The sequence below is a fragment of the Ensifer adhaerens genome, from assembly GCF_002007205.1.
In the GTDB taxonomy this organism is placed as follows: domain Bacteria; phylum Pseudomonadota; class Alphaproteobacteria; order Rhizobiales; family Rhizobiaceae; genus Ensifer; species Ensifer adhaerens_D.
The window spans coordinates 1678105-1733825 of the sequence record NZ_LAZS01000005.1 but is presented as its reverse complement, the minus strand read 5'-3'; the positions used below and the strand labels follow the sequence as shown (position 1 = coordinate 1733825).

Below are 55721 nucleotides of genomic sequence, written 5' to 3'. Positions count from 1 at the left end.
GCTTCAACGATGAGCTCGCGCATCCGGGCAACCGGCGCCGGTATCTTGGAAATGTCGGTCAGGACCTCAACGGGTCCGGCCGTCTCCGGCTCCTCGGCTGCGGGCGGCTCGTCCTTGGTGGCTGTCGCTGACTTGTTGATCAGCGGATCGGGCATCGGGATTTCGAGTGGAAGCTTCTCTTCCTCATCCGGCTCTTCGGCAACGGGCTCGGCTGCGGGCGGCGTCGCCTTCTGGTCGCCGGCAGCGGGCTGTTGGGCAGGAGCAGGTTGCTGCTCGCCCTGCAACTCGCTGAGCGCGAAGGCGGGAGTAACCGCTGCCGGGGTGGACAAAGCGACACCGGCCAAGAGCAGCGTGACGAGGCGAACCGGAAGGGTCCGGTTTGCAAGGTTCCGAGACATCGGGCAGTCCTGATATTACTGAAGCGAGCGCTGGGGCGAGAACTCGCCGGCAAGCACGCGCTCGCGAAGCGAATTGAGCATTGCTTCGGCGCCGTCTTCGCCATGAAGCCGAACGGTTTCCCGCATGGCAAGCGCGATGGCCGCATCGGCGATGATTTCCGGCTCGATACCGTCGGCCATGCCGTCCGCCCAGGCCTCGCTCTGGTGTTCCAGCGCAGCCTGCATTTTCTCGTGGACGATCATGTCATCGATGTCGGTCAGGCTTGGTTCCATCATTCGTTCCATGCGACTTCCATTGTGCAAGCGGTTCATTCTTTGGCCGTCCGGCTGAACTCCGACTGAACGACCGTGACGGACTCGCCACTTCTTACCACTCTCTTAACGAACTTAGCAGCCTTTTCCCGAAACGACACGGGGTCGTGAGAAAAGAGGTTAATTTATTGCTAATTTCCAAAGCGGGCGACGATTTCTGACGCAAGTGTTGCGCCTTCGGCACGATATCGCTGCTCCGCGACGATCGCCGGCCCGGTGCAGGCCGTATAAACCGATGCGAAGGTGCGATACCCGCGGTTGAAGGCGGCGGTCATCCGCTCGCGCCTTTTGATTTCGCTGGCGGTTTCCTTGTCGATCAGATCCTGCATCGAGCGGCGCCAGACATCCTCCGGTTCCTTGACGCACAGATTCCTCAGGTAATGCACGGAGCCCAGGATCTCGGAAAGCCGAACCAGCCGCTGGTCATAGGGCGTCGACTTCTCTTCCTCGATGGCAGGCGCGGGGGCAGCGGTCTCGGTCTTGGCCGGTTCTTTTGTCGGTGTCTTCTGCGCTGCGGCGCCGGTGGCGACCGTCAAGGCGAGGCCGGCGAGCGCGAGCCTTGAGAGGATCGGGGCAGGGATCATGATTTCATCAAGCCCGAATTGGCGGCGGTTTCAAGGCCATCGCCCGCTTTCGCCGGCTTCGTATCGGCGCCTGAGAGTCTTTCCACACATTCGCGCACGCTGTCGGGGATCGGCAGGGCGAAGATTTCCTCGGGCGTGAACCAGCCGAGCCCGGCGGCATCGTCGCTGGCGATGGCAACGACGTCGGCATCGGCCTCCGCCCTGAACACCGAAAGCAGGAAATGCCGCCCTTCGGACTCCTTGCCCGGCAGATCGTAGATTTCGAACAGCGCGGGATTGCGGGCCCTGATGCCGGTTTCCTCGAACAATTCGCGAAGTGCTGTCTCCGCCGGCGTCTCGCCGGGCTCCGCCCGTCCGCCCGGAAAGGCGTACATGTCGGCCGACGGCGGGTTGGCCCGCCGAACGAGCAGGTAGCGACCGTCGCGTTCGAGAATGACGGAGGAAGCGAGTTCGGGCTTGGTCGGCATCAGGGAATCAAATCGTCTTGGTAGCGTTGACCCATCCTACGTGAAGTGCCACATCGATGTCATGTGCGGACGTTTTGCGCTGACGGCGACCCCCGATGAAATGATGGAATTGTTCAGCCTGCTGGAAAGCGACGACTTTCCGGCGCGCTTCAACATCGCGCCAACCCAGCCGATCATGGTTGTCGTGGCCGGCGAGCGCGCGGCACCCGTCAGCAACCTGCCCGAGCGCAAGGCGGTGCTCGTGCGCTGGGGCTTCATGCCCGGCTGGGTCAAGGATCCGCGCGACTTTCCGCTGCTGATCAATGCCCGCGCCGAATCCGCAATCGACAAGGCCTCGTTTCGCGCCGCCATGCGGCACCGGCGCGTTCTCGTGCCGGCCTCCGGCTTCTATGAGTGGCGCCGGCCGCCGAAGGGCAGCCGCGAGCCTTCGCAGGCCTATTGGGTGCGCCCGCGGAAGGGCGGCATCGTCGCTTTCGCCGGCCTGATGGAGACCTGGTCATCGGCCGATGGCTCGGAAGTCGACACCGCCGCGATCCTCACGACGGCCGCCAACGCCTCGATCCGTCAGATTCACGATCGCATGCCCGTCGTCATTGAGCCCGAGGACTTCGCCCGCTGGCTGGACTGCAAGACGCAGGAGCCGCGCGAGGTCGCGGATCTCTTCGGTCCGGTGGCAGAGGACTATTTCGAGGCGATCCCGGTATCGGACAAGGTCAACAAGGTCGCCAATACCGGTCCCGAAATCCAGGACACCGTAACGCCGAGGCCGGCCGCGGATGCCCAGCCAAAAGGCAAGAGCAAGCCGACCGAGCCGGATGGCGGGCAGATGTCGCTGTTCTAGAGGAAGAACCTCGGAAGCGTCAGACCGGCCGCTTGGTCAGCTTGCCGGTCGGCTTCGCCTTGACCTGCAGCGCTGCGGCAAGCACGGCCTTCAGGCCGAGCGGGCGATACTGTTCGACGAGGTTGGCGGATTTGGCGATGTCTTTGGTCTTTGCGGCTTTCACTTGCACTCACTCCTTGATGCTTTCCCGAGCCGGATACACTGCCGCTTTCGCACGTCTTCACGAAAACGGCGCTCCTCCTTGCTATCCGGAGACAGGGTTTCGTGGTGTGCTACCAACTACACCGCGAATCTGTTTTCCGCATGGCGATCTCAGATAAGCCTAATCATGACAAATCCATGACCGCGGAATCCTTTCGATAGTCGGCTGTGCTTGCACGCGGCTGACCTCTTGACCGAAATCGGGCGACGCGCGATAAGTGAGCCCATGAAAACGGTTACCTGCATTATCTGCCGGAAGATTATTCGCTAGCGCTCCGCTGGCCTGGCCGTTTTCGTCTCCTAAAATCCAAGATGACAAACGTGCGGGCCTCCCGGGTGCCGTGTTTTGACGGTCGTATGCATTTTGGAGATTGGCAATGGGCGGAACGCCGACACTGAAGCTGTACAACACGCTGACGCGGGAGAAGGCCGAGTTCCGGCCGATCGATCCCGACAACGTTCGCATGTATGTCTGCGGCCCGACGGTCTATGACTATGCCCATATCGGCAATGCCCGACCGGTCATCGTCTTCGACGTCTTGTTCCGCCTCCTGCGCCATGTCTATGGCGCAGATCACGTCACCTATGCGCGCAACATCACCGACGTCGACGACAAGATCAACGCGCGCGCCCTGCGGGACTATCCGACCCTGCCGCTCAACGACGCGATCCGGCGTGTGACGGAGAAGACCGAAACGCAGTTTCTCGACGATGCCAGGGCGCTCGGCTGCCTCGACCCTGACGTCCAGCCACGCGCGACCGAGAATATCGCCCAGATGATCGACATCATCGAAAAGCTCCTCGCCAAGGGCCATGCCTATCAGGCGGGCGGCGAGGTCCTGTTCGACACGAAATCGATGGCCGACTACGGGCAGCTTTCGAAGCGCAATCTCGATGAGCAGCAGGCGGGCGCCCGTGTTGCCGTCGAGGCGCACAAGAAGAACCCCGGCGACTTCGTGCTGTGGAAGCTTTCGGGCGACAACGAGCCGGGCTGGGAAGGGCCGTGGGGCAGGGGCCGTCCCGGCTGGCACATCGAGTGCTCGGCCATGAGCAGCCGCTATCTCGGCGAAGTCTTCGATATCCACGGTGGCGGGCTGGACCTCATCTTCCCGCACCATGAAAACGAGATCGCCCAGTCCCGCTGCGCCCACGGCACGCAAGTGATGGCGAACGTTTGGATGCACAACGGCTTCCTGCAGGTCGAAGGCCGCAAGATGTCGAAGTCCGAAGGCAACTTCGTCACCATCTACGAACTGCTGCACACGGAAAAGTTCGCCGGCCGTCAGTGGCCGGGCGATGTGCTGAGGCTTGCCATGCTGATGACGCACTATCGCGAACCGATCGATTTCTCGGTGAAGCGGCTGGAGGAAGCGGAACACCTCTTGTCGAAGTGGCCGGTTCCGGGTGACGCCAAGGGTGAGGCCGATCCGGCCGTGGTTGCCGCACTCGCCGACGACCTCAATACCGTCGCGGCCATTCAGGCGATCCATGCGCTTGCCCAGAAGGCGGCGGCCGACCCGAAGCTGCTCGGCACCTTTGCCGCCAGTGCAGCGCTGATCGGCGTGGTGCCGCAGGCGATCGAGCTCGACGAGGGGCTGGTCCGCGACATCGACAGTCGCGTTCGGGCCCGTCTGGAACTGCTGAAGGCGAAGAACTTCGCAGAAGCCGACAAGATCCGCGACGATCTCTTGGCGCGCGGTGTTCAGCTCAAGGACGGCAAGGATCCGGCAACCGGCGAGCGGGTGACGACCTGGGATATCAAACGGTGACGATGGGCCGGGCGCAGCGCCCGGTCCGGTCCCTCTGATCGGTTCGGACAGGTCGTCCGAGAGGCGGCGAAAAGCGGAGCGCATGCATGAAAGAGGAGTTCGTGCGATGATCGACCATACGGGCATTCCCGTCGCGGATTTCGACCGGGCGCGGGCGTTCTACGACAAGGCTTTTGCTCCGCTTGGCGCCTCGCTTTTGATGATGGTGCCGTTGGAGCATACCGGCGGCGTCAAGGTCGGCGGTTATGGCCGTGAGCGGCCCGTCTTCTGGCTGCATGAAGTGGCCGTGACAGGCCCCGGCCGGCACTACGCGTTTTCTGCGCGCAGCCACGCCGAGGTCGATGCCTTCTATGAAGCCGCGATTGCCGCCGGCGGGCGTGACAACGGCAAGCCGGGGCTGAGGCCGCACTATCACCCGGACTACTACGGGGCCTTCGTACTCGATCCCGACGGCAACAACATCGAAGCCGTCTGCCATGCGCCGGGCTGAGGAGGGGGTGCGATGAGTCTGGACAACAGGCCCTATTACACAGGCGGTTGCCAGTGTGGCGCAGTGCGCTTTCGCATCGAGGGCAGGCTCGGCGACGCGTCCGTCTGCCACTGTCGTATGTGCCAGAAGGCAAGCGGCAACTTCTATCTGCCGCTGGTTTCGGTGCGCGGCGCGCACCTCAGCTGGACGCGCGGCGAACGCAAGCGCTTCCAGTCGTCCAATTTCGGCTGGCGCGGCTTTTGCGGCGATTGCGGCACGCCGCTGACCTATGAGGCGCCGGACGGCATGGCACTGGCGATTGCCGCCTTCGACGAACCGCAGGGCATCGCGCCAACGATCCAATGGGGCATCGAAAGCAAGCTGCCCTATATCGACCATGTGGCCGAACTGCCCGGTGTCGGCACGATGGAAGACCCCGATGCCCTGGAATTCCTGGAGAAACTCGTTTCCTATCAGCATCCAGACCACGACACCGAGACCTGGCCCCCGGAGGAAAAGCGATGACCGAAAACGTTCGAACAGGTGGATGCCAATGCGGCGCGGTCCGCTTCCGGATCAAAGGTGAACTCGGGCGCGCGTCGATCTGCCATTGCCGCATGTGCCAGAAGCAGTTCGGCTCGTTCTTCTCGGCGCTGGTGACCGCGCCGAAGGACGGCGTCGATTGGGTGCGCGACGAACCCAGCTATTTCCAGTCCTCCGTCAACATCGACCGCGGCTTCTGCCCGAAATGCGGGACGCCGATGACCTACCGGCATCCGGGCGGCCTCGAGATCGCCATCGGCACCTTCGACGACCGCACCGACCTCGCACCGAAGATCCAGGTCAATCACGCCTCGCGTCTGCCCTGGGTCGAAACGATATTCGAGCAGCCTGTGCTTGAGGATCAGGACTTCTACGCCAGGCAGGAAAGCATCATCTCGTTCCAGCATCCGGACCACGAGACCGAGCAATGGCATCCCTCGGGAGCATTCCGGTGACGATCGCGCGCATCTATACGGGCGGATGCCAATGCGGCGCCGTGCGCTACCGTGCCGAGGGCGTACTTGTGGGCCCGCACATCTGTCATTGTCGCATGTGCCAGAAGGCGACGGGGAACTATTTCATGCCTCTCGCCAATGTCGCGCGCGACAGTTTCGATATCACCCGGGGTCAGCCGTCCTGGTTCCGTTCGTCGCATCTGGTGCGCCGCGGCTTCTGCAGCGACTGCGGCACGCCGCTGTTTTACGACATGCCCGACGAGGACTTCGTCAACATCGCGCTTGGCTCGCTCGACGATCCGGACGATGTGCAGCCGGTCTACCAGTCCGGCATCGAGTCCCGTGTCATTTGGTTCTCGCGGCTTGCGGGGCTCAAGGAAAAGGAAACCGATGACGGCAGCGAGGTCTCGGCAACCCGCCATCTGATCGTTCTCGAAACCAATCGCCAGCATCCCGACTACGACACCGTACACTGGCCGCTCACGAAAGACTGAAAATGACGACTGTTCTGCGTACGCTCTATCCGGAAATCGAACCCTATGCGTCGGGTCACCTCGATGTCGGCGACGGTCACGTGATCTATTGGGAAAAGGCCGGCACGCCGGGCGCCAAGCCCGCCGTCTTCCTGCATGGCGGCCCCGGCGGCACGATTTCGCCCAATCATCGCCGCCTGTTCGATCCGGCGCTCTACGACGTGACGTTGTTCGACCAGCGCGGCTGCGGCAAGTCGACACCGCCCGCCAAGATCGAAGCCAACACCACCTGGCATCTCGTCGCCGACATCGAGCGGCTGCGCGAGATGGCCGGGGTCGAAAAGTGGTTGGTCTTCGGCGGCTCCTGGGGATCGACGTTGGCGCTCGCCTATGCGGAAAAACACCCGGGGCGGGTTTCCGAACTGGTGCTTCGTGGCATCTACACGCTGACGAAGGCCGAACTCGACTGGTACTACCAGTTCGGCGTTTCGGAAATGTTCCCGGACAAGTGGGAGCGGTTCATCGCGCCGATCCCGGAAGACGAACGCCACGAGATGATGCACGCCTATCACCGCCGCCTGATGGGCGACGACAAGGCGACGCGCCTCGAAGCCGCCAAGGCCTGGAGCATCTGGGAAGGCGAGACGATCACGCTCTTGCCGGAACTCGCGACCAGCGAGCCCTTCGCCGACGACGATTATGCCGACGCGTTCGCACGCATCGAGAACCACTTCTTCGTCAATGCCGGCTGGATGGAAGAGGGCCAACTGCTGCGCGACGCCCACCGGCTCGACGGCATTCCCGGCGTCATCATCCACGGGCGCTACGACATGCCATGCCCGGCGAAATATGCCTGGCAGTTGCACAAGGCCTGGCCGGGATCAGAGCTGCATCTGGTCGAGGGAGCAGGCCATGCCTATTCCGAGCCGGGCATCCTCGACCGGCTGATCCGCGCCACGGACCAGTTCGCAGGCAAGACCGAGCAAAAGTAAACAGAGCATTTTTGGACGAGAGCCATGACCAGGGAACGCATCTACCTCTTCGACACGACGCTACGGGACGGGCAACAGACGCCCGGCATCGACTTTTCCGTCGAGGACAAGATTGCAATCGCGGGTCTGCTCGACCAATTCGGCATGGATTACATCGAAGGCGGTTATCCCGGCGCGAACCCGACAGACACGGAATTCTTCACGCGCAAGCGCACGCAGAAGGCGTCTTTCGTCGCCTTCGGCATGACCAAGCGTGCCGGCGTGTCGGCATCCAACGATCCGGGTCTCGCGGCGCTGCTCGCGGCCAAGAGCGACGCCATCTGTCTTGTCGCGAAGAGCTGGGACTATCACGTCGAAGTCGCGCTTGGCTGCACCAACGAGGAAAACCTCGACAACATCCGGGCCTCGGTCGAGGCGGTGGTCGCCTCCGGTCGCGAGGCGATGGTCGATTGCGAGCATTTCTTCGATGGCTACAAGGCCAACCCCGCCTATGCGCTCGCCTGCGCGAAGACGGCCTTTGACGCCGGCGCGCGCTGGGTGGTGCTCTGCGACACCAATGGCGGCACGCAGCCGCCGGAAGTGCGCGAGATCGTTGCGGCCGTGATCGCTGCCGGCGTGCCCGGCGCCAATCTCGGCATCCATGCCCATAACGATACCGGCCAGGCGGTCGCAAATTCGCTTGCGGCGGTCGAGGCCGGCGTACGCCAGATCCAGGGCACGCTGAACGGCATTGGCGAACGCTGCGGAAACGCCAATCTCGTCACGCTGATCCCGACGCTTGCTTTGAAAGAGACCTATTCCAGCCGCTTCGAAACGGCGATCGATGCGGACCGCTTGCTGGAGCTGACGAAGCTCGCTCATTCCTTCGACGAGCTGTTGAACCGCTCGCCAGACCAGCAGGCGCCTTACGTCGGCGCGTCGGCCTTTGCAACCAAGGCCGGCATCCACGCTTCGGCATTGCTCAAGGATCCGCGCACCTATGAGCACGTGGCGCCGGAAAGCATCGGCAACCTGCGCAAGGTCATGGTGTCCGACCAGGGCGGCAAGGCCAATTTCATCAACGCGCTGAAGCGCCGTGGCATCGCGGTCAGCAAGGACGACCCGAAGCTCGACAAGCTGATCGCCATCGTGAAAGAACGCGAAGCGACCGGTTACGCCTATGAGGGCGCGGATGCGAGCTTTGCCCTGCTGGCCAGCCGCATCCTCGGCACGGTGCCGGATTTCTTCCACGTGGAAAGCTTCCGGGTGATGGTCGAGCGCCGCTTCGACGCCAACGGCCATTTGAAGACGGTGTCGGAAGCGGTGGTGAAGGTGGTCGTCGACGGCGAGACGATGATGTCGGTCGCCGAAGGCCACGGGCCCGTCAACGCGCTCGACCTTGCGCTGCGCAAGGATCTCGGCAAGTACCAGTCGGAAATCGAAGACCTGGAGCTCGCGGACTACAAGGTCCGTATTCTCAACGGCGGGACCGAGGCGATCACCCGCGTTCTGATCGAATCGACCGATGGTACGGGCGCGCGCTGGTGGACCGTGGGGGTCTCCGACAATATCATCGATGCGTCTTTCCAGGCGCTGATGGACAGTATCGTCTTCAAGCTCCTGAAGAACCGCGATCACGTCGGACTGATTGCCGCCGAGTAATTTCGGCGATCGGACGAGGAAGTCTGATGGACCGGGCCGTGCGGGAGGGTGAGCAAAACTCATCCTCCCTTCACGGAAATGAATTGGTGCATCACCGGCCATTGGGGTAGGACGCACCAATGGGAACTCGTGCCGGCCGACTGGCTGTGCCCTCCCTTCTGACCGGAGAGCGGCCATAGGCGCCAAGGCTCCCCGGCAAACACACCAGGAAAAGATGATATGGCTGAGCCGAAAGCACCCGCCGAAAATACCGATTCCGCGAAAGGCTTTGCCTTCGCGCTGACTGCCTATCTGCTCTGGGGTTTTCTGCCCTTCTTCATGAAGGCGGTCGCCCATATCCCGGCGCCGGAAGTGGTGGCGCACCGGATCGTGTGGTCGGTGCCGCTGGCGGGTCTCGTGCTGCTCTGGCTCGGGCGGACCGATGATATCAAGGCAGCGTTGCGCTCGCCGCGCATGCTGTGCATGGCCGCGCTGACCGCCGTGCTCATCACCATCAACTGGGGCATCTATGTCTGGGCGATCGGGGCGGGCCGCGCCATCGAAACTGCGCTCGGCTACTACATCAATCCGCTCTTCTCGATCTTCCTTGGCGCCGTGCTTTTGAAGGAGAGGCCGAACCCGGCGCAGATGGTCGCAATCGCGCTCGCCGCCTCCGCCGTCGCCGTGCTCGCCTTTGATGCCGGCGGTCTGCCGTGGGTGTCGATCGGGCTTTGCCTCTCCTGGGGTTTCTACGCCTTCTTCCGCAAAACCCTGCCGGTCGGCCCCAACCAGGGCTTTTTCCTCGAGGTGCTGCTGCTGAGCATCCCGGCGATCGGCTACATCATCTGGCGCGAGGCAACGGGGCAGGGCCATTTCGGCGACACCGGCATGGCCGACGTTCTCTGGCTGTTGTCCTGCGGCATCGTCACGGCCGTGCCGTTGATGATCTATGCCAATGGCGCCAAGCTCCTGCGCCTCTCGACCATCGGCATCATGCAGTACATCGCGCCGACGATGATCTTTGTGATCGCCGTCTTCGTCTTCCACGAGCCCTTCGGCACGGCGAAGCTCATCGCCTTCGGCCTGATCTGGGCGGCGCTGGTGATCTACTCCGGCGCCATGCTGGCCGAAAGCCGGGCGCGCCGCGCCGCATTGCAGGCGAGCCCGGCCGAGTGATCTCGCCAACCGGCACAAACAAAAAAGGCGCGCCGGTCGGCGCGCCTTTTCGTTGCACGGGTGCTCGAAGGCTCAGAGCCTGGAGATGATCTCGGCCTCGCCGTCACGGCCGTTGCCGCCGCTGGCGGCCGCCAGGATGGTAGGCACGATGTCGACTGCGTCGTTTACGACGAGCGGCTGCACGAGGTGCGCCGTGTGGACGAAACCCTCCTCGCGCATGTGCTGCAGGAGGTCCATCATCGGCTTCCAGAAATTGTTGATGTTGCCGAACACCATCGGCTTGCGGTGACGGCCGAGCTGCGCCCAGGTCATGATCTCGACGATCTCTTCCAATGTGCCGATGCCGCCCGGCAGCGCCACGAACGCGTCGGCGCGTTCGAACATCGTATGCTTGCGCTCGTGCATGTCGGCCGTCACGATCAGCTCGTTCAGCTGGCCGAGCGAATGGCGGGTCGCTTCCTTGTCCATCAGGAATTCGGGGATGATCCCGGTGACTTCGCCGCCGTTGGAAAGCACGCCGCTGGCGACCGCTCCCATGATGCCGCGTGTACCGCCGCCATAGACGAGGCGCAGCCCGTGATCGGCGATGGATCGGCCGAGCGCGCGCCCGGCTTCCATGTAGGCGTTGTCGCGTCCCGGCTGTGAACCGCAATAGACGCAGATGGATCGAATCGTGCTGTTCTCGGTGTTCATGCCCCCAAAAAACATTGCAGCGCAGCATGGGTCAAGAAAAATGAGGGGAAACCCGGCTTTCTGTGGGTTGCCGCGGCTTGGGCTGCTTGTATGCCGAATCGCGAATCGCTAGCAATTTCAGTGATTGATTGAAGAAATCGGACGAGTTGCTTGCTGTTGCGCTATAATGACGGCGCAAGCCCGCACCGCAGGCCGATGAGAGGGCATGCGCGGAGCGTTGCTCCGCTCCGTGTGGAGAGTGGCATGATCAAAAATAAGGCCGGCTGGGTGGCCATTTCTGTCCTCGTGGCAGCAACAGCGTTGATGGTTTTCGTAATTCAACCGAACCTGCGTGGCGACGGCAAGAAGCCGGTGGGCGAGCAAGCGGCAGGCACCGCGACGCAGTCGACCGAAGCGGCGCCGGCGACCGGTGGCCCGCAGGCGACAACCGAAACCGCGAAGGTCGATGCTGCCCCGCAGCAGGCGCAGCCAAACGCCGACGCGGCGACCGTGGCCGATGCGCCCGCTACCGATCCCGCCATTCCCGGTTTCGACGTGCTGCGTGTCGAGCCCGACGGATCGACGGTGATCGCGGGCCATGCGCAACCGAATTCGAAGCTTGAGATCCTGAGCGGCGACACCGTGGTCGGCACCGCCGACGTCGGCGCCACCGGCGATTTTGCCGCGGTCTTCGACAATCCCCTTCCGGCAGGCGACCACCAGCTGACGCTGCGCAGCACCGGCGAAAACGGTTCGGTGAAGAGCTCCGAGGAGGTCGCGACCGTTTCCGTTCCCAAGGAGCCGTCCGGTCAGTTGCTCGCCATGGTCTCGAAGCCGGGTGCGGCGAGCCGGCTGATCACGACGCCGGATACGGCGGAGGGGGCAGCGGCTGCGGACGTCAAGCCGGCCGAGGTTGCTTCCGCAACGCCGCTGGCCGCCGATACGGCCACGGCGCCAGCCAGGCTTTCCGGCGTGCCCGGACTGCAGGTGAGCGCGGTCGAGATCGAGGGCAACAGGATGTTTGTCGCCGGTAGCGCCAAGCCCGGCGCCCTGGTTCGCGTCTATGCCGACGACAAGCTCGTTGGCGAAATGAAGGCCGACGACAAGGGCAACTTCGTCGTCGACGGCCAGATCGAGTTGGCGGTGGGCAGCCACATCATCCGGGCCGACATGCTGAACGAGGACGGCACCAAGGTCGTGATGCGCGCTTCGGTTCCCTTCGACCGCCCGGCAGGGTCGCAGGTTGCCGCGGTGGCACCTTCGAGCACGCCGTCCGCAACCGCGGGTCTCGATGGTCTGCGTGCGGAAGCTGGAAAGGCGTTGGCCCTGTTGAAGGGGCTCTATGCCAATGGCAAGGTGCCGAACGGCGAACAGCTTGCAGCGGCCCGCTCGGCGACTGAGATCGCCTTGAAGTCGCTTGCCGATTTCCGCCTCGCCGACAGTTCCGACCAGACGCTTACCACGTCCGCGGCGCGGGCTTCCAAGGCGGCCGCAAGCGCGCTCGCGGCGCTGAAGGCAGCACCTCAGGACGCATCGAGCATGGCGACGGCGCTTGCCAAGGTTGATGCAACGGTTGGTGCGGTTCTTGCCGAGCAGGGCAGCTCCACGCCGGCCTCAGCTGACAAGGCTCAGCTGAATGCCCCGGCTCCGGGCGAACTGGCAAAGGTGATGGGCGCAGGAAGCGCCGTTGCAAACGACGCTTCCGCGGCGCAACCCGTTACGGAAACCGCTGCGGCTGCGACGTCTTCCGACCAGCCGCAGACGCTTGAGCAGGCTCCCCTCAAGGAGAGCAAGAGCTCGGTGATCATCCGCCGCGGTGACACGCTTTGGCAGATCTCTCGCCGGGTCTATGGCGCGGGCCTGCGCTACACCACGATCTATCTGGCCAACCAGGATCAGATCGAGGATCCGGACCGCATTCGCCCGGGCCAGATCTTCGGCGTGCCGGACAAGGCGCTGCCGGACGAAGAATCGCGGGAAATTCACAAGAAGCACATGAAACACGAGCAATAAGCAGCCGATCGGCGGCCGCCGACATTGCGGCGGCTGCAGCGGATGCCTATCTCCCGACCTACAGCGCCGCGTGTCCTATCAGACGCGCAAAGGTCGCTGTAGCGCTTTGAATCGCGCATGTTTTTTCCTTTGATCGGCTACGATTAAAGGAAACATGCAAAGGGCGGCGCCTTCGAAAGGGCGCCGCTTTTCATTGAACGGTGATGACGGCGCTGCAGGTCTTCGTTTACAGGGAAGGCCCGGCGCAGAGCTTGAGCGGGCGTCAGCCCGCAGCGCGCAAACGTAAGAGCGGATCAGAACGTGGCACCCCAGAAAAAAACCGTTTCGGCCGACACCAGCAATCCCTTGCATACGATCGCCAATCTCTGGCCCTACATGTGGCCGTCGGACAGGGCCGATCTCAAGCTTCGGGTGATCTGGGCGACGGTCATTCTGATCATCGCCAAGGTCGTGCTGATCCTCGTTCCCTATTCCTTCAAATGGGCAACCGATGCGCTGAACGGCAAGCCGGATGTCCTGGGCTTTCTGCCCGTGTTCATGACCGGCGCGGTTATGCTGGTGCTTGCCTACAACCTTGCGCGTCTTTTGCAGGCCGGCTTGAACCAGCTGCGCGATGCGCTGTTTGCAAGCGTCGGTCAGCACGCGGTCCGGCAACTGGCCTACAGGACCTTTGTGCACATGCACCAGCTGTCGCTGCGCTTCCATCTGGAGCGGCGCACCGGTGGGCTTTCTCGCGTCATCGAGCGCGGCACCAAGGGCATCGAGACGATCGTCCGTTTCACCATCCTCAACAGCGTGCCGACCCTGATCGAATTCCTGCTGACGGCAGTGATTTTCTGGTGGGGCTACGGCTTCAGCTATCTCTTCGTCACCGCCGTTACCGTCTGGCTCTACATCTGGTTTACCGTTCGCGCTAGCGACTGGCGCATCGCCATCCGCCGCTCGATGAACGACAGCGACACCGACGCCAACACCAAGGCGATCGACTCGCTGCTGAACTTCGAGACAGTGAAATATTTCGGCAACGAGGAGATGGAAGCCCGTCGCTTCGACAAGTCCATGGAACGCTATGAGGCGGCGGCGACCCAGGTCTGGACGTCGCTCGGCTGGCTCAACTTCGGCCAGGCGCTGATCTTCGGCGCTGGCACCGCGGTCATGATGATCATGTCGGCGCTTGCCGTTCAGCGCGGCGAACAGACGCTGGGTGACTTCGTCTTCATCAACGCCATGCTGATCCAGCTCGCCATCCCGCTCAATTTCATCGGCTTCGTCTACCGCGAAATCCGTCAGGGGCTCACCGACATCGAGCATATGTTCGACCTGCTCGACGTGCGCGCCGAAGTGGTGGATCGCCCGGATGCGAGCGAACTTGTCATCGGCAAGGGCGCCATCGCCTTCAAGGATGTGCATTTCGCCTATGATGCGGCGCGTCCGATCCTGAAGGGCATCACTTTCGAAGTGCCGGCCGGCAAGACGGTCGCCGTGGTCGGCCCCTCCGGTGCCGGCAAGTCGACACTCTCGCGGCTGCTCTATCGCTTCTACGATGTGCAGGAAGGGGCGATCACCGTCGACGGCCAGGACGTGCGCACAGTAACCCAGAAGAGCCTACGCTCGGTCATCGGCATGGTGCCGCAGGACACGGTGCTGTTTAACGACACGATCGCCTACAACATCCGCTACGGTCGCGTCTCGGCCAGCGAGGCCGAAATCGAGGCGGCGGCCGAAGCCGCGCAGATCGCCGAGTTCATTCGCACCCTGCCAGAGGGCTTCCAGGCGATGGTCGGCGAGCGTGGCCTGAAGCTTTCCGGCGGCGAGAAGCAGCGCGTCGCGATTGCCCGCACGATCCTGAAAGCCCCGCCTATTCTGATCCTCGACGAGGCGACATCGGCGCTGGACACGCGCACGGAGCAGGAGATCCAGTCGGCGCTCGACGTCGTCTCGCGCAACCGCACGACGCTGGTCATCGCGCACCGCCTTTCGACCGTCATCAACGCCGACGAGATCATCGTGCTCAAGGACGGCGTCATCGCCGAGCGCGGCACCCATGGCGAACTGATCGATCGCGACGGCCTCTATGCGTCGATGTGGAGCCGCCAGCGCGAAGCGACGCAGGCGGAAGAGCAATTGAAGCGGGTGCGCGAAAGCGACGATCTCGGCATCGTCACCCGCGGTGAGCCGGCGGTCTAATGGTGTTTGTTTCTTTGCTGAGCGCGACGCGTTTTGTCGCTGTCGGGCGGGCGACGTTGCCCGCCGGGGCAATTCGCGCTAGTTCACATCCCACGGAAAATCTGGAGTAGAGTTCATGAGCCTGGTCAATACGATCCGCAACACACTCGTCCCGGTACACAAGGAAGGCTATCGCTTCGTCGCGATCTTCTTCGTCGTGTCGCTGGTGCTGGGCTTCCTGTGGGAGCCGTTGATGTGGATCGGCTTCGTGCTGACCGCCTGGTGCGCCTACTTCTTCCGCGATCCTGAACGCATGACGCCGATCGATGACGACCTGGTGATCAGCCCGGCCGACGGTCGCGTTTCGTCGATCGCGACCGTGATGCCGCCCGAGGAGCTGAACCTCGGCTCCGAGCCGATGCTGCGCATCTCGGTGTTCATGAATGTCTTCAACTGCCATGTGAACCGCGCGCCGATGGCAGGTACGATCTCCCGTGTCGCCTATCGCGCCGGCCAGTTCGTCAACGCCGAACTCGACAAGGCGAGCCACGAGAACGAGCGCAACGGTCTGGTGATCGAGACAAAACATGGCCCGATCGGTGTCGTCCAGATCGCCGGCCTCGTTGCCCGCCGCATCCTTTGCTGGAAGTATGAAAACAACGCGCTGGAGGCCGGCGAACGTTTCGGCCTGATCCGCTTCGGCTCGCGTCTCGACGTGTTCCTGCCGGAAGGCACCGAGCCGCGTGTGAGCGTCGGCCAGACGGCCGTTGCGGGCGAAACCGTGCTCGCCGAATTCGGCTCGGCCAAGGGCCCGGTCATCAGCCGTCGCGCATAAGGAGTGTCCATGGAAGGCTCTGAACAGGAAAAACCGATCGAAACGCCGCAGGCGGCAGACGACGCCAACGGCTCGAGCGACACCGCGCGCGGCCCGCGGCTACGCGAAATCCCGCTGCGGCTGATGATCCCGAACCTGATTACCGTGCTCGCGATCTGCGCCGGTCTTTCGGGCATTCGGCTCGCCTTTGAAAACCGCATCGAGCTTGCCGTTGCCATGGTGCTGCTCGCCGCTTTTCTCGACGGCATCGACGGCCGCGTCGCTCGCGCGCTGAAGGCGACGTCGAATTTCGGCGGCCAGATGGACTCGCTCGCCGATATCATCAACTTCGGCGTTGCACCGGCCCTCGTGCTCTACGTCTTCATCCTCGACCAGGCGCGTTCGATCGGCTGGATCGCGGCGCTGATCTACGCGATTGCGATGGGTCTGAGGCTCGCCCGCTTCAACGTGATGGCGGAACGCCAGGTCAAGGCGTCCTGGCAGTCGGAATACTTCGTCGGGGTGCCGGCGCCCGCAGGCGCCATGCTGGTGTTGCTGCCGGTCTATCTCGGCCTGCTGGGCCTGGCGCCGGAACGCACCTTTGCGCTGATTGCATCCGCCTACACGGTGCTGATCGCCTTCCTGCTCGTCAGCCGTCTGCCGGTCTGGTCGGGCAAATCGGAAAACAGCCGCGTGCGCCGCGATCTCGTGCTGCCGGCCATCCTCGGTGTCGTCTTCTACGTCGCGACGCTGATGACCTATACCTGGGAGACGATGGCGGTGACGGCGCTTGGCTATCTGATCACGCTGCCCTTCGGCGCGCGCTCCTGGCAGCGCAAGTATGGCGGCGACTGGCCGGTGCACCCGTCGACGGGCGGTGACGGGCTGCCTGGAGACAAGGACTGATCCTGATCCCGTGTCGTATGCAAAAGAAAAGGCCACCGTGGTGACACGGTGGCCTTTCTGTTTGGGCAATGGACGAGAAGCTATTCCGGCATCCGGTAGTCGACAATCTTGTCTTCGCGAACGATGTAGAGCTTGCCGGTCTCGGTCTGGTCCGGGCCGACGAGCGGCAGCAGCTTGGCCGCGACTTCGGACGGATGCGGCACGGTCTCCGGATCCTCGCCCGGCATCGCCTGGGCGCGCATGGCGGTGCGGGTGGCACCGGGGTCGACCGAGAGGATGCGCAGCGGCAGGCGCTGCGTTTCGCCAGCCCAGGTGCGGGCCAGTGCCTCGACGGCAGCCTTCGACGCGGAGTAGGGGCCCCAGAAGGGCTTGCACTTGTGGGCGGCGCTCGACGACAGGATCAGCGCGCGGCCCGCGTCCGACTTGATCAGCAGCGGCTCCAGCGAGCGGATCAGCCGCCAGGTGGCGTTGACGTTGATGTTCATCACCTTGTCGAACACCTTCGCCTCGACATGGCCGATCGGCGAGATCGTGCCGAGCACGCCGGCATTGGCAACGAGGATGTCGAGCTTGCCCCAGCGCTCGTTGATCGCGCCGCCGAGCTTGTCGATCGCCGCCATGTCGGCGAGATCGAAGGGCACCAGCGTCGCCGACCCGCCCGCCGCCTTGATCGCGTCGTCGAGCTCCTCGAGCCCGCCGACCGTGCGCGCGCAGGCGACGACATGAGCACCGGCCTTGGCCAGTTCGAGAGCGGTGAAATAGCCGATACCGCGCGATGCGCCGGTGACCACGGCCACCCGGCCTTTGAGATCGATCGTCATTTTAGTGTCTGATTATCCGTTGCTGGCGAGAACCGAGAGTTTGCGGACATTGCTGGCGCCTTCCTGGTCGAGGAGGCGGGTCGGATAGTCCCCGGTGAAATAGTGGTCGGTGAACTGCGGCGACTTCGGATCGCGCTTCTCGCCGCCGACCGCCTCATAAAGGCCGTCGATCGACAGGAACTCGAGCGAGTCTGCGCCGATGTAGCGGCACATGGAGGCAAGGTCGGCATGCTGGTTGGCCAGCAGCTTGTCACGGTCCGGCGTGTCGATGCCATAGAAGTCCGGATGGAAGATCATCGGGCTCGCGACGCGCACATGCACCTCCTTGGCGCCTGCGTCGCGCATCATCTGAACGATCTTCACCGACGTCGTGCCGCGCACGATCGAATCGTCGACGAGGATGATGCGTTTCCCCTCAATCATCGCACGGTTGGCTGAATGCTTCAGTTTGACGCCGAAAGCACGAATCTGCTGCGTCGGCTCGATGAAGGTGCGGCCGACATAGTGGTTGCGGATGATACCGTATTCGAACGGAATGCCGCTCTGCTGGGCATAGCCAAGCGCTGCCGGTGTGCCGCCGTCCGGCACGGGGACGACCACGTCGGCCTCGACGGGCGCTTCCTTAGCGAGGTTGATGCCCATGTTCTTGCGCGACACATAGATGCTGCGGCCGCCGACGACCGAATCCGGCCGGGCGAAATAGACATATTCGAACAGGCAGAGGCGCTCGGGCTGCGAAACCTCCGGCTTGCGCGCATCGATGGTGATCGAGCCGTCGGGCTGGATTTCGCAGATGATGACTTCGCCGTTCTCGACGTCGCGGACATAGGTCGCACCGATGATGTCGAGTGCGCAGGTCTCCGAGCAGAAGATCGGCTTGCCGTCGAGTTCGCCCATGACGAGCGGTCGGATGCCGATCGGGTCGCGTGCGGCGATCAGCTTCGTGCGCGTCATCGCCAGCATCGAATAGCCGCCTTCCATCTGGCGGATGGCGTCGATGAAACGGTCGGAGGACGAGGCCTGCTTGGAACGGGCGATCAGGTGCAGGACGACTTCGGTGTCGGAGGTCGACTGGCAGATGGCGCCGTCGGCGATCAGTTGCCGGCGAAGCGTGAGGCCGTTGGTGAAGTTGCCGTTATGGGCAACGGCAATGCCGCCGACTTCGAGCTCGGCAAAGAGCGGCTGCACGTTGCGCAGCGCCACTTCGCCGGTTGTCGAGTAGCGGGTGTGGCCGATCGACATGAAGCCCGGCAGTTTCGCGAGCGTCGCGGGGTCGGTGTAGTGGTCGCCGACGAGGCCCATGCGCTTTTCGGTGCAGAACTGCTTGCCGTCGAAGGTGACGATGCCGGCTGCTTCCTGGCCGCGATGCTGAAGCGCGTGCAGGCCGAGTGCGGTCAACGCCGCAGCGTCCGAGTGCCCCAATATGCCGAAGACGCCGCACTCTTCGTGCAGTTCGTCGCCTTCGAGTTCATCGTGGATTTCGATGGATCTGAGATCGGTCATCACAGTCGCCTTTGCTCCGTGCCGGTGCGCATATCGTGATCAGGCCCGCAGTCTTCAAGCGATCTTAGCTGAAAACGGCTGCAAGCGTTATTCCCCAAAAGGACAAAGCCCGCGGGGCGGGCTTTGTCGGCAAATCGTTCCTGTCTCAGCCGCTGGTGGCCGGGGCGTCGTCGGCGGGCGCCTGGTCAGGCGTCGTCGCAGGTGCCTGGCCGGGCGTCGTTGCCGGCGCTTCGCCTTCGCCTTCGCCGGTCGTGTCCTTGCCGCGCAGGCGGTCGAGAATGGTGGCGTCGGCCTCTTCCGGCAACAGCGCAATCAGCTTGTTGCCGAGATTGTCGAGCAGCGGCTTCGACTTGGCCTGGGTGACCCAGGTCGGCTGCTGCTGCGGCGCGACCAGCCAGTTGAAGAACAGCATGGCGACGACCACCAGCAGGATGCCGCGGGCAGCCCCGAACAGGAAGCCGAGCGTGCGGTCGAGCGCACCGATGCGGCTGTCGATGATGAAATCGGCAATCCGCATGGTGATGAAGGAGATGATGATCAGCGCGATCAGGAAGATCACCGCGGCAGATCCGATCAGCGCGACCGTGTCGCTGTTGGTGTACTGCTTCGCATAGGGCAGGAGATGCGGGTAGAGGAAGTAGGCGGCAGCTGCCGCGCCCACCCAGCTCGCGACCGAAAGCACCTCGCGCGAGAAGCCTCGGACCATGGCCAGAATTGCGGAAAACAGGGCGACGCCGAGAACGATACCGTCGAGAATTGTAATGGGCATTTTGTCCTTACTCCGGACCCGGTTCGTCCGGGTCTCCTCAAGCCTATCCGCCATCGGCCCTGTGTCAGGGCATTTGCAGCCTGCTTGCAGCCCTAAAAAGGGCCGTCTGCGGCATCCGCATCGTCAGTCTTCGTCCTCCGCCGGTCTCAGCGCGTTTCGCGAACCCGCGATGCGCGCCACCAGATCGGGCAGGCTTTCCATCTCGCTCCAGCGGCCATTGCCGTTTTTCGGCAGTTCGGTCGAAGCGGACGGCAGGACCGCCTGCGAGAACCCGAGCTTCTCGGCTTCCTTAAGGCGTTGTGCGGTATGCGCAACCGGCCGGATGGCACCCGACAAGCTGACTTCGCCGAAATAGACGCAATCCGCCGGAAGGGCAAGCCCGGCAAGCGATGAAACCAGTGCGGAAGCCACAGCTAGATCGGCTGCGGGCTCCGATATGCGGTAGCCGCCGGCAATGTTGAGATAGACATCGTGCTGGCCGAGCCGCACGCCGCAATGGGCCTCGAGCACGGCAAGGATCATCGACAGGCGGGCGGAGTCCCAGCCGACGATGGCGCGTCTGGGCGTGCCGAGCGAGGTGGGCGCGACCAGCGCCTGCACTTCGACGAGAACGGGACGGGTGCCTTCCATGCCGGCAAAGACGGCGGCCCCAGGCGATTTTTCATTACGCTCGCCGAGAAACAGTTCCGACGGGTTGGCGACCTCGCGCAGACCCTTGTCCGACATTTCGAAGACGCCGATCTCGTCGGTCGGGCCGAAGCGGTTCTTGACCGTGCGCAGGATGCGGTAGTGATGGCCGCGGTCGCCCTCGAAATAGAGCACGGCATCGACCATGTGCTCGACGACGCGGGGACCTGCGATCTGGCCTTCCTTGGTGACGTGGCCGACGAGCACGACGGCGGTTCCGGTCTGCTTGGCGAAGCGGATCATCGCCTGCACGCCGGTGCGGACCTGGGTGACCGTGCCGGGCGCCGAATCGACGATGTCGCTCCAGAGCGTCTGGATCGAATCGATGATCACGAGGTCGGGGCGCTTGCCTTCCGATAGCGTTGCCAGGATGTCCTCGACATTGGTCTCGGCGGCCAGCAGCACGTCGCTGTCGGCAGCCCCCAGCCGTTGGGCGCGAAGACGCACCTGCGCCACGGCCTCTTCGCCCGAGACATAGATGACGCGGTGGTTGCGGCGCGAAAGTGCTGCGGCTGCCTGCATCAGCACCGTCGACTTGCCGATGCCGGGATCACCGCCGACGAGCAGCGCCGAGCCGCGCACGAAGCCGCCGCCGGTCACCCGGTCGAGTTCCGAAATCCCGGTCTGGATCCGCGGCGCGTCTTCGATTTCGCCCGAGAGAGTGGTCAGCGCCACCGGGCGTCCTTTCTTCGGCGCGCGCGATGGGCCGCCGCCGATGCCCGCTGTCGGATTGTCCTCGATGATCGTGTTCCACTCGCCGCAACCCTCGCATTTCCCCACCCAGCGGGTGTGGACGGTGCCGCAGTTCTGGCAGATGAATTGGGTACGCGCTTTCGCCATCGGCATCGACTTTCGGAATGTGAGACCGCCGACGTCGCGATGGACGTCGGCGGCAAAGAATCACCTGTGTCGTCACATAATGCCGCGAAACGCGGAACAAAAGGTGAATTTCAGCGAGAATGACCGAAAAATGATCGGGAGGAGCGCATCAGACGGTGTCGACATAGTGCCTGACATAGCGGCGGCCGAGGCTGGTCAGCATCTCGTAGCCGATCGTCCCGCCGGCGCGCGCGACATCGTCGATGGCGATGTGCCGGCCGAAGAGCTCGATGTAATCGCCCGGTCGTACCGCGCTTTCGGGAAGATCCGTGACGTCGAAGAGACTGAGGTCCATGGTGACGCGCCCGACATGCGGGACTTTATGGCCGTGTAGGAAGCCGAAGGCCCCTGATGGCTTTGCCTGTCTGAGTGTGACGCCACCGCCGGAGACCGAGCGGTGATAGCCATCGGCGTAGCCGACTGCGACCGTGGCGATGCGGCTGTCGCGGTCGAAGCGGGCGGAGGCGCCGTAGCTCGCCGTGCCGCCGGCCGCCACGTCGCGCACCTGGATGATCCGTGCTTCGGCGGTTACCACCGGCTTCATCGGGTTGCGGACGTCGTTCACCGCCTCGCCGCCATAGACGGCGATGCCCGGTCGGGTCAGGTCGAAGTGGTAGTCGGGCCCGAGGAAGACGCCGCCGGAGTTGGCAAGGCTGGCGTCGACCCCTTCATAGGCAGCCGTCGCCTCGTGGAAGCGACGGAGTTGAAGGCCATTCAGCCGATGGTCGGGATCGTCGGCGCTGACGAGATGACTCATGATCAGCACCGGCGAAAAGCTTGCCGGCCGCGCCGGATCGGTCGCCAGCGCAAGGGCATGCTCGACAGAGAGGCCCAGGCGGTTCATGCCGGTATCGACATGCAGAACGCAGGGGTGGTCGCCCCGCTCGGAAAGAGCGGCCATGAAAACGGCGAGCTGTTCGTCCGAATTGATGACCGGCACGAGATCGTTGTCGAAAAACAGCGCCTCGTTGCCCGGCCACATGCCGGCGAGAATGTAGATCCGTCCATCTGGCGCAAGCGGACGGAGTGCCGCACCTTCCTCGGCATTGGCGACAAAGAAATCACGGGCGCCGGCCGCATAGAGGGCAGGGGCCGCCTGCGCGATGCCGATGCCATAGGCATCCGCCTTGAGCACGGCTGCGGCACGCGCCTTGCCGGAGCGTTTGTTCATTGCCCGCCAGTTATCGACAAGCGCGCCAAGATCGATCGTGAGCCGGTTGGAAGCGGAAAGGAATTCTGGACGGAGCATGCCGGGCACTCTGCGTGGATGATCCAGGATCAATACAGCCAAGCGGAGAGCGCTGCAAATGCCTGCCTGTCGCACCGACTGAAGGCGCCGCGGCTCTGAACGAGCACTTTTGTGCAAGACGCGGGCGCGTGGCATCACTATTCTCTCCCCATGCAGACGATTTCGCAGGAAGAAGCCATCGATGTCATGCCGATAGAGGGCGCCGAGCGCACGCGCTTCTGGCGGGATTCCCGCTTCATGGGCATGGAATGTCTGACGGCGACCTTCATCACCCATGAATTTGCTCCGCATGCGCACGAAACCTTCAGCATCGGCGCCATCGAGGCCGGCTCGCAGATCAGCAAGATCAAGGGCGAGCGCTCGGAGGCAGGCCCCGGATACTTCTATCTCATCAACCCCGATGAAATTCACGACGGTCATCCGGGCGGCAGCGGCTATCGCTATCGCATGGTCTATCCGAGCGCCGAACTGCTGGTGAACATCATCGAGGATGTCACCGGACGCGCTTTCAAGGGCACGCCGTCCTTTTCCAGGCGGGTGCTGCAGGCGCCGGACCTGGCTCTTTCCTTCCATCGGGCCCACCGCACGCTCGAAGTGTCGGGGGCGACGCTCGAGGCGGAGGAAAAAATGTTCGCCGTGCTTGCCGCGATGTTCGAGCGCCACGGCAGCACGATCATCGCGCCGATCGAGACGCGGGAGCATTCGGCCGTGCACCGGGCGCGCGACTATCTGATGGAGAACTACGCCGAGGATGTCGGGCTCGAGGAACTGGCGAAAGTCGCAGGCCTCAGCCGCGCCCATCTGATCCGCGCCTTCCGCAAGGAGTTCCATATCACCCCGCACGCCTTCCTCACCGACAAGCGTGTGCGGGCGGCCAAGGCGCTGTTGCGTCACGGCTGGTCGGCTGTGGATGCGGCCTATCAATGCGGCTTCGCCGACCAGGCGCATTTCAGCCGCCATTTCAAGGCACGCACCGGCGTCACCCCCGGAGCCTTCCGCGCCGGCTGATCACTTTCGTTCAAGACGACCTCCAGCCCAGCACTTAGAACAGTTGAGCTTTGCGATCGCGCGCCCAGGACGACGGGCGGCGCGTCGTGCCAATGGAGACGTGGACGTTGCAGGATAGAAGTGCATTGCAGGAATTCCGGGCCGCGGCGATCGCCATGACGCCGCTGATCGTCGCGGTCATGCCGATCGGCCTCGTGTTCGGTGCGGTGGCGGCGAGCAAGGGACTTGCGCCGGCCGAGGTGGCGCTGATGAGCGCGCTGGTCTTTGCCGGCGGGTCCCAGTTCGTCGCGATGGACATCTGGACGCATCCGGCGTCCTGGGCCGCCCTCGGTTTTTCGGCCCTGCTCGTTAACATCCGCCATGTGCTGATGAGCGCCTCTATCGGCGGCAAGCTCGACAATTTCACCGGACCGGCGCGCTATGCGTCGATGCTGCTTCTGGCCGACGAAATCTGGGCCATGGCCGAGATGCGGGCGAGCAACGGCAAGCTGACACCTGCCTGGTACGCGGGCCTTGCGGTGCCGTTCTACTGCGTCTGGGTGCTGACGAGCCTTTCAGGCGCGCTGCTCGGAGCGTTTCTGGGGGATCCGAAGGTCACGGGTCTCGATTTTGCGTTCCCCGCCGTCTTCATCGTGCTGGTCATGGGCTTCTGGAAGGGGCGCGAGACGGGTGCCGTTCTGGCCGCAAGCGCTTTTGCCGCCGTGCTCACCCATCAATTGCTGCCGGGGGTCTGGTATATCGCTGCCGGGGCTGCGGCCGGGGTCGTGGTCGCGCTCCTCTCGGGCGCACGCAAGGAGGCCCATGCATGATCGTCGATCTCAACACACTGCTCGCGATCCTTGCCATGGCGGTCGCGACGATCGCAACCCGCATCGGCGGCCTCGTGCTGATCCGCTACGTGACGATCGGGGAAAACCAGAAGCGCGCGCTGGAAGCCATCCCGCCGGCAGTGCTGATGGCGGTCATCGCGCCGACGGCTTTCGTGACCGGCCCGGCGGAAACGATTGCAGCTGCCGCGACGGCTGTGGCCGCCATGCGGCTTCCGCTCTTGGCGTCTGTCGCCGTCGGTGTCGTCTCGGTGGCGCTGCTGCGCCTCGTGCTCTGAGATGCTGGTGCTGGCGCGGCGCGCTTCAGCGAAAAGGCACGTGCCATTTGAAATTGAGAGCGGGCTGGGAAACCGCAAACATTTTTCCCAGCCCGCTCCGGCCGCCCCCACGGAACTCTGAGCAATCCCAGGAAAAGTGTGAAACGGTTTTCCGTCCGGAATTGCGTTCTTCAAAGTGATGGATTGTTTCGCTGTCTCGACGAAACAATGAAACAGTCTAGTGTTCTTCGTACTGGGTGAAGGATGGATCGGCGAGATCGGTGAAGCGGGTGAATTCCGACTGGAACGCGAGCTTCACGGTGCCGGTCGGTCCGTGACGCTGCTTGGCGATGATCACGTCGGCCGTGCCCTTCACCTGCTCCATCTTCATCTTCCACTCTTCGTATTTTGGGTCGAACTCGTCGCGCGGCTCCAGGTTCTTCACGTAGTATTCCTCACGGAACACGAAAAGCACGACGTCGGCGTCCTGCTCGATCGAGCCCGATTCACGAAGGTCGGAGAGCTGCGGCCGCTTGTCTTCGCGGCTTTCGACGCCACGGGAGAGCTGCGAGAGCGCGATGATCGGAACGTTGAGTTCCTTGCCGAGCGCCTTGAGGCCGGTGGTGATCTGGGTAATTTCCTGCACGCGGTTGTCGCTGGATTTGCCCGAGCCGGTCATGAGCTGAATATAGTCCACCACCAGGCAGTCGAGGCCGCGCTGGCGCTTCAGGCGCCGGGCGCGGGCGGAAAGCTGGGCGATCGAGATACCGCCGGTCTGGTCGATATAGAGCGGCACCTTCTGCATCATCTGCGAGCAGGCGACGAGCTTTTCGAAATCGGCCTCGGAAATGTCGCCGCGGCGGATCTTCGACGAGGAGACTTCGGTCTGCTCGGAAATGATACGGGTGGCGAGCTGTTCGGACGACATTTCGAGCGAGTAGAAGCCGACGACGCCGCCATTTTTCGCCTTGAACGAACCGTCGGCCTGAACTTCGGGCTCGTAGGCCGCAGCGATGTTGTAGGCGATGTTGGTGGCAAGCGAGGTCTTGCCCATGCCCGGACGTCCAGCAAGCACGATCAAGTCCGAACGCTGCAGGCCGCCCATGCGGCCGTCGAGCGAATGAATGCCGGTGGAAATGCCCGAGAGGCTGCCGTCACGCTCGAAGGCCGCACCCGCCATGTCGATCGCCAGCGCCACGGCGTCGTTGAACGACTGGAAGCCGCCGTCGTAGCGGCCGGTTTCGGCAAGTTCGAACAGACGACGTTCGGCATCCTCGATCTGGCCCTGAGGGGGCATGTCGAGCGGCGCGTCATAGGCGATGTTGACCATGTCCTCGCCGATGGTGATCAGCGAACGGCGCAGCGCGAGATCATAGATCGCCCGGCCATAGTCTTCCGCGTTGATGATCGAGACGGCGGCGCCGGCAAGGCGCGCAAGGTAGGTCGCGACGGTCACGTCGCCGACCTTCTCGTCGGCCTTGAGGAAGGTCTTGATGGTGACCGGGTTCGCCATCTTGCCCATGCGGATGATGTCGCCGGCAACCTCGTAGATCTTGCGGTGCAGCGGCTCGTGCAGATGCACCGGCTTCAGGAAGTCCGAGACGCGGTAGTAGGCGTCGTTGTTGACGAGGATCGCGCCAAGCAGCGCCTGCTCGGCCTCGAGGTTGTTCGGGGCCTCGCGGTAGTGCTGGTCCGCCTGATCCTTGCCGATAGGGGATAGCTTTCGCGACGCTTCGTTCATTCGTTTATCTCTGCCTCTGTCTGGTGTGGCATCGGTTTGCGTTTTAGCGCGGGCCGGGTCAAGTGCACGGGGGACACAGTCGCGGAGCGACGTCACCGCGCCCGGCGCTGTTCCCGTTGTTCGACTGATCCACAGGCGGGGGTTCGCAAATGCGCGGATTATGCCGTCGTCACAATTTTGGTCATTGACGCCGCGAATCAACCGAACCTTCCCGACGAAGCGAAGTGTAGCGCCGTCCTTTCCCGCCTCAAAATCCCGATCTTGAAAATCCCCCGCATTTGGATTAGATAGAGGCAATATAATTAGCATGCTAGTAATATGGAAAAGATACCATGTATCAACCCGTCGTGAACCGCGAACTCTTCGATGCCCTGTCGCTGGTCAATCGCAAGCTGCGAGCCGTGTTCGATGCGCGGGTGAAGGAGAGGGGGCTGACCTTGTCGCGCGCCCGCGCGCTCTTTGCCTTGACGAAGAAGGATGGGCTTAACCAGCGGGAGCTTGCGGACGAACTCGACATCGAGACCCCGACACTGGTGCGCCTGCTCGACGGCATGGAGAAGCAGGGCTTCATCGAGCGGCGGGTCGAGGTCTCCGATCGGCGCGCCAAGCAGATCCACATGACCGAACTCGGCCGCACCGTCGCCGACGAAATCCTCAGGCTTGCCGACGAGATCCGGGCCGAAGTGCTGCAAGGCGTCGATGCGGACGAACTTGTCGTGACGCGGCGCGTGATTCGGGCGATCGCCGACAATGTTCAGTCGCTGGCGCGGGAGTGACGGCGATGGGCGCAGTCGCGACGGCCGCCGCAAACGACAACCGGCTTGGGTCAGAGCCCGAGGCGGCTGACGAGGACCAAGGAGAAACCGCCATTGCGCCGGAACCGACGCCGGCGCCCGCGTCGGCCCCTGTAGACAAAGGCCTGTTGCTTTCGGCGGTCTATGTCCTGGGCTCCGTACTCCTGTTCCTGACGCAGGGGCTCGGCATGAACCTGGCGCTTGCCAACCTCACGCAGGTCCAGGGTTCTCTGTCGGCGACTTCCGTCGAGGCCGGCTGGCTCTCGGCGGCCTACATGGCGCCGAATGTCAGCCTGTCGATCGCGCTTGTGAAGATCCGCGCCCAATACGGGCTGCGCCGTTTCGCCGAAATCAGCATCGCTGGTTTCGTCCTCGTATCGCTGATGAACGTCTTCGTCTCCGATCTGCATTCGGCGATCGTCGTGCGCTTCATCAGCGGCATTGCCGCAGCGCCGATGTCGACGCTCGGTTTTCTCTATATGCTCGAAGCCTTTCCGCCGGCGCGTAAGCTGACGGTCGGTCTGGCGCTGGCGCTCACCTGCACGACGATCTCCGCGCCGGTCACCCGCCTGATCTCGCCGACCTTGATCGAATACGGCCAGTGGCATGCGCTCTATACGCTGGAGATGGCGCTGGCACTGATCGCGCTGCCGATCATCTACCTGCTGCCGCTGACGCCGGTGCCGCATGCCAAGGTCATCCAGCGCATGGACATCCTGAGTTACCTGCTCGTCGCGGTCGCCTTCGGTTGCCTCGCCGTGGTCCTGACCATGGGGCGCCTCTACTGGTGGTTCGAGGCGCCCTGGCTCGGCGTCCTGCTGGTCGTCTCGATCGCGACGCTGACGACCGCGGTGTTGATCGAGCTTCATCGCCCGGTGCCGTTGATCGACGTGCGCTGGATCGCTTCCAAGGAGATCGTGCACTTTGCCGCCGTTCTCTTGATTTTCCGCCTGGTGGCCTCCGAACAATCGACTGTTGCTGCGAACTTCTACCAGCAGCTCGGTCTCCAGTTCGAGCAGGTCGCGACCCTCTATTGGATCATACTTGCTGCGGCGATCGGCGGCGGTCTGCTTTGCGCCGCGCTGATGAACCCTGAACATGCGGAGCGTGTGCATATTCTGGCACTCGGCCTCTTGGCGACCGGCGCCTACATGGATAGCCAGGCGACCAGCCTGACGCGGCCGGAGCAGATGTATCTGAGCCAGGCCATGATTGCGTCCGGAACGGCACTCTTCCTGCCGCCGGCCATGGCGCGCGGCTTCAAGGCGGCACTCGCCAAGGGGCCGAGCTATATCCTCAGCTTCATCGTGATCTTCCTCTTTACCCAAAGCATCGGCAGCCTGATCGGCTCCGCCGCCTTCGGCACCTTCGTCACGATCCGCGAAAAGTTTCATTCCAACATTCTCGCCGAACAGATCGTGCTCTCGAACCCGCTGGTTGCCCAGCGCGTCAACCAGCTTTCCGCCGCCTACGCCAAGGTGATGGGCGACAAGACCCTGCTCGGCGGCGAGGGGACCGTGCTGCTGTCGCAGCAGGTGACCCGCGAAGCTTACATCCTCGCTTACAACGACGCCTTCCTGCTGGCCTCGGCGGTCGCGCTTTTCGCGCTCGCCGGGCTGCTGCTGCACATCTTCTACAACTGGCTCAGGCAGAGATTGTCCGCTCCTGCGCCGATGCCGGCCACCTGATTGACAGAGTAGACGACCATGTTGAAATCCCTGCGCTCGCCCACGAGCATCATCGTTCTTCTCGCCGGCATCGCCGGTATCGCCCTTGTGCTCTACGCCTGGCGGCTGCCGCCGTTCCACAGTTCGGTGGAATCGACCGAGAATGCCTATGTGCGCGGCTTTGTAACGATCATGAGCCCGCAGCTTGCGGGCTATGTCGCCGACGTTCCGGTGCATGACTACGAGACGGTCAAGGCCGGGCAACTGCTGGTGAAGATCGACGACCGTATCTATGCGCAGAAACTGGCGCAGGCCGAAGCGACACTTGCCGGGCAGAAGGCCGCACTTGCCAACTCCTTTCAGCAGGAGCTTTCCGCCAAGGCCGGCATCGCCGCCAGCCAGGCGCAGCTCGATAGCGCCAAGGCCGCCTTCTACCGGGCGCGTGCGACCTGGGACCGTATCCGCCCGCTCGCGGACAAAGGCGTTTCGACCCGCAGCGACGCCGATCAGGCGCGTGCGGGCTTCGAGCAGGCCGACGCTGCCGTGAGCCAGGCAGAGGCCGGGCTGGAGGTGTCAAAGCAGGCGCTGGCGACGACGCTCGGCGCGCGTGCCGGATTGCAAGCCGCGGTGAGCGGGGCGGAAGCGGCCGTCGAACTCGCGCGAATCGATCTCGACAACACCCGCATCGTCGCGCCGCGGGACGGCCGTCTCGGTGAGATTGGCGCGCGGATCGGTCAATATGTGACGGCCGGCTCGCAACTCCTGGCGCTGGTGCCGAACGACGTCTGGGTCGTCGCCAATTTCAAGGAAACGCAGCTCGACGGCATGAAGGCGGGCCAGCCCGTCACCATCGCGGTCGACGCCCTGCAGCGGAACGAACTGACGGGGCATATCGAGCGGTTCTCGCCCGCCGCCGGTTCGGAGTTCAGCATCATTCGTCCGGACAACGCCACCGGCAACTTCACCAAGGTGGCGCAGCGTGTCGGCGTGCGCATCGTCGTCGATCCCGGTCAGCCGCTGGCGGAGATGTTGTCCCCCGGCCTTTCGGTCGTCGTGCGCGTCGACAAGGACGCGCCGGTGCGTGCTGCACCGGGCCAGGCGAACAATGACTCCTCGTCCATCGCCGCTCACGGATAAGGCGGCAGAACCACCGTCGACTCAGGGCCTCAGCAGACAACCGTGCAGCGGCCAAGAAAAAAGCCCGGATCGATGATCCGGGCTTTCGCGTGTCGAATGGCCTGTTAGGCTTATTCTTCTTCGCCTTCGAATTCGGCTTCCGGGTTGAAGAAGTCTTCCGGCTTCAGGGCGTCTTCGTCAACGCCGTAGATGGCGTCGGCCGAGGTCAGGCTTTCGCCCTTGGCCTGGCGACCGGCTTCTTCGGCCGAACGGGCAACGTTGACTTCAACCGAGATCTCGACTTCCGAGTGCAGGTGCAGCGTGACCTTGTGCAGGCCGATCGACTTGATCGGCTGGTTGAGGTCGACCTGGTTGCGGCCGACGTTGAAGCCTTCGGCAGCGAGCACTTCGATGATGTCGCGGGCAGCAACCGAACCGTAGAGCTGGCCGGTTTCGCCAGCCGAGCGGACGATGATGAACGACTTGCCGTCGAGCTTCTCGGCAACAGCCTGGGCTTCCGACTTGCGCTCGAGGTTGCGGGCTTCGAGCGTCGAACGCTCAGCTTCGAAACGGGCCTTGTTGGCAGCGTTGGCGCGCAGCGCCTTGCCGAGCGGCAGGAGGTAGTTACGGGCAAAGCCGTCGCGAACCTTTACGGTTTCGCCCATCTGGCCGAGCTTGGCGATACGTTCGAGAAGAATGACTTCCATGTTGGTTTCCTTTCAGAGTTCCAGTTCGTTGGTCAGTTTTTTCCAACCGGCGTGACCGCGATGGTGCGTCGCGTATCGATCAGGCCGGACAGGAGAAAGAAGAATGCCGGGATCGTGAACACGAGCACCGACAGGTATGCGATCCACAGCACGGGAAGCCGCCAGGACTTGCCGCGCGTGCGGAAATGGAAGGAGGCGAAACCGGCAAGCAGGAAGCCCGCGCCGAAGGTTCCGCAGATCAGCGCACCGATCGTTGCGGGTGCGCCGCCGAGGAAGGTGAGGACCAGGCCGCCGAGAAAGATGAAGATCGCGTTGCGGTGCATGCGCAGCGTCGACGGAATGTCCTCGCGCGGGCGCAACGACCGGCCGGACATCTGCACGATGCGGGTGGCGAGGTAGTAGGCGGTAAACAGCATCAGCACCCAGATCGCGCCCTGGACGAGCGGCAAAGCGAGGGTGAAGAGAGACTTGATCTGGGCGATCGCGGCCGCATCCGGGTTGTAGGCGCTGTCCTGCGCCTTCACCGCCTGAATGACGATATCGACCATGCGATCGGAAATGTCGGCACCATAGCCGACGATGACGCCGACGATGATCATGCCGACGGTCACCAGACCAGCGAGATGGCTGAGGATATCGGAGAGCGGATACCAGGCGAGCGCCTCGTCCGGGCCGCCGAGTTCGGACGCCGGGCGGGCGAGATTGGCGAGATGGCTCAGCCAGCCGGCCGGGATCAGCGTGACGACGAGGATCAGCAGCGCGAAGTAGGGCGAAACGAGAACGGCACCGGTGGCGCCGGCCGTGACGATCGCGGCGATCGCCGCGGCATTGCCCCAGCCGAGGCCGGCGATCAGGATCGGAAGTGCGGAAGCAGCATAAAGGACGATTGCAAGAGACGACTGCGTGTTCGCGCCCATCGACAAGAGGGCGGCGGTAAAGCCGGCGAGAACGCCGGTCAGCAGCGATGTCCTGTTCACATTCTTCACGTTCGCTGTCCTGCTTCGTGCAGTTAGGGGATGGCCAAAGCGCAGCCCCAGCATGGGATTTTGGCGCATCGCGCCGGTTCCGATCCGCGCCCATCGCGGAAGGGAGGGGCAAGGCGCTTACGTAAGGGAAGCGCCTTGCCCTTGAGTCGATCTCCGTCTGAGTCAGAGGACTGACGGACGGTCAGCCGTTCTTAGGAAACGACGTAGGGCAGCAGGCCGAGGAAGCGTGCACGCTTGATCGCCTGGGCGAGTTCGCGCTGCTTCTTCTGGGAAACGGCCGTGATGCGGGAAGGAACGATCTTGCCGCGCTCGGAAATGTAGCGCTGCAGAAGACGGATGTCCTTGTAGTCGATCCGCGGAGCGTTTGCGCCCGAGAAGGGGCAGGTCTTGCGGCGACGGTGGAACGGGCGACGAACCGGAGCGGAAGAAACTTCAGCCATTGTCTTAATCTCCTAAAGCTTCTTGATTACGCGCGGTCTTCGCGCGGACGGCGCGGGCGGTCTTCGCGGTCGCCACGGTCCGGACGCGGACCACGGTCGCCGAAGCTGCGCTCCGGACGGTCGCCATCGCGGCGCGGACGGTCGTCGCGGTCACGCTTCTGCATCATGGCAGACGCGCCTTCCTCGTGCTTCTCGACGGCGATCGTCATGTAGCGCAGGATATCTTCGTTGATGCGCATCTGGCGCTCGATTTCGTGAACAGCCGCTGCCGGAGCGTCGATGTCCATGAGAACGTAGTGAGCCTTGCGGTTCTTCTTGATGCGGTAGGTGAGGGACTTCAGGCCCCAGTTCTCGACGCGACCGACCTTACCGCCGTTTGCTTCGAGCACGCCCTTGTACTGCTCGACGAGACCGTCGACCTGCTGCGGCGTGATGTCCTGGCGGGCCAGGAATACGTGTTCATAAAGAGCCATTGTGGCTTGCCTTTCTTGCGTTAATCAGCCCGGACCTCGGCGGCTAAGCCTCAACGACTGTTCTTATGGGCTCGCAGGAGCCGGCAAGAAAGTGTTGTATCGAGACGGTCGAGAGCGGAGACACGGGAGGCCGGAAAGACTTGCTATCCTAGCGGCTCCCCTATTGGGAAACCGGCCCTCCGTTCAGCCACCAGCCAGAAGACCGGGCATTTCGAACAGCGCGCTTATACGCATTTTTCCGCGGAAGGCAAGGCTCGCGGCGTCTTTTCCGCTTTCTACGCCAGCCCGCTCACCTTTTTCCATTTGCGCAGGCGGCCGTGGGCATTGGCGTAGGGAGAGGAAGTGTTGAACTGTATCATGCGTCCGAGCGTGAATTTGCCGTACCACGGACGCCCATAGAGCGCCTGCTCGTCCCGTGCCTCGATCAGCGCTTCTAGCGCCTCCTTGCTGCGCCGCAGGCGGGCGATGAGCCCCGCCGGCGGCAAAGCGCGAAAATCGGCGTAGAACTTTTGTGCGAGCCTGCCGAGTTCGTTCCATTGATAGCCCGTCTCGGGAAAGTCGACCGGCTCGCCGTGCTGATCGCGATCGATCCATTTGATCACCAGTTCGCCCCAGCCGATGAGGTAGGCGACGAGGTCGCCGACGCTCATCATTGTCCCCTTGGCGTGCCCTTCCAGCGAAGGCTCACGGTACAGGTCGTCAGGAATGCGCTCCAGTTCGCGCACCAGCCTGGCGAACTGGACGTCGATCGCCTGAAGCAATTCCGCTTTTGTCTGAGGCACCGGCATCGGCGATCGATTCGCGGCTTCAGATCGGCATGGGATAGATCCGATGCAGCCGCCGGATCCCGTTCATGATGTCCTGCGACAGGGTGAGGTCGACGGCGCCGAGGTTGGTCTTCAGCTGTTCCATCGACGTCGCGCCGATGATGACGGACGCCATGAACGGCCGCGCCAGGCAGAAGGCGATCGCCATCTGCGCCGGATCGAGCCCGTGCTCGCGCGCAAGTTTGACATAGCCTTCGACGGCGGGCTCCTGGTGCGGCGTGTAGCGGCCGCCGAGGTCGCCGTTGATATCAAGGCGCGAACCCTTGGGCTTGGCGCCACCCAGATACTTGCCGCTCAAAAGCCCGGCCGCGAGCGGCGAATAGGCGAGCAGGCCCACGTCCTCGTGATGCGACACTTCTGAAAGGTCGAGATCGTAGGCGCGGTAAAGCAGGTTGTATTCGTTCTGGATCGACGCGACGCGCGGCAGGCCGTGGCGCTCGGCCATGTCGATGAACTTCATCGTGCCCCAGGCTGTTTCGTTGGAAAGGCCGATCGCGCGGACCTTGCCGGCCTTTACGAGGTCGCCGAGCTTGTCGAGGATCGCCCGGAGGTCGCCGGCGACATGCGCCTTGTCCTGCTTGGATGGATCGTAGGACCAGGCGTTGCGGAAATGGTAGTGACCGCGGTTCGGCCAATGGAGCTGATAGAGGTCGACATAGTCGGTCTTCAGCCGCTTGAGGCTGGCGTCGATCGCCTGCTCGATGCCCTCCGGCGTGGTCGGGCTGCCTTCTCGGATGTATGGGCGGCCGGGGCCGGCAACCTTGGTCGCGACAACGACATCGTCGCGACGCCCGCGCTTGGCCAGCCATTCGCCGATGAAGCACTCCGTGTCGCCATAGGTCTCAGGCGAGAGCGGGGTCGTCGGATAGAGTTCCGCCGTATCGATGAAGTTGACGCCCTTGTCGAAGGCGTGATCCAGCTGCTCGTGTGCCTCGGCGACGGAATTCTGCGAGCCCCAGGTCATGGTGCCGAGGCAGATTTCAGAGACCTTGATGCCGGTGCGGCCAAGCGTGTTGTAGCGCATCTAGATAAGTATCCTTGTGAAGGGCGGGCGCCGGCCTGGGGAGGAAAGGGGCGCGCGCGCCGGGAATGGAGTGGTCGCCTTGCCCTGGCGTTCGTCTGTGGGCAGAACGACATCGGGCGGCAAACTTACGCCTTGATTGTTGAAGATCAAGGGCAAAAGCCGCCGTCGGCGCCGCCCGGGCGGGCCTGCAAGCTTGACTCGCCGGTAAGGAATGTGAATGGAGAGGAAGTCGGAGCGGGCTTGGCGAAAAATGTGTGCAGTTTTCGCCCGTATCCCGTGCCACCTCATAAGAACCGATCACTATGATTTCGTGTCGAGCCGACCCGAAATCATAGTGATCTAGGGAAGGGACTATCCCATGAGCATTGCATTCACGTTCCCCGGTCAGGGCAGCCAGGCTGTCGGAATGGGCAAGGATCTGGCCGACGCTTTCCCGGAAGCGGCAGCCGTCTTTGCCGAAGTCGATGAAGCGCTCGGCCAGAAGCTGTCTGAGATCATGTGGAACGGCCCCGAGGAAACGCTGACGCTGACGGCGAACGCCCAGCCTGCGCTGATGGCCGTATCGATGGCGGTCATACGTGTGCTCGAAGCCAAGGGCCTCGACATCAAGTCCAAGGTCTCTTTCGTCGCCGGCCATTCGCTCGGCGAATATTCGGCACTCTGTGCCGCCGGTACCTTCTCCATTGCCGACACGGCGCGTCTCCTGCGCATCCGCGGCAACGCCATGCAGGCGGCAGTTCCGGTCGGCAAGGGTGCGATGGCGGCAATCATCGGCCTCGAGCATGCAGACGTCGAAGCCGTCTGCCGCGAAGCGTCGGCGCTGGGTTCCTGCCAGATCGCAAACGACAACGGCGGCGGCCAGCTCGTGATTTCCGGCGAGAAGGCGGCCGTCGAAAAGGCCGCAGCACTCGCGTCCGAAAAGGGCGCCAAGCGCGCTCTGATGCTGCCGGTCTCTGCCCCCTTCCATTCGAGCCTGATGGCGCCGGCTGCCGATGCGATGCGCGAGGCGCTGGCCAAGGTCGAGAAGCGCAATCCGGTCGTGCCCGTCATCGCCAACGTGCTCGCCGCCCCCGTCAGCGATGCCGACGAGATCGCCCGGCTGCTGGTCGAGCAGGTCACCGGCCAGGTCCGCTGGCGCGAGACGGTCGAATGGTTTGCCGCCAACAATGTCACGACGCTTTATGAACTCGGTTCCGGCAAGGTCCTGACCGGGCTTGCCCGCCGCATCGACAAGACCGTCAACGGTATCGCCGTCAATACGCCTGCCGATATCGACGCTGCACTCGCCGCCTTGCTCGCCTGAGCGAACGCCTAGGCGCTCCAGTTATAAGGAATCAAAGAGATGTTTGATCTTTCCGGCCGCAAGGCTCTCGTTACCGGCGCATCCGGTGGTATCGGCGAAGAAATCGCCCGCATGCTGCACGCCCAGGGCGCGACCGTCGGTCTGCACGGCACTCGCATCGAGAAGCTGGAAGCGCTTGCCAACGAGCTTGGCGATCGCGTGCAGTTGTTCCCGGCGAACCTTTCCGACCGCGCCGAAGTCAAGGCGCTCGGCGAAAAGGCCGAGGCCGAACTCGGTGGCGTCGATATTCTCGTCAACAACGCCGGCATCACCAAGGACGGCCTCTTCGTTCGCATGAGCGACGAGGACTGGGACGCCGTTCTCGAGGTCAACCTGACTGCCGTCTTCCGCCTGACGCGAGAACTCACGCATCCGATGATGCGTCGCCGTTTCGGCCGCATCGTCAACATCACCTCCATCGTCGGCGTCACCGGCAACCCCGGCCAGGCGAACTACTGCGCCTCCAAGGCCGGCATGATCGGCTTCTCCAAATCGCTGGCCCAGGAAATCGCGACGCGCAACGTCACGGTCAACTGCGTGGCTCCGGGCTTCATCGAAAGCGCGATGACCGGCAAGCTTAACGACAAGCAGAAGGACGCGATCATGGGCGCGATCCCGATGAAGCGGATGGGCACTGGCGCCGAAATCGCGTCCGCGGTCGTTTACCTCGCCTCGAACGAAGCGGGCTACGTTACCGGCCAGACGATTCACGTCAATGGCGGCATGGCCATGATCTGATCCGGTTTCCGGGATGGGCCGCCCGCCGAGATTGTGCGGCGGGCGATCTTCAACGTCCCGGGACGCCGCCTGCCAAATGCCTGAAATTCAATGTTGAGCAAGCGAATGACAGGCATTTTCGGACTTTGCGACAGCGTTAAACCGTGTTAATCGGGCCATGACTGTTAGCAGTCGACCGGTCCCGCCAGGTGTCCGGCAGCCTTGGCTGCCTTGGGTTTGCCGCAGTTCCGGTTGGATGGATTGCCGGGTAGGCCGTCTTGGTCTATCAGGCTCACACTAAGAGTACCGGTGCCGGACTGGCGCCTACAGAAACGAAGGTCGAGGAACTCCGACATGAGCGATATCGCAGAACGCGTAAAGAAAATTGTTATTGATCATCTTGGCGTCGACGCCGAAAAGGTCAGCGAAGGCGCAAGCTTCATCGATGACCTCGGCGCGGACTCGCTCGACACCGTCGAACTGGTCATGGCTTTCGAAGAAGAATTCGGCGTTGAAATCCCGGACGACGCTGCTGACTCGATCCTGACTGTCGGCGACGCCGTCAAGTTCATCGAAAAGGCTCAGGCCTAATATCTTAAAGCGGCTTCGGCCGTGGACGGGCCGCGTTGAGCGGCCCGTATAAGCCCAGGGAAGTGGGCTGTCCTGCGCTGAGCGTGGGTTTCGATCAGCAAGCGTTTCCCGCATTTCCCTCTGATCGTGAATAAGAACCTTAAAATGGATGCCCGGATCGGGTTCGTTACACGTGGTCCGATCCGGCTCTGAAATGGAAAAGTCAGGGTGGGTCGCGGACTATGAGACGTGTCGTTATCACCGGTACCGGCATGGTATCTCCCTTGGGTTGCGGAACTGAGGCGACGTGGGCGCGCCTGCTTGCCGGGCACAATGCCGCGCGCAAGGTAACCGAATTCGAGGTCGAGGACCTTCCTGCCAAGATTGCCTGCCGTATTCCCTTCGGCGACGGCACCGACGCCACCTTCAATGCCGACGACTGGATGGAGCCGAAGGAGCAGCGCAAGGTCGATCCGTTCATCGTCTACGCAATGGCTGCGGCCGACATGGCGCTGGCCGATGCCGGCTGGAAGCCGGAGAACGATGAAGACCAGATCGCGACCGGCGTGCTGATCGGTTCGGGCATCGGCGGTCTCGAAGGCATCGTCGAAGGCGGCTACACGCTGCGCGACAAGGGCCCCCGCCGCATCTCGCCATTCTTCATTCCCGGCCGGCTCATCAACCTTGCCTCGGGCCAGGTGTCGATCCGCCACAAGCTGCGCGGTCCCAACCACTCTGTCGTCACCGCCTGTTCGACCGGCGCGCATGCGATCGGCGACGCGAGCCGCCTGATCGCGCTCGGCGATGCCGACGTCATGGTGGCCGGCGGCGCGGAATCGCCGATCTGCCGTATCTCTCTCGCGGGCTTTGCCGCCTGCAAGGCGCTGTCGACACAGCACAACGACGACCCGCAGAAGGCCTCGCGCCCCTACGATATCGACCGTGACGGCTTCGTCATGGGCGAGGGCGCCGGCGTCGTCATCCTTGAAGAGCTCGAGCATGCCAAGGCGCGTGGCGCCAAGATCTATGCGGAAGTCGTCGGCTACGGTCTTTCGGGCGATGCGTTCCACATCACCGCTCCGTCGGAAGACGGCGATGGCGCCTATCGCTGCATGCAGATGGCGCTGAAGCGCGCCGGCCTGACGGCAGCCGATGTCGACTACATCAACGCCCACGGCACCTCCACCATGGCCGACACGATCGAGCTTGGCGCCGTCGAGCGTCTGGTCGGCGAGCACGCATCGAAGATCTCGATGTCCTCGACGAAGTCGGCCATCGGCCACCTGCTCGGCGCTGCCGGTGCGGTCGAAGCGATCTTCTCGGCGCTGGCGATCCGCGACAACATCGCGCCGCCGACGCTGAACCTGGACAACCCGTCCGTCGAGACGAAGATCGACCTCGTGCCGCATGTCGCGCGCAAGCGCGAAATCAACGTGGCGCTCTCGAACTCCTTCGGCTTCGGCGGCACCAACGCCTCGCTCGTCCTGCGCCGCTACACCGGCGCCTGATCGCGCCGGAACTTTACCTGAGCCAATCATCGCGCCAGCGACCAAAGGCGGCGCGATGATCCAGCTTTTGCCGTATTGCTCGCTACAAGCATGTGTTGGGAGGAAGCGCCGTCATGCAAGACGGCGCTCGCCGACCGCGATGTTCGCGCAAGGCATATCTGTCAGATTGCCATTCAGCTATTGCCTGGAACGGTGGGTCGCCCGGTTTTTTGCCGCGGGCCGAAGTTCCGGATTAAAGTGTCGGACGTCCGCCGCGTTCTCTTGAACGGACGGTGATTCGACACATTTCTGTGGTTCTTCGGTGAGATTGCACCGACTGCGGATTTTTGAGTAACTGCGGTACGCCGGCCATCTGGGCGGTGCCGCTATTTGAATTTGACCCATGCCTGCCACGGTCCAGTCCGAAATTCGCACCGGAAGCAGGAAGAGAATGAGGCCGCGAATTTCGGGTTCGGGATAATCGTGAGCGAGACAAACGATAACGGCGCGGCGCAATTCGGCCGCAGTGAAAACGCGAGCAACGGGCCGATCATTCCGAAATCGGCAAACGAGGCACTGCGTCCGGAGAAGGTGCCGCAACCGCCGAAACGATCGCGCAAGGCCCGCAGCCAGGTCGTGATCTTCCTGAACTTCGTCATGACCGTCATCGTCTTTGCAGCGCTCGCCGCCGCCGGCACGGTCTATTATGCGATGCACCAGTACGAAAAGCCGGGTCCGCTGCAGGCGAACCAGAACTTCATCGTCCGCGGCGGTGCCGGCATGAGCGAGATCGCCAGCGGGCTTGAGCGCAGCAACATCATCACCGATGCGCGCGTCTTCCGTTTCGTTTCCGAAGCCTACCTCGACAACGAGACGCTGAAGGCCGGCGAATACGAGATCAAGGCCGGCTCGTCGATGCAGGAGGTCATGCAGCTCCTGAAGTCGGGCAAGTCGATCCTCTACTCCGTTTCCCTTCCGGAAGGCCTGACCGTCAAGCAGATGTTCCACAGGCTGGCCGACGACCAGGTGCTCGTCGGCGACCTGCCGACGGAACTGCCGCCGGAAGGCACGCTGATGCCGGACACCTACAAGTTCACGCGTGGCACCAAGCGCGGCGAGATTGTCCAGCAGATGGCGGCCGCCCAGAAGGTCCTGGTCGGCCAGATCTGGGAAAAGCGCGATCCCAACCTGCCGGTGTCGACGGTGGAGGAACTGGTGACGCTTGCCTCGATCGTGGAGAAGGAAACCGGTCGTGCCGACGAGCGCCCGCGCGTCGCCTCCGTCTTCATCAACCGGCTCGACAAGGGCATGCGGCTGCAATCCGACCCGACGATCATCTACGGCATCTTCGGCGGCGACGGTAAGCCGGCCGACCGGCCGATCCTGAAATCCGACATCGACAAGCAGACGCCGTACAACACCTATATCATCAAGGGCCTGCCGCCGACGCCGATCGCCAATCCTGGCCGGGCAGCGCTGGAGGCAGTCGCCAACCCGTCGCGCACGCCGGAGCTCTATTTCGTCGCCGACGGCACGGGCGGCCATGTCTTTGCCGAGACACTGGACGAGCACAATGCCAATGTCCGTCGCTGGCGCAAGGTCGAGGCGGAGCGGGCGGCAGAAGCGGCCAAGGCTGGGGCTGACGCCGGGACGGCGCAACCGGCGGCCACGCAACCGCAATAACGCCGGCTGCTGGCGGCGCACGGCCGCGCAGCGGTGCTTGCATTGTGGACGGACGAATCACGGCGCGGATATCCCTTGCGGGATGCCGCGCCGTCGCCTTATTGCTTCTGCTGAAACCGCAACGGAGGTGATGATGCCGCTCCAATCGATGACCGGCTTTGCCCGGAGGGAAGGCAGCAGCGGCCGCCGTCGTTGGGCCTGGGAGCTGCGCTCCGTCAACGGCAAGGGCCTTGATTTGAGACTCCGCCTGCCGCAGGGCCTGGAGCGCTTCGAGCCAGAGGTGCGTAAGCTCGCTGGTGACTACTTCTCGCGCGGCAATCTTCAGATTGGCCTATCGGTCAGTGGTGGCGAGGCCGCCGTCGAGGCGGTGGTCAATCAGGCGGCTTTGACGGCCGTCCTGAACCTGCGCGGCCAGTTGGGCGATCTCGTCGATCCGGCGCCGCTGAAGTTCGACACGCTTCTCTCGATCCGTGGCATTGTCGACTTTCGCGAGCCGGAGGAAAGCGAGGAAGAGCGCGCCGCCCTCGATGCGAACATCGTTGAAGGCCTGAGGCTTGCGCTCGCCGATTTGCGCGCGATGCGCGAAGACGAGGGGACCGCTCTCTGTCAGATCCTGCTTGCCCAGGTCGAGACCATCGAGACGCTGACCGCGGCGGTCGAGGCCGACCCTTCGCGCAGTGCTGCGTCGATCGCCGATCGGCTGGCCCAACAGGTCGCCCTGGTGATGGACAACGGCTCTTCACTCGAGCGGGAGCGCCTTTATGCCGAAGTGGCGCTGCTCGCCACCAAGGCAGATCTTCGCGAGGAAATCGACCGGCTCGGCTCCCATATCGTTGCCGCCCGCGAGCTTCTGTCGAAGGGCGGCCCGGTCGGGCGCAAGCTTGATTTCCTCGCACAGGAATTTAACCGAGAATCGAATACGATCTGTTCCAAGTCGAACGCGGCCGCTGTGTCTGCGGCCGGCATTGAGTTGAAGGTCGTCATCGACCAGTTCCGCGAACAGGTCCAGAATCTGGAGTAAGGCATGAACCCGGCGACCCCTTCGCCCATCAAGATCGCCCGTCGTGGGCTGATGCTCGTCATTTCCTCGCCGTCCGGCGCAGGCAAGTCGACGATCGCGCGCAATCTCCTGGAGGCCGATCCGGAGATGAGCATTTCGGTCAGCGTGACGACGCGCCAGCGGCGCCCGAGCGAGATCGACGGGCGGCACTATCACTTCAAGTCGATCCGCGAATTCGAGGCGATGAGGGCAACCGACTCGCTGCTCGAATGGGCGGAGGTGCACGGCAACTTCTACGGCACGCCGCGCGACGCGGTCGAGGCGGCGATGGCGGCCGGCCGGGACATGCTGTTTGATATCGACTGGCAGGGCGCCCAGCAGCTCCAGGAAAAGATGGCCGGTGACGTCGTCTCGATCTTCATCCTGCCGCCGTCGATGGCCGAGCTGCAGTCGCGCCTGCATCGGCGGGCCGAGGACAGCGAAGAGGTGATCGCCACGCGCCTTGCCAATTCGCGCGCCGAGATCGAGCATTGGCGGGAGTACGACTACATCGTGCTCAACGACGATCTCGACCGTGCCTTTGCGTCCGTGCGGGCGATCGTCGAAGCCGAGCGCCTGCGCCGCGACCGGCGTCCCGGATTGTTCGATTTCGTCAACGGCCTGCTGACGGAAAACCCGTTCTAAGCTTCAAAAGAAATGGCTCCTCCGGGAGCCATTTTTTTCATCCACTCACGTTTCGCGCGCGAGACGCGCAAGCGCGATCGGTAGGAGCCTAGAGGCTATTTGCCAGGCGGCAGAACTCTTCCACCGAAAGCGTCTCGGCGCGCCGCTGCGGGTCGATATCGGCCTTTGCCAGCAGAGCTTCGCCACCGAGTGGCTTCAGGCTCTGGCGCAGCATTTTACGTCGCTGGCCGAAGGCTGCGTGCGTAACCTTCTCAAGTGCCGAAACGGCGCAGGGGATCGGGTTTTCCACCGGCTCCAGATGGACCACGGACGACGTCACCTTCGGTGGTGGCGTGAATGCCTGCGGCGGGACGTCGAAGGCCATCCGCGCCCTTGTACGCCAACCGCAGAGCACCCCGAGGCGGCCGTAATGGTCGTCATCCGCCTCGGCGACGATCCTCAAGCCCACTTCGCGCTGGAACATCAGCGTCAGCGACTGCCAGAAAGGCGGCCAGCGCGCAGGCAGCAGCCAGTTGACGAGTAGCTGCGTGCCGACATTGTAGGGCAGGTTGGCGATGATCTTGACCGGCCCGTCGTCGGCAAGCGTCTCGAAGGGCGTTCTGAGGGCATCGCCCTCGATCACCTGCAGCCGGCCGGGATAATGGGCGCCGATTTCGGCAAGCGCCGGCAGACAGCGCGAGTCCCGCTCGATGGCGATGACCTTCTTGGCACCGAGCGCCAGGATGGCGCGGGTCAGGCCGCCGGGTCCGGGGCCGACCTCGATGACGGTCACACCTTCAAGCGGACCGGCTGTGCGGGCGATCTTCTGCGTCAGGTTGAGGTCGAGCAGGAAGTTCTGGCCGAGCGCCTTCTTGGCGTCGAGGCCGTGACGCTGAATGACGTCGCGAAGGGGAGGAAGACCGTCAAGGGCGGCCATCAGCGGATATCTCCTGGCGTATTGGCCGCAAGCGTCGCGGCAAGGTCGAGCGCGGCCCGAAGGCTGTCGGCGCGGGCGATGCCCTTGCCGGCGAGGCTGAAGGCCGTGCCGTGATCGGGCGACGTGCGGATGAAGGGAAGGCCGAGGGTGACGTTGACGCTGTCGTCGAAGCCGAGCGCCTTGGCCGGGATCAGCGCCTGGTCGTGATACATGCAGATCGCCACGTCGTAGGTGGCGCGCGCGCGATCGTGGAACATCGTATCGGCCGGCAGCGGCCCGACTGCATCGATACCCTCGGCACGCAGCCGGTCGATGACGGGCCGGATGACGGCATCGTCCTCCAGTCCGAGCGCCCCGTTTTCGCCCGCATGCGGGTTCAGCCCGGCGATCGCGAGCCGCGGCGAGCCAAGCCCGAAGCGAATGCGCAGATCCGCCGCCGTTATGGCGCAGGTGCGGTAGATAAGCTCCGGCGTCAGCTGCTCCGGTACGTCCTTCAAGGGGATGTGGATAGTGACGGGAACGGCGCGCAGCTTCGGTCCGGCCAGCATCATCACCGGCAGCACGGGCTGCCCTGTCGCCTTCTCGGCCAGATCGGCCAGATATTCGGTGTGGCCGGGAAAGCGGAAGCCGGCGTCGTAGAGGACGGCCTTGGCGATCGGGTTGGTGACCACGGCGGACGCTTGTCCGCCGGTTACCAGCCGCACGGCCGTGTCGATCGCGCCGATCACGGCGCTGGCATTGGCGGTGTCGGGATCGCCGGCCTTGACCGGCGCAGGGCAGGCAAGGGGCAGCACCGGCAGTGCCGTATCGAAAAGGGAGAGGGCGCCGGCGCAATCCGTCTCGCGGATGGGCACGGTGCAGCCGAGCATCGACGCGCGTGCGGCGAGCACCGCGGGATCACCGATGAAGAGGAAGGGGGCCGTCGCATGGTCGCGGCGGCCAAGCCAGGCCGTAAGGCTGATGTCCGGCCCGATACCGGCCGGGTCGCCCATAGTCAGGGCGAGGGGCCCGCCGGGTGTCTCGCGCATGGTTCCGTCGTGATTACTTGTTGACGATCTGCGCCTTCTTGCGCAATTCCTCGAGGTACTTTTCGCTGTTCGGGTCCTCGCCACCTTCCTTCTTCTTGCCGATATCCTCGGCGCGGAAGACGATTTCGGCGGCGGTGTCGTCGTTGACTTCGCGCTTCTTGCAGATCGCCAGGTACTCGACGCCCTTTTCCGTCACGCGGGTGCCGGTGGTGCCGTTCTCGCCGGCCTTCTCGATCAGCGGCTTCCATTCGTCAGGCAACTGCTGGGCCAGCATGCGGCCGAGGCTGCGGATGGACACGTCGCGATAGTTGGCGGCAAACGCCTTGGAGGTTTCGCAGCCCGGGAACTGCGCCCGCGATGCATTGGCTTCGGCCTGACGCTTCGCGGTAATCGCGCCGCGCTTCTTTTCCGGAATGACGAAAATCACCTGCTGCAGGAAATATTCCGTGGTCACCGGCTTCTGTCCGCCGCCTTCCATCATGCGCTTGACGAGGTCCGCGCCCTGGAGCCGGTTGGAATTGCCGTAGCGGAAGTTGACGGCCCGCGGCCAGCTCATCTGCACGGCAATGAACTGCTTGAAATGTTCGGCGCCGACGCCGGCCTGATCGAGGATCTTGCCGAGCTGTTCGGTCGAAAGCTTGTTGCCAGCGGCAAAGCGGGCATAGGCGGCATCCACCTCCTGCGTGCTGACGGACTGGCCGATGCGTGCGATTTCGGTACGCTTGAGAACTTCGTCGACGAGCTGCTTCTTGGCTTCATCGGCGCCGCCCTTCTGGCGCTGCAGACGAAGGAAGGCTACCCGCTTGGCTATGTCGCCGGAGGTGATCACCGTATTGTTGACCGTTACCTTGACCGCGCTCGCTGCCTGAGCACCGGCACATACTGCAACGCTCAAGGTGCCGGCCAGAGCCAGTACCGAAAGTGTCCTCAAGATCGACATTTTCCCGCCCATTATCTTTTCCTATATCCCGGACTATCACCGTCGACAGGCTTTGTCCGCCTGTCGGCCTTGCCGCTGCCTTATCTTGTCGGAGGGAATGCATAATACATGCGGCCAAACGATGACAAGACCGTTTGACCGTGCCGATATCGACGAATGGGCGAACTTATGGCCCGCCCACTCGCTTGACGATATCAATAATAGTCCAGCTCTTCGAACTTGGTGTCGCCGACGTTCACGTCGCCGAGTGTACGGAAGCTGATTCTCGCGCCGATCGACCAGTCGTTCGCCAGATTGGCGTCGGTGTCGCGTTCCTGCTTGTAGACGATCGAGAACAGCGTGTCCTGGTCGTCATAGGTGATGCCGAAGCCGTTGCGCGAGATGACATCCTTGTTGATGTCGTAGGTGATCGCGCCGAACACCGACCAGTAGTCGTGGAACCGGTAGGCGGCCGCGGTCTGGATTTCGTCCTGATTGGACAGCGATCCGTAGAGCGGCTGCGCTTCGATGCGCGTATAGGTCATCGCCGCCTGCCAGGTCGTGCCGAGATAGCCGACGGTGGCATCGGCGCGGCGCAACGACAGATCCTTTTCGTCGAGACGGCCGGAAACGCTCGCCATCAGTCCGGACGGTGCGTCGATGCCGAACATGGCAACGTAGTCCGATCTGTCGGTCTCCAGGCCGGAATTCGCCCCGGCCTTGACCAGGTCGTCGGTCGCAAACGAGTTCAGGCCGCCCAGATGGAACGACTGGCCGACGATGCCGCGCAGGCCGTAGCCGCTGTCGAAGGTTCCGGTGTAGCGGAAGCCGACATTGGCCCGCGTGCCGCCTTCGATCCGGTCGAAACCGGAGAACTTGTCGCGGTCGAAGAGGTTCGTCGCGTCGAACACGAAGCTCTGCGCATCCTCGTTCGGCAGGCCGCCGGCATATTGCTCGTTCGGGCGCGCATAAAGCTGCGCGATCGGCTCGACGACGTGGCTGCTGTCTTCACCGACAAACAGGATCGGGTAGCGGGCTTCGAGGCCTGCGGTCAACATGCGCCGCGTTGCCGCATCGCTCGTGTTGAAGTCGCCGGTATAGGCCGGACCCGGATTGTCCATGTTCAGCCCGATGGCATCGCCGCGCGCCGCCAGCAGCGGCGTGAGGACCAGGCCGCCCGGGGCGATGAAGGTACGCTTCCACTCGAGCTCGCCGGTCAGACGGTGCGAGGTGCCTTCCAGGCCGCGGAAGCGGGTGACGCCCGGTTGGGTAAACGCGTCGAGCCGGTTGCGCTTGACGTTCGTGAAGTTGAACGTCGCGGAAAGCTCGCCTCCAAGCACCGGTTCGGGCGCCTTGTAGGAGTAGTCGAGCACCTGTGCTGCGGGCTGCTGGTTTTCGTCGATGCTGTCCGGATCGGCATCCTGAATGTCGAAGTAGAAGGCGCGCAGATCGAAGAAGTTCCGCTTGCCGAGCCCCGTCAGGTAAGCCTGGTTGGTATAGGTCGTGCCGTCGAACGTCGACAACTCGTAGGTCTTGGCGAAGTTGGCGTCGGACTGGACGAGCACGTTCCAGCCGAAGGTCCAGCGCGGATTGATCTCGAACTCGCCCTTCGACGCGATCATGCCGCGGTTCGTATGCATCGCGTCGACGGTGCCGGGCGTGAACTTCTCCTTGTCGAGCTGGCTGATGCCGGCGAAGTTCAGCGTATGGAAGCCGTTGTGGAACCGCTGGCGGAATTCGCCCTCCAGCAGGAAGCCCTGTCGCGTCAGGCCCGTAAGCGTTGCCGTCGCGTCCATATAGGGCGAGATCGCCCAGTAGTAGGGGACGCCGACGCCGACACCGAGTTTCTGGGCCGAGCGGAACGTCGGGAACAGGAAGCCGCTCTTGCGCTTGACCGTATGGTCGGGCAGCTCCATGACCGGAATGTAGGCGATCGGCTTGCCGAACAGTTCGAAGCGGGCGTTCTCCAGGCGAATCGTCCGCGTGCGGCCGTTCTGGATGACGCGCTGGGCCTTGATATGCCACAGCGAGCGATGCTCCGGCTTGGTCGTGCAGGGCGTGCAGGCCGTGTAGACGGCCTCGTTCAGGATGAATTCTTCGCCGTTCCGTCGCTCGCCGCTGGTGGCAGCGAGCCGGGTCAGGTCGGTGGTTTCCAGGCGCATCTGCTCAAGGAAACCGTCGCCGAAATCGTCGGTGACATCCATCTTGTCGGCGTAGACGACATTGCCGCCCGGCTCGATGAACTGGATGTCCCCGGATGCGTAGATGCGGCCATTCTTCTGGTCGTATTCGACCTGACGGGCCACCATCTTGTAGCCGCCGTAGTCGATCTGCACGTTGCCGCGCACGATCACTTTCTCGGCGTCCTTGTTGTAGACGAGCTCATTGGCCGACAGAAGCAGCTTTGCATCTTCCGGCATGTTCGGGCGCAACGAATCGAGGCGCTCCGAAGTTTGCTGCGCCATGGCAGGCGCGCTCATTCCCATGGCAAGTGTCTGCAGCGCCACGCCTGCGAGCAGGGCAGCGTTGATCAGCCTTATACGTTTGCGGTTCACTACCGCCACTAGCCATCCTCCTGATTTAAAAGAATCGTCGAGCCCAGCGCCATCGCTACAACAACTGGCAACCAGGCTGCAACGAAAGGAGGCACAATGCCGCTGCTCCCGAATGCTTTGACAAGCACGGTGACGACATAAAGCACGAAGCCTGAGAGGATGCCACCGAGAATTACGGAGCGCGATTGGTTAAACCGGCTAAATTTCAGCGACACGCAAGCGGCGATCAGCGTCATGGCGACGAGCAGCAGCGGCAACGACAACATTGAGTGGAATTGAGTTTCCATGCCGTTGGTCGAAAAACCGAAGGAGCGGGCCACTTCGATCTTGCGCGGCAGGTCAAAAAACTGAATGGAATCAGCCTTTGCAAGGCGTTCCTGAACAAACTCTGGCTTAAGATTGGTGGCCAGCTGTGCTGTTTTCAAACGTTGCGGAAGCTGCCCGTTGCGCGTTTCCGTGACGTCGTTAAGAAGCCAGTAACCATCTTCGAGTTTCGCCGACGCCGCATCCTGTCTCAGAATGATCGTGCCCTGTGGATCAAAGTGGATGACGGTGACATTAAGGAGCGTCGTTCCGCTGTCCTGAACCGAGCGTGCGCCGATGATCGTATCCGTGCCGTTATAGATCTGCCTGAGCCACGGGATCGAGCCGGCGTCGGCGTTCCGCGTAGAGCCCCATTCGGCGAGCAGCGCCTCGCCACGCTTCGTTCCCCAGGCCGCAAGCGGGTTGAGCGCCACGACCGCCAGCACGCCGAAGAGGAAGGAGCCAAGGACGAACGGTCGCAGGAACTGCCAGACCGAGATGCCTGCCGCGCGCGTCACCACCAGCTCGTAACGGCGGTTGAGCGAGATCAGCGCCGCCATGGCTGAAAACAGCGCCACGAACGGTATCGTCTGCTGCAGGATCAAGGGGATCCGCAGCGCGGTCATCAGGAGAGCGCCGGTAATGGTGTAGCGTGGCAGGTTTGCCAGCCGGCTTGCCTGTTCGCTGAAGTCGATGATGAACACGAGCGAGAAGATCCCGACAAGGAACCAGAATGTCGTGATCACATAGCGCATGAAGAAGTAGCGGCCGAGTGTGCCCATCATGACGGCTGCCCTTTCTCGGCGTCAGGCCGTGTCAGGCGCAGGCGAACGAGCAGTTCCTGCAGCTTTTCCTGCCCGGTCATCGGAATGTCCAGCCGCTTGTTGCTGACGAGCTGGTGAACGCAGAGCGCGCCTGCGATCAGCGGTACGGCATACATCAACGGCACGAACCAGATCGAATCCTCGGCGCTGTTGCCGGCATAAAACGTCATCCAGCGGATGAGCAGGGCCGCGCCGAGTGCGCTGACCAGGGGGTGAACCCGGGCTTCGCGATGGGAGCGTGCGTCACTGCTGAAGACCAGCGCAATCAGGCCGAACAGCAGAGGAAAGGTCCACTCGGTGAAGCGGCGGTTGAGCTCGGCGGTAAACGCGAGGGGATTGTTCTTGTAGACATGATCCTCCGGGTCCGGATGGAGAAGACCGGGTAGGTCGCGGTCCTTCGCCCGAATCGTTGCCTCGCGCGTCGTCCTTGTCATGTCGGCGAGATCGAAGGCATAGGAATCGAACTTGATGATCGACACGCTGCCATCGGGCAGCTTGCGCTGCACTTCCCCGTCCTTCATCACCAGTGCCGAGCTCTTGTCGTCGATGGCACCTTCGCGGGCGTAGTAGACGAGCTCGAAGCTTGGATTGCGCGAATCGGCAACGAAGATGCCCTGCAGCACGCCGCCGCCCCGCCGCGCGCCGACCTGGACGTAAAGATTGTCTGCGACCTTGCGGAAGGTGTTTTCCTGGACGACCGACGACAGGAGATCGGCGTTCGCGGTTGCCACCATCTTGCGCAAAGCGACGCGTGAATAGGGTTCGAGGAAATTGTCGACCGCGAAGGAAAGCACGCTGAGACCGGCCGCCAGGAAAATCACCGGCCGGATGATCGCCATGCGCGAGCTGCCGGCGGCATTGAGCACCGTCAGCTCCGAATCGGTGTTCATGGTCGTCAGCGTCTGCGTGACGCCGATGACCAGCGCAAACGGCAGGATGATCGTGATGACCGAGGGCAGGATGAGGGTCGCGAGCTTGGCGAAGGCCAGCACGGACTGGCCGTTGTCCGTCACGAGGTTGACGTTGGTCAGCGCCTGCGTCGTCCAGGTGATGCCGAGCAACGGCAGGAGCGTCGCGAGGAACATGATCACGGCACGCCGGAATATGTAGCGTTCGATCAGCTTCATGCCCGTGTCCGGTCCAAAATCCTGCTCATGTTTCTGTTCCGGCGGCGGTATCGAACCGGGCTTTTCCCGTGTCCGCAAACCGAAGCCCGGTTCTAGCCAACTCATCCCGTGCTGCCCGAATTGTGTAGCAACAGGGATAATTTAAGGCGAAGAACCTCGGTTAACCGCATGTAAACATCTGCGGGCATCTTGCCAAGCGGTTGAAAAGCGAGAAGGGTGCCGACCACAGCTTTGACGGTGGCGAATGTTGCGAATATTTGCCACTGTAACCGGCCGGTAACAGGCGGCTTGCCCATGAGCCTAGCCGTGTCGCCCGGATGCGTTGTGCGGTCTCTTTCATCTTGGCCTGGCGCTCGACCCCGCGGAAAGATTCTCTCGATCCAAAGGGTTGCGCCCGGACAGGAAATACCCGGAGTTTTCAATGTCGATGAAGTTTGAGTTCACCTTTGCCAAGTCCCACCGTCCGAGCGGCGGTGTCGCCGTTCTGCTCAAGACCGCGGGCGCACCGGCGGCCGCCGGGGCCGACGTTGCCGATCCCGAAAATGTGGTGGCAAAGGCTTCGAAGATAAAGAAGTTTACCGGCAAGGCGTTCTCCTCCCTCGACATCATCGCGCCGCATGGTTCGCCGGCAGATCGAATCGTCGTACTCGGCCTTGGCGATGCGGACGCGCTGACGGACCACGACTGGCTGAAGGCGGGCGGCACCGTTGCCGCCAAGCTCGGCGCGGTCGACAAGGTCACCGTCTTCATCGACGCGCCCGACGCCAACGTGACCGGCAAGGCCGCCGCCGACTTTGCGCTCGGCATGGAGATGAACGCCTACGCCTTCGACAGCTACAAAACCAAGAAGGCCGACGACGAGGCGAAGTCATCCGGCAAGCCGACCAAGGTGACGATCGTCACCGGCACCGTCATTGCTGCAAAAAAGGCGTTTACGACGGCGCAGGCCGTTGCCGAAGGCGTGTTCCTGGCCCGCGATCTGGTCAACGAACCGGCAAACGTGCTGGGCCCGGTCGAGTTTGCCGCCAAGGCGAAGGAACTGGAAAAACTCGGCGTCGAGGTGGAGATCCTCACGGAAAAGGAAATGAAGAAGCTCGGCATGGGCGCGCTGCTGGGTGTGGCCCAGGGATCGACCCGCCCGCCGCGCCTCGTCATCATGCAGTGGAAGGGCGGCAAGGCCAAGGAACGTCCGCTCGTTTTCGTCGGCAAGGGCGTCGTCTTCGACAGCGGCGGCATCTCGATCAAGCCGGCCGCCGGCATGGAGGAAATGAAGGGCGACATGGGCGGCGCCGCCGCCGTGACCGGCCTCATGCATGTGCTGGCCGCGCGCGAAGCCAAGGTCAACGCCATCGGCATCATCGGCCTGGTTGAAAACATGCCTGACGGCAGCGCCCAGCGCCCGGGCGATATCGTGACCTCGATGTCGGGCCAGACGATCGAGGTGATCAATACCGATGCCGAGGGGCGTCTCGTGCTCTGCGATGCGCTCTGGTACTGCAACGACCGTTTCAAGCCGCAGGCGATCATCGACCTCGCGACCCTGACGGGCGCGATCATGGTTGCGCTCGCGACCCATCATGCCGGCCTGTTCTCCAACGACGACCGCCTGGCCGGGCAGCTTCTTGCCGCCGGCATCGCGACGCACGAGCCCTTGTGGCGCATGCCGCTCGGCAAGGAATACGACAAGATGATCGACAGCAAGTTCGCCGACATGAAGAACACCGGCGGCCGCCATGGCGGCGCGGTGACTGCGGCGCAGTTCCTCAAGCGCTTCGTCAAGGACACGCCCTGGGCGCATCTCGATATCGCCGGTACCGCCATGGGCGCGCCGACCGATGAGGTCAACCAGTCCTGGGGCTCGGGCTTCGGCGTGCGGCTGCTTGATGAACTGGTGCGGGCGAGCTACGAGGCCTGATCGGCAATGCCGGACGTGACGAAAGCCGGGAAACAATCGGCATGACCGAAATCCTGTTCTACCACCTGACGGAATCGAAGCTCGAAGACGCGCTGCCGCCTTTGCTTGACAAGAGCGTCGAGCGTGGCTGGCGGGTGGTCGTGCAGACGACCGATGCCGAGCGGCGCGATGCGCTCGACACGCATCTCTGGGTCTACCGGGACGAGAGCTTCCTGCCGCACGGCACGGACGCCGGCGACTTCGCGGCAGATCAGCCGGTATTGCTCGTGGCCGATGAGGGCAATGCGAATGCGGCGACGGTCCGCTTCGTCATCGATGGCGCCAGCCCGCCTGAGGTTTCGGCCTATGAACGCATCGTCTTCATGTTCGACGGCTACGACCAGGAGCAGCTTGAAGGCGCGCGTGGCCATTGGAAACGGCTGAAGGCGGAGGGGCATACCTTGACCTACTGGCAGCAGAACCGCGACGGCCGCTGGGAAAAGAAGGCCTGATTTTACAAAAGGTTACGACGAAGAAGCCCGCGGCCGAGACCGTGGGCTTCCTGTTTCCGGCATGTCCCGAAGATCAATCGTGGAAAGCTTCGACGAACTTGCGCTTGCCGAGCATGAATGCATCGGCCACATGGCGCAGCGGCGCCAGATCGACATCCGACTTGCCTGCTTTGACGATCTCGGCGAAGCGCCGATAGAGCATCGGGTATTCCTGCTCCGGCTCCTGGTGCACGAGCTTGCCGTCGATCGCGAGCTTGGCGCCGCCTTCCGACAGAACCATCTCGCCCGCGGCTGTGCGGGCGACGATGTCCCAGCTCTGCTTTCCGGTCTGGCGCCAGTCGAATTCCGCTGCAACCGGAAGCTTTTGCCCGTCGGTGAAGGTGATGCTGGCGGCGATCGGCGCGTCGCGATTCTCGGGGAACTCGAGCACGGCCGACGTAACGAACAGCGGGCGTGGCAGGATGTGGGTGACGATCGACAACGCGTTGATGCCCGGATCGAAGATCCCGAGGCCCCCGGCCGCCCAGATCCATTCCTGGTTCGGGTGCCAGTGGCGCACGTCTTCCTTCCAGATGACCTGGACATCCTTGATCGTCGTGGTTGCCAGGAAGGACTTTGCCGCCTCCACGGCCGGCGCGTAGCGGGAGTGCCAGCTTGCAAACAGCGACAGTCCCTTCGATGCTGCCAGCGCCTCGAGATCCGCCACTTCGCTGAGCGTCGCGCCCGGCGGCTTTTCCAGGAACACGTGCTTGCCGGCGTCGAGTGCGACGCGAGCTGCCTCGTAGCGATATTGCGGCGGCATGCAGAGCGACACGGCTTCGATCGCAGGCACCGCCTCGAGCATCGCCTCGATCGATTTGAAATTGTCGATGCCGTCTACGGTCCCATGTCGGCTCGCCGCGGCAATCAACTGATAGTCGCTGTTCTTGGCGATCGCCGGCAGGTGCTGGTCGCGAACGATCTTGCCGATGCCGACAAGGGCAATTTTGATGGGGGCCATGGTGTTCCGCTCAATTTGTATGACTTATTGTCGGTTCTTGTAGCAGATTGCGCGACGGGAGCAAGGCGCCGGTCCGTCTCCGGTGTACGCCATCGATGTCGGTGAAATCGACAGATTGTCATTCCCTCTCAACGTCGCCGCGCTAGCTCTACCAACGGACGTGCCGTGCCGATCCGTCAACCGCACTGGCAATGGGGCGATATGGCATCCCCCAATGAGGAGTGAACGATGCAGCAGCAGATCCGTCGCGCAAGCCGTGCCGAACTCGACCTCATGATCGAGTGGGCGGCGCAGGAGGGGTGGAATCCCGGGCTCGGTGACGCCGCGCCTTTCTGGGCGGCTGATCCGGAGGGCTACTGGGTCGCGGAGGGCGAGGACGGGCCGGTCGCAGCGATTTCGCTGGTGCGATACAGCGACAGCTACGCCTTTCTCGGCTTCTTCATCACGCGGCCGGACCATCGCGGCCAGGGCATTGGCCGGCAACTGTGGCAACAGGCAATGGCGACCGCCGACCGGCGCATCGTCGGTCTCGATGGCGTGGTCGCCCAGCAGGAGAACTATCGCCGATCCGGCTTTGCCTACGCTCACGCAAACATCCGCTACGGCGGCGTCATCGACGTCGTCGAGCCGCCGGGCGCCGATCTTCTTGAGGTCGCGCCGGTCCATATGTCGCTGCTCACCGATTACGACCGCCGCTTCGTGCCGGCGCGGCGCCAGATCTTTCTGCGCGAATGGCTGAAGTCGAGCGATGGGCGCCGCAGTGTCTTGCTGCTGCGAGACAGCGCGGTCGCGGCCTATGGGACGATCCGGGTCTGCCGCAACGGGTTCAAGGTCGGACCGCTCTTTTCCGACACGGAGACCGGTGCCGATCTCGTCTTTCGCAAGCTCGCCGCCGGTGTCAACGGCAGCGAAATCTATCTCGATATCCCCGAACCGAACGCCTCGGCCAAGGCGCTCTGCGACCGCTACAATATCAAGCCGGTCTTTGAAACCGCACGGATGTATCGCGGGCCGGACCCGGGGCTGCCGCTCGCGCGGATCTACGGCATCACCACCTTCGAACTGGGGTGACAGCGACGGGAGCGAGGGTCGTGCCGACTGCCGTCAGCCGGCCATCGCCTCTTCATACTCGGCGGAAAGTTCGAGCCATTGCTCTTCGGCCTGCGCCAGTTTCACTGCCGCGTCGGAGCGTTCCTTGGCCTTCTGTGCGGCCTTGGCCGGCGCCTTTTCGTAGAGCGCCGGATCGGCAAGTTCCACATCAAGTGCCTGAATCACTTTCTCCAGCTTTCCGGTCAAGGATTCGATTTCATTGATCTTCTTGCGAAGCGGCGCCAGCGAGGCGCGCCTGTCGGCATTGGCCTTGCGCTGGTCCGCCTTCGAGAGGGCGTCGTCGACGCCGTTCGGCCTCGGCTTCTCGTCCTTCGTCTTGGGACCGCCGACGATCAGGCTGCGATAGTCTTCGAGGTCGCCGTCGTAGCTCGTCACCGTTCCGTCGCGCACCAGCCACAGCCGGTCGGCGGTCGCCTCGATCAGGTGCCGGTCGTGCGAGATCAGGATCACGGCGCCGGAGTAGTCGTTGAGCGCAGTGATCAGCGCGTTGCGGCTGTCGATGTCGAGGTGGTTGGTCGGCTCGTCGAGGATCAAGAGGTTCGGCGCGTCGAAGGCCGCAAGGCCCATCAGCAGCCGCGCCTTTTCGCCGCCCGAGAGATCCTTGGCGGGCGTTTCCATCTTTTCCGTCGCAAGCCCCATCTGCGCCACGCGCGAGCGCACCTTGGCTTCGGGCGCTTCCGGCATGCGCCGGCGCACGTGTTCGACCGCACTTTGCGTCGGGATCAGGTCGTCGAGCTGGTGCTGGGCGAAGAAGCCGACCTTGAGGTTCGGCGCGATCTTCAGTTCGCCCGCCTCCGGCGCGAGCCGTCCGGAGATGAACTTGGCGAAGGTGGATTTGCCGTTGCCGTTCGAACCGAGAAGCGCGATGCGGTCGTCGGTGTCGATCCGGAGGTTCAAACGCTTGAGAATGGGCTTGCCCGGCTCATAACCAACGGTACCGCCGGTGACGGCGATGATCGGCGATGCCGCCTCCTTCTCCGGATCCGGGAAGGAGAAGCCCTGGACATGGTCTTCGATCACGGCCGCAATCGTGCCCATGCGCTCCAGCGCCTTGACGCGGCTTTGCGCCTGGCGCGCCTTGGTGGCCTTGGCCTTGAAGCGGTCGATGAAACTCTGCAGGTGCTTTCGCGCTGCGTCGTTCTTGGCTTTCGCCTTCATCTGCAGTTCGTCGGCTTCCGCCTTCTGCCGCTCGAACTGGTCGTAGGGCCCACGATAGAAGGTGAGCTTCTTCTGATCGAGATGCACGATGGCGTTGACCGCGGTGTTCAAGAGGTCGCGGTCGTGGCTGATGATGATGACGGTATGCGGATAGCGGCGGATGTAATCCTCGAGCCAGAGCGTGCCTTCAAGGTCGAGATAGTTGGTCGGTTCGTCGAGCAGCAGCAGATCCGGCTCGGAAAAGAG

Annotated in this window: 55 protein-coding genes (2 of these 55 only partly in view); 29 read left to right on the top strand and 26 right to left on the bottom strand. The window is 63.3% G+C overall.

What is annotated here, in order from left to right; all coding sequences use genetic code 11:
- The 4 genes from XB14_RS12355 to XB14_RS12340 form a co-directional block, all read right to left on the bottom strand.
- Window positions 1-398, bottom strand: partial view of a hypothetical protein gene (locus XB14_RS12355; protein ID WP_077961806.1) — the 5' portion only. Its footprint begins 394 nt before the window's first position; only the first 398 of its 792 coding nucleotides appear in the window; it begins with the start codon at window positions 396-398; its stop codon lies off the left edge, out of view.
- A gap of 15 nt (window positions 399-413) precedes the next feature.
- Window positions 414-683 carry a hypothetical protein gene (locus XB14_RS12350; RefSeq protein WP_139108556.1) on the bottom strand — a complete coding sequence of 90 codons (270 nt, stop codon included), beginning with the start codon at window positions 681-683 and terminating at the stop codon, window positions 414-416.
- A 158-nt stretch (window positions 684-841) separates the two neighbouring features.
- On the bottom strand, window positions 842-1294 hold the full coding sequence (locus XB14_RS12345; protein ID WP_077961805.1) for a TIGR02301 family protein: 453 nt from the start codon (window positions 1292-1294) through the stop codon (window positions 842-844).
- Complete coding sequence (locus XB14_RS12340) at window positions 1291-1764, bottom strand: NUDIX hydrolase (protein WP_077961804.1); 474 nt, start codon at window positions 1762-1764, stop codon at window positions 1291-1293. Before XB14_RS12340 ends, XB14_RS12345 begins: the two co-directional genes overlap by 4 nt.
- 58 nt (window positions 1765-1822) lie before the next feature.
- Here XB14_RS12340 and XB14_RS12335 point away from each other — a divergent pair, with 58 nt between their 5' ends.
- On the top strand, window positions 1823-2602 hold the full coding sequence (locus XB14_RS12335) for an SOS response-associated peptidase (RefSeq protein WP_077961803.1): 780 nt from the start codon (window positions 1823-1825) through the stop codon (window positions 2600-2602).
- Window positions 2603-2621: 19 nt separating this feature from the next.
- Here the strand turns inward: XB14_RS12335 and XB14_RS33205 are convergent, their stop codons facing one another.
- Window positions 2622-2765 carry a hypothetical protein gene (locus tag XB14_RS33205; RefSeq protein WP_179119575.1) on the bottom strand — a complete coding sequence of 48 codons (144 nt, stop codon included), beginning with the start codon at window positions 2763-2765 and terminating at the stop codon, window positions 2622-2624.
- Between the two features lie 415 nt (window positions 2766-3180).
- Between XB14_RS33205 and cysS the strand changes: the two genes are divergently transcribed.
- The 8 genes from cysS to rarD all read left to right on the top strand — a co-directional run bounded on the left by cysS (window position 3181) and on the right by rarD (window position 10300).
- On the top strand, window positions 3181-4572 hold the full coding sequence (gene cysS, locus XB14_RS12330) for a cysteine--tRNA ligase (RefSeq protein ID WP_077961802.1): 1392 nt from the start codon (window positions 3181-3183) through the stop codon (window positions 4570-4572).
- Window positions 4573-4678: 106 nt separating this feature from the next.
- A complete protein-coding gene (locus XB14_RS12325; RefSeq protein WP_077961801.1) occupies window positions 4679-5062 on the top strand; it encodes a VOC family protein in 384 nt (127 codons plus the stop codon).
- A gap of 12 nt (window positions 5063-5074) precedes the next feature.
- A complete protein-coding gene (locus tag XB14_RS12320) occupies window positions 5075-5566 on the top strand; it encodes a GFA family protein (RefSeq protein ID WP_077961800.1) in 492 nt (163 codons plus the stop codon).
- On the top strand, window positions 5563-6039 hold the full coding sequence (locus XB14_RS12315) for a GFA family protein (RefSeq protein ID WP_077961799.1): 477 nt from the start codon (window positions 5563-5565) through the stop codon (window positions 6037-6039). Before XB14_RS12320 ends, XB14_RS12315 begins: the two co-directional genes overlap by 4 nt.
- Window positions 6012-6533 (top strand): GFA family protein, encoded by a 522-nt coding sequence (locus XB14_RS12310; protein ID WP_077961798.1) that lies wholly within the window; start codon window positions 6012-6014, stop codon window positions 6531-6533. The genes XB14_RS12315 and XB14_RS12310 overlap by 28 nt, the downstream gene beginning before the upstream one ends.
- Before the next feature lie 2 nt (window positions 6534-6535).
- On the top strand, window positions 6536-7504 hold the full coding sequence (gene pip, locus XB14_RS12305; RefSeq protein ID WP_077961797.1) for a prolyl aminopeptidase: 969 nt from the start codon (window positions 6536-6538) through the stop codon (window positions 7502-7504).
- A 24-nt stretch (window positions 7505-7528) separates the two neighbouring features.
- The gene (cimA, locus tag XB14_RS12300) at window positions 7529-9145 is read left to right on the top strand and encodes a citramalate synthase (RefSeq protein ID WP_077961796.1); all 1617 of its coding nucleotides are present in this window, start codon (window positions 7529-7531) and stop codon (window positions 9143-9145) included.
- Window positions 9146-9364: 219 nt separating this feature from the next.
- Entirely contained in the window at window positions 9365-10300 is a 936-nt protein-coding gene (gene rarD, locus XB14_RS12295; RefSeq protein WP_077961795.1) for an EamA family transporter RarD, read from the top strand.
- Window positions 10301-10372: 72 nt separating this feature from the next.
- Here the strand turns inward: rarD and XB14_RS12290 are convergent, their stop codons facing one another.
- A complete protein-coding gene (locus XB14_RS12290) occupies window positions 10373-10993 on the bottom strand; it encodes a TIGR00730 family Rossman fold protein (RefSeq protein ID WP_077961794.1) in 621 nt (206 codons plus the stop codon).
- Between the two features lie 243 nt (window positions 10994-11236).
- On the opposite strand from XB14_RS12290, the gene XB14_RS12285 reads away from it, so the two are divergent.
- The 4 genes from XB14_RS12285 to pssA all read left to right on the top strand — a co-directional run bounded on the left by XB14_RS12285 (window position 11237) and on the right by pssA (window position 16871).
- On the top strand, window positions 11237-12985 hold the full coding sequence (locus XB14_RS12285; RefSeq protein WP_077961793.1) for a LysM peptidoglycan-binding domain-containing protein: 1749 nt from the start codon (window positions 11237-11239) through the stop codon (window positions 12983-12985).
- Window positions 12986-13285: 300 nt separating this feature from the next.
- Window positions 13286-15172, top strand: a complete 1887-nt coding sequence (locus XB14_RS12280) for an ABCB family ABC transporter ATP-binding protein/permease (protein ID WP_077961792.1) — start codon at window positions 13286-13288, stop codon at window positions 15170-15172.
- 115 nt (window positions 15173-15287) lie between these two features.
- Entirely contained in the window at window positions 15288-15986 is a 699-nt protein-coding gene (locus XB14_RS12275; RefSeq protein ID WP_077961791.1) for a phosphatidylserine decarboxylase, read from the top strand.
- 9 nt (window positions 15987-15995) lie between these two features.
- Window positions 15996-16871, top strand: a complete 876-nt coding sequence (gene pssA, locus XB14_RS12270) for a CDP-diacylglycerol--serine O-phosphatidyltransferase (RefSeq protein ID WP_143348334.1) — start codon at window positions 15996-15998, stop codon at window positions 16869-16871.
- 80 nt (window positions 16872-16951) lie between these two features.
- On the opposite strand, the gene XB14_RS12265 is transcribed toward pssA, so the two are convergent.
- The 5 genes from XB14_RS12265 to alr all read right to left on the bottom strand — a co-directional run bounded on the left by XB14_RS12265 (window position 16952) and on the right by alr (window position 22779).
- Window positions 16952-17692 carry an SDR family NAD(P)-dependent oxidoreductase gene (locus XB14_RS12265; protein ID WP_077961790.1) on the bottom strand — a complete coding sequence of 247 codons (741 nt, stop codon included), beginning with the start codon at window positions 17690-17692 and terminating at the stop codon, window positions 16952-16954.
- A gap of 12 nt (window positions 17693-17704) precedes the next feature.
- Window positions 17705-19195, bottom strand: coding sequence for an amidophosphoribosyltransferase (purF, locus tag XB14_RS12260; protein WP_077961789.1), 1491 nt, complete (start codon window positions 19193-19195; stop codon window positions 17705-17707).
- A 145-nt stretch (window positions 19196-19340) separates the two neighbouring features.
- Window positions 19341-19964, bottom strand: coding sequence for a CvpA family protein (locus tag XB14_RS12255; RefSeq protein WP_077961788.1), 624 nt, complete (start codon window positions 19962-19964; stop codon window positions 19341-19343).
- 123 nt (window positions 19965-20087) lie between these two features.
- Window positions 20088-21491 (bottom strand): DNA repair protein RadA, encoded by a 1404-nt coding sequence (radA, locus tag XB14_RS12250; protein WP_043611486.1) that lies wholly within the window; start codon window positions 21489-21491, stop codon window positions 20088-20090.
- 148 nt (window positions 21492-21639) lie between these two features.
- Complete coding sequence (gene alr, locus XB14_RS12245) at window positions 21640-22779, bottom strand: alanine racemase (RefSeq protein WP_077961787.1); 1140 nt, start codon at window positions 22777-22779, stop codon at window positions 21640-21642.
- A 150-nt stretch (window positions 22780-22929) separates the two neighbouring features.
- Between alr and XB14_RS12240 the strand changes: the two genes are divergently transcribed.
- The 3 genes from XB14_RS12240 (at window position 22930) to XB14_RS12230 (ending at window position 24892) form a co-directional block, all read left to right on the top strand.
- Window positions 22930-23787: an AraC family transcriptional regulator gene (locus XB14_RS12240; RefSeq protein WP_077961786.1), complete on the top strand. Its 858-nt coding sequence runs from the start codon at window positions 22930-22932 to the stop codon at window positions 23785-23787.
- Window positions 23788-23942: 155 nt separating this feature from the next.
- Window positions 23943-24596, top strand: coding sequence for an AzlC family ABC transporter permease (locus tag XB14_RS12235; RefSeq protein ID WP_077961977.1), 654 nt, complete (start codon window positions 23943-23945; stop codon window positions 24594-24596).
- Window positions 24593-24892 (top strand): AzlD family protein, encoded by a 300-nt coding sequence (locus tag XB14_RS12230; RefSeq protein ID WP_077961785.1) that lies wholly within the window; start codon window positions 24593-24595, stop codon window positions 24890-24892. The genes XB14_RS12235 and XB14_RS12230 overlap by 4 nt, the downstream gene beginning before the upstream one ends.
- A gap of 217 nt (window positions 24893-25109) precedes the next feature.
- On the opposite strand, the gene XB14_RS12225 is transcribed toward XB14_RS12230, so the two are convergent.
- Window positions 25110-26612: a replicative DNA helicase gene (locus tag XB14_RS12225; RefSeq protein ID WP_077961784.1), complete on the bottom strand. Its 1503-nt coding sequence runs from the start codon at window positions 26610-26612 to the stop codon at window positions 25110-25112.
- A 332-nt stretch (window positions 26613-26944) separates the two neighbouring features.
- On the opposite strand from XB14_RS12225, the gene XB14_RS12220 reads away from it, so the two are divergent.
- The 3 genes from XB14_RS12220 to XB14_RS12210 are packed head-to-tail and all read left to right on the top strand — an operon-like array spanning window position 26945 to window position 30210.
- Entirely contained in the window at window positions 26945-27388 is a 444-nt protein-coding gene (locus XB14_RS12220) for a MarR family winged helix-turn-helix transcriptional regulator (protein ID WP_077961783.1), read from the top strand.
- A gap of 5 nt (window positions 27389-27393) precedes the next feature.
- Window positions 27394-29094, top strand: a complete 1701-nt coding sequence (locus XB14_RS12215) for an MFS transporter (RefSeq protein ID WP_077961782.1) — start codon at window positions 27394-27396, stop codon at window positions 29092-29094.
- Between the two features lie 18 nt (window positions 29095-29112).
- On the top strand, window positions 29113-30210 hold the full coding sequence (locus XB14_RS12210) for an HlyD family secretion protein (RefSeq protein ID WP_077961781.1): 1098 nt from the start codon (window positions 29113-29115) through the stop codon (window positions 30208-30210).
- A gap of 110 nt (window positions 30211-30320) precedes the next feature.
- Here the strand turns inward: XB14_RS12210 and rplI are convergent, their stop codons facing one another.
- From rplI to XB14_RS12180, 6 genes are all read right to left on the bottom strand, one after another.
- Window positions 30321-30896, bottom strand: coding sequence for a 50S ribosomal protein L9 (rplI, locus tag XB14_RS12205; protein ID WP_034803982.1), 576 nt, complete (start codon window positions 30894-30896; stop codon window positions 30321-30323).
- A 32-nt stretch (window positions 30897-30928) separates the two neighbouring features.
- A complete protein-coding gene (locus XB14_RS12200; protein WP_077961780.1) occupies window positions 30929-31882 on the bottom strand; it encodes a DUF2232 domain-containing protein in 954 nt (317 codons plus the stop codon).
- Between the two features lie 191 nt (window positions 31883-32073).
- Window positions 32074-32322 carry a 30S ribosomal protein S18 gene (gene rpsR, locus XB14_RS12195; RefSeq protein WP_025426448.1) on the bottom strand — a complete coding sequence of 83 codons (249 nt, stop codon included), beginning with the start codon at window positions 32320-32322 and terminating at the stop codon, window positions 32074-32076.
- 26 nt (window positions 32323-32348) lie between these two features.
- Window positions 32349-32795: a 30S ribosomal protein S6 gene (gene rpsF, locus XB14_RS12190; RefSeq protein ID WP_077961779.1), complete on the bottom strand. Its 447-nt coding sequence runs from the start codon at window positions 32793-32795 to the stop codon at window positions 32349-32351.
- A gap of 275 nt (window positions 32796-33070) precedes the next feature.
- Window positions 33071-33556, bottom strand: coding sequence for a ClbS/DfsB family four-helix bundle protein (locus tag XB14_RS12185; RefSeq protein ID WP_419178572.1), 486 nt, complete (start codon window positions 33554-33556; stop codon window positions 33071-33073).
- A gap of 46 nt (window positions 33557-33602) precedes the next feature.
- Window positions 33603-34646: an aldo/keto reductase gene (locus tag XB14_RS12180; protein WP_077961777.1), complete on the bottom strand. Its 1044-nt coding sequence runs from the start codon at window positions 34644-34646 to the stop codon at window positions 33603-33605.
- Window positions 34647-35004: 358 nt separating this feature from the next.
- Here XB14_RS12180 and fabD point away from each other — a divergent pair, with 358 nt between their 5' ends.
- From fabD to gmk, 7 genes are all read left to right on the top strand, one after another.
- Entirely contained in the window at window positions 35005-35949 is a 945-nt protein-coding gene (gene fabD / locus XB14_RS12175) for an ACP S-malonyltransferase (protein ID WP_077961776.1), read from the top strand.
- A 39-nt stretch (window positions 35950-35988) separates the two neighbouring features.
- Entirely contained in the window at window positions 35989-36726 is a 738-nt protein-coding gene (gene fabG, locus XB14_RS12170) for a 3-oxoacyl-[acyl-carrier-protein] reductase (RefSeq protein WP_077961775.1), read from the top strand.
- 333 nt (window positions 36727-37059) lie between these two features.
- A complete protein-coding gene (locus XB14_RS12165) occupies window positions 37060-37296 on the top strand; it encodes an acyl carrier protein (RefSeq protein WP_003531676.1) in 237 nt (78 codons plus the stop codon).
- Window positions 37297-37517: 221 nt separating this feature from the next.
- Window positions 37518-38783 (top strand): beta-ketoacyl-ACP synthase II, encoded by a 1266-nt coding sequence (fabF, locus tag XB14_RS12160; protein WP_077961774.1) that lies wholly within the window; start codon window positions 37518-37520, stop codon window positions 38781-38783.
- A 462-nt stretch (window positions 38784-39245) separates the two neighbouring features.
- Window positions 39246-40445 (top strand): endolytic transglycosylase MltG, encoded by a 1200-nt coding sequence (mltG, locus tag XB14_RS12155; protein WP_077961773.1) that lies wholly within the window; start codon window positions 39246-39248, stop codon window positions 40443-40445.
- 133 nt (window positions 40446-40578) lie between these two features.
- Window positions 40579-41466, top strand: a complete 888-nt coding sequence (locus tag XB14_RS12150) for a YicC/YloC family endoribonuclease (protein WP_077961976.1) — start codon at window positions 40579-40581, stop codon at window positions 41464-41466.
- Between the two features lie 3 nt (window positions 41467-41469).
- Window positions 41470-42129 (top strand): guanylate kinase, encoded by a 660-nt coding sequence (gene gmk / locus XB14_RS12145; RefSeq protein ID WP_077961772.1) that lies wholly within the window; start codon window positions 41470-41472, stop codon window positions 42127-42129.
- 88 nt (window positions 42130-42217) lie between these two features.
- On the opposite strand, the gene rsmA is transcribed toward gmk, so the two are convergent.
- The 6 genes from rsmA to lptF form a co-directional block, all read right to left on the bottom strand.
- Entirely contained in the window at window positions 42218-43045 is an 828-nt protein-coding gene (rsmA, locus tag XB14_RS12140) for a 16S rRNA (adenine(1518)-N(6)/adenine(1519)-N(6))-dimethyltransferase RsmA (protein ID WP_077961771.1), read from the bottom strand.
- Entirely contained in the window at window positions 43045-44073 is a 1029-nt protein-coding gene (pdxA, locus tag XB14_RS12135; protein WP_077961770.1) for a 4-hydroxythreonine-4-phosphate dehydrogenase PdxA, read from the bottom strand. Before pdxA ends, rsmA begins: the two co-directional genes overlap by 1 nt.
- 13 nt (window positions 44074-44086) lie before the next feature.
- The gene (locus XB14_RS12130; RefSeq protein ID WP_077961769.1) at window positions 44087-45025 is read right to left on the bottom strand and encodes a peptidylprolyl isomerase; all 939 of its coding nucleotides are present in this window, start codon (window positions 45023-45025) and stop codon (window positions 44087-44089) included.
- 182 nt (window positions 45026-45207) lie between these two features.
- On the bottom strand, window positions 45208-47556 hold the full coding sequence (locus XB14_RS12125) for an LPS-assembly protein LptD (RefSeq protein WP_077961768.1): 2349 nt from the start codon (window positions 47554-47556) through the stop codon (window positions 45208-45210).
- Entirely contained in the window at window positions 47556-48635 is a 1080-nt protein-coding gene (lptG, locus tag XB14_RS12120) for an LPS export ABC transporter permease LptG (protein ID WP_077961767.1), read from the bottom strand. The genes XB14_RS12125 and lptG overlap by 1 nt, the downstream gene beginning before the upstream one ends.
- Window positions 48632-49801, bottom strand: coding sequence for an LPS export ABC transporter permease LptF (gene lptF / locus XB14_RS12115; protein ID WP_077961766.1), 1170 nt, complete (start codon window positions 49799-49801; stop codon window positions 48632-48634). Before lptF ends, lptG begins: the two co-directional genes overlap by 4 nt.
- 421 nt (window positions 49802-50222) lie before the next feature.
- Between lptF and XB14_RS12105 the strand changes: the two genes are divergently transcribed.
- Window positions 50223-51716: a leucyl aminopeptidase gene (locus tag XB14_RS12105; protein ID WP_077961764.1), complete on the top strand. Its 1494-nt coding sequence runs from the start codon at window positions 50223-50225 to the stop codon at window positions 51714-51716.
- 41 nt (window positions 51717-51757) lie between these two features.
- A complete protein-coding gene (locus tag XB14_RS12100) occupies window positions 51758-52207 on the top strand; it encodes a DNA polymerase III subunit chi (protein WP_077961763.1) in 450 nt (149 codons plus the stop codon).
- 73 nt (window positions 52208-52280) lie between these two features.
- Here XB14_RS12100 and XB14_RS12095 read toward each other — a convergent pair whose 3' ends face one another.
- On the bottom strand, window positions 52281-53207 hold the full coding sequence (locus tag XB14_RS12095) for a Gfo/Idh/MocA family protein (protein WP_077961762.1): 927 nt from the start codon (window positions 53205-53207) through the stop codon (window positions 52281-52283).
- A gap of 228 nt (window positions 53208-53435) precedes the next feature.
- Here XB14_RS12095 and XB14_RS12090 point away from each other — a divergent pair, with 228 nt between their 5' ends.
- Window positions 53436-54278, top strand: a complete 843-nt coding sequence (locus XB14_RS12090; protein ID WP_077961761.1) for a GNAT family N-acetyltransferase — start codon at window positions 53436-53438, stop codon at window positions 54276-54278.
- A gap of 33 nt (window positions 54279-54311) precedes the next feature.
- Here XB14_RS12090 and XB14_RS12085 read toward each other — a convergent pair whose 3' ends face one another.
- Window positions 54312-55721, bottom strand: partial view of an ABC-F family ATP-binding cassette domain-containing protein gene (locus XB14_RS12085; RefSeq protein ID WP_077961760.1) — the 3' portion only. 480 nt of this gene lie beyond the right edge of the window; the window shows 1410 of its 1890 coding nt (coding positions 481-1890); the start codon falls outside the window, past its right edge; the stop codon is at window positions 54312-54314.

Excerpts from the sequence above, each read along its gene's own strand:
- XB14_RS12350 (WP_139108556.1), bottom strand. The coding sequence starts at position 683 with ATGGAACGAATGATGGAACCAAGCCTGACCGACATCGATGACATGATC.
- XB14_RS12345 (WP_077961805.1), bottom strand. The coding sequence starts at position 1,294 with ATGATCCCTGCCCCGATCCTCTCAAGGCTCGCGCTCGCCGGCCTCGCC.
- XB14_RS12335 (WP_077961803.1), top strand. The coding sequence starts at position 1,823 with ATGTGCGGACGTTTTGCGCTGACGGCGACCCCCGATGAAATGATGGAA.
- cysS (WP_077961802.1), top strand. The coding sequence starts at position 3,181 with ATGGGCGGAACGCCGACACTGAAGCTGTACAACACGCTGACGCGGGAG.
- XB14_RS12325 (WP_077961801.1), top strand. The coding sequence starts at position 4,679 with ATGATCGACCATACGGGCATTCCCGTCGCGGATTTCGACCGGGCGCGG.
- XB14_RS12320 (WP_077961800.1), top strand. The coding sequence starts at position 5,075 with ATGAGTCTGGACAACAGGCCCTATTACACAGGCGGTTGCCAGTGTGGC.
- XB14_RS12315 (WP_077961799.1), top strand. The coding sequence starts at position 5,563 with ATGACCGAAAACGTTCGAACAGGTGGATGCCAATGCGGCGCGGTCCGC.
- XB14_RS12310 (WP_077961798.1), top strand. The coding sequence starts at position 6,012 with ATGGCATCCCTCGGGAGCATTCCGGTGACGATCGCGCGCATCTATACG.
- pip (WP_077961797.1), top strand. The coding sequence starts at position 6,536 with ATGACGACTGTTCTGCGTACGCTCTATCCGGAAATCGAACCCTATGCG.
- cimA (WP_077961796.1), top strand. The coding sequence starts at position 7,529 with ATGACCAGGGAACGCATCTACCTCTTCGACACGACGCTACGGGACGGG.
- rarD (WP_077961795.1), top strand. The coding sequence starts at position 9,365 with ATGGCTGAGCCGAAAGCACCCGCCGAAAATACCGATTCCGCGAAAGGC.
- XB14_RS12290 (WP_077961794.1), bottom strand. The coding sequence starts at position 10,993 with ATGAACACCGAGAACAGCACGATTCGATCCATCTGCGTCTATTGCGGT.
- XB14_RS12285 (WP_077961793.1), top strand. The coding sequence starts at position 11,237 with ATGATCAAAAATAAGGCCGGCTGGGTGGCCATTTCTGTCCTCGTGGCA.
- XB14_RS12275 (WP_077961791.1), top strand. The coding sequence starts at position 15,288 with ATGAGCCTGGTCAATACGATCCGCAACACACTCGTCCCGGTACACAAG.
- pssA (WP_143348334.1), top strand. The coding sequence starts at position 15,996 with ATGGAAGGCTCTGAACAGGAAAAACCGATCGAAACGCCGCAGGCGGCA.
- XB14_RS12265 (WP_077961790.1), bottom strand. The coding sequence starts at position 17,692 with ATGACGATCGATCTCAAAGGCCGGGTGGCCGTGGTCACCGGCGCATCG.
- purF (WP_077961789.1), bottom strand. The coding sequence starts at position 19,195 with ATGACCGATCTCAGATCCATCGAAATCCACGATGAACTCGAAGGCGAC.
- XB14_RS12255 (WP_077961788.1), bottom strand. The coding sequence starts at position 19,964 with ATGCCCATTACAATTCTCGACGGTATCGTTCTCGGCGTCGCCCTGTTT.
- radA (WP_043611486.1), bottom strand. The coding sequence starts at position 21,491 with ATGGCGAAAGCGCGTACCCAATTCATCTGCCAGAACTGCGGCACCGTC.
- alr (WP_077961787.1), bottom strand. The coding sequence starts at position 22,779 with ATGCTCCGTCCAGAATTCCTTTCCGCTTCCAACCGGCTCACGATCGAT.
- XB14_RS12240 (WP_077961786.1), top strand. The coding sequence starts at position 22,930 with ATGCAGACGATTTCGCAGGAAGAAGCCATCGATGTCATGCCGATAGAG.
- XB14_RS12235 (WP_077961977.1), top strand. The coding sequence starts at position 23,943 with ATGACGCCGCTGATCGTCGCGGTCATGCCGATCGGCCTCGTGTTCGGT.
- XB14_RS12230 (WP_077961785.1), top strand. The coding sequence starts at position 24,593 with ATGATCGTCGATCTCAACACACTGCTCGCGATCCTTGCCATGGCGGTC.
- XB14_RS12225 (WP_077961784.1), bottom strand. The coding sequence starts at position 26,612 with ATGAACGAAGCGTCGCGAAAGCTATCCCCTATCGGCAAGGATCAGGCG.
- XB14_RS12220 (WP_077961783.1), top strand. The coding sequence starts at position 26,945 with ATGTATCAACCCGTCGTGAACCGCGAACTCTTCGATGCCCTGTCGCTG.
- XB14_RS12215 (WP_077961782.1), top strand. The coding sequence starts at position 27,394 with ATGGGCGCAGTCGCGACGGCCGCCGCAAACGACAACCGGCTTGGGTCA.
- XB14_RS12210 (WP_077961781.1), top strand. The coding sequence starts at position 29,113 with ATGTTGAAATCCCTGCGCTCGCCCACGAGCATCATCGTTCTTCTCGCC.
- rplI (WP_034803982.1), bottom strand. The coding sequence starts at position 30,896 with ATGGAAGTCATTCTTCTCGAACGTATCGCCAAGCTCGGCCAGATGGGC.
- rpsR (WP_025426448.1), bottom strand. The coding sequence starts at position 32,322 with ATGGCTGAAGTTTCTTCCGCTCCGGTTCGTCGCCCGTTCCACCGTCGC.
- rpsF (WP_077961779.1), bottom strand. The coding sequence starts at position 32,795 with ATGGCTCTTTATGAACACGTATTCCTGGCCCGCCAGGACATCACGCCG.
- XB14_RS12180 (WP_077961777.1), bottom strand. The coding sequence starts at position 34,646 with ATGCGCTACAACACGCTTGGCCGCACCGGCATCAAGGTCTCTGAAATC.
- fabD (WP_077961776.1), top strand. The coding sequence starts at position 35,005 with ATGAGCATTGCATTCACGTTCCCCGGTCAGGGCAGCCAGGCTGTCGGA.
- fabG (WP_077961775.1), top strand. The coding sequence starts at position 35,989 with ATGTTTGATCTTTCCGGCCGCAAGGCTCTCGTTACCGGCGCATCCGGT.
- XB14_RS12165 (WP_003531676.1), top strand. The coding sequence starts at position 37,060 with ATGAGCGATATCGCAGAACGCGTAAAGAAAATTGTTATTGATCATCTT.
- fabF (WP_077961774.1), top strand. The coding sequence starts at position 37,518 with ATGAGACGTGTCGTTATCACCGGTACCGGCATGGTATCTCCCTTGGGT.
- XB14_RS12150 (WP_077961976.1), top strand. The coding sequence starts at position 40,579 with ATGCCGCTCCAATCGATGACCGGCTTTGCCCGGAGGGAAGGCAGCAGC.
- gmk (WP_077961772.1), top strand. The coding sequence starts at position 41,470 with ATGAACCCGGCGACCCCTTCGCCCATCAAGATCGCCCGTCGTGGGCTG.
- rsmA (WP_077961771.1), bottom strand. The coding sequence starts at position 43,045 with ATGGCCGCCCTTGACGGTCTTCCTCCCCTTCGCGACGTCATTCAGCGT.
- pdxA (WP_077961770.1), bottom strand. The coding sequence starts at position 44,073 with ATGCGCGAGACACCCGGCGGGCCCCTCGCCCTGACTATGGGCGACCCG.
- XB14_RS12130 (WP_077961769.1), bottom strand. The coding sequence starts at position 45,025 with ATGGGCGGGAAAATGTCGATCTTGAGGACACTTTCGGTACTGGCTCTG.
- lptG (WP_077961767.1), bottom strand. The coding sequence starts at position 48,635 with ATGATGGGCACACTCGGCCGCTACTTCTTCATGCGCTATGTGATCACG.
- lptF (WP_077961766.1), bottom strand. The coding sequence starts at position 49,801 with ATGAAGCTGATCGAACGCTACATATTCCGGCGTGCCGTGATCATGTTC.
- XB14_RS12105 (WP_077961764.1), top strand. The coding sequence starts at position 50,223 with ATGTCGATGAAGTTTGAGTTCACCTTTGCCAAGTCCCACCGTCCGAGC.
- XB14_RS12100 (WP_077961763.1), top strand. The coding sequence starts at position 51,758 with ATGACCGAAATCCTGTTCTACCACCTGACGGAATCGAAGCTCGAAGAC.
- XB14_RS12095 (WP_077961762.1), bottom strand. The coding sequence starts at position 53,207 with ATGGCCCCCATCAAAATTGCCCTTGTCGGCATCGGCAAGATCGTTCGC.
- XB14_RS12090 (WP_077961761.1), top strand. The coding sequence starts at position 53,436 with ATGCAGCAGCAGATCCGTCGCGCAAGCCGTGCCGAACTCGACCTCATG.